The 57,671-nt window shown below is 47.5% G+C and carries 43 protein-coding genes and 1 tRNA gene (1 of these 44 running past the window's edge); 20 read left to right on the top strand and 24 right to left on the bottom strand.

The genetic code is table 11. The features are described 5' to 3' along the window. Window positions 1-848 carry the start of a GMC oxidoreductase gene (locus tag EZE20_RS22685; RefSeq protein ID WP_132122084.1) on the bottom strand. 868 nt of this gene lie to the left of the window's left edge, so only the first 848 of its 1,716 coding nucleotides appear in the window; it begins with the start codon at window positions 846-848; the stop codon falls past the left edge of the window. A 188-nt stretch (window positions 849-1,036) separates the two neighbouring features. On the opposite strand from EZE20_RS22685, the gene EZE20_RS22680 reads away from it, so the two are divergent. Then, window positions 1,037-2,254 (top strand): TCR/Tet family MFS transporter, encoded by a 1,218-nt coding sequence (locus EZE20_RS22680; protein ID WP_132122082.1) that lies wholly within the window; start codon window positions 1,037-1,039, stop codon window positions 2,252-2,254. Between the two features lie 9 nt (window positions 2,255-2,263). Here the strand turns inward: EZE20_RS22680 and EZE20_RS22675 are convergent, their stop codons facing one another. The 4 genes from EZE20_RS22675 to EZE20_RS22660 form a co-directional block, all read right to left on the bottom strand. Next, window positions 2,264-2,884 carry a cytochrome c oxidase subunit 3 gene (locus EZE20_RS22675; protein WP_132122080.1) on the bottom strand — a complete coding sequence of 207 codons (621 nt, stop codon included), beginning with the start codon at window positions 2,882-2,884 and terminating at the stop codon, window positions 2,264-2,266. Between the two features lie 94 nt (window positions 2,885-2,978). Further along, the gene (gene ispE / locus EZE20_RS22670) at window positions 2,979-3,788 is read right to left on the bottom strand and encodes a 4-(cytidine 5'-diphospho)-2-C-methyl-D-erythritol kinase (RefSeq protein WP_132122104.1); all 810 of its coding nucleotides are present in this window, start codon (window positions 3,786-3,788) and stop codon (window positions 2,979-2,981) included. Window positions 3,789-3,918: 130 nt separating this feature from the next. Beyond that, window positions 3,919-6,345 (bottom strand): OmpA family protein, encoded by a 2,427-nt coding sequence (locus tag EZE20_RS22665; RefSeq protein WP_228713971.1) that lies wholly within the window; start codon window positions 6,343-6,345, stop codon window positions 3,919-3,921. Window positions 6,346-6,428: 83 nt separating this feature from the next. Continuing rightward, window positions 6,429-8,783 (bottom strand): gliding motility-associated C-terminal domain-containing protein, encoded by a 2,355-nt coding sequence (locus tag EZE20_RS22660; RefSeq protein ID WP_132122076.1) that lies wholly within the window; start codon window positions 8,781-8,783, stop codon window positions 6,429-6,431. A 291-nt stretch (window positions 8,784-9,074) separates the two neighbouring features. Between EZE20_RS22660 and EZE20_RS22655 the strand changes: the two genes are divergently transcribed. Further along, window positions 9,075-9,896, top strand: a complete 822-nt coding sequence (locus tag EZE20_RS22655) for an SDR family oxidoreductase (RefSeq protein WP_132122074.1) — start codon at window positions 9,075-9,077, stop codon at window positions 9,894-9,896. Between the two features lie 66 nt (window positions 9,897-9,962). On the opposite strand, the gene EZE20_RS22650 is transcribed toward EZE20_RS22655, so the two are convergent. Continuing rightward, entirely contained in the window at window positions 9,963-11,423 is a 1,461-nt protein-coding gene (locus tag EZE20_RS22650) for a M20/M25/M40 family metallo-hydrolase (protein ID WP_132122072.1), read from the bottom strand. A gap of 209 nt (window positions 11,424-11,632) precedes the next feature. Between EZE20_RS22650 and EZE20_RS22645 the strand changes: the two genes are divergently transcribed. From EZE20_RS22645 to EZE20_RS22635, 3 genes are all read left to right on the top strand, one after another. Next, a complete protein-coding gene (locus EZE20_RS22645; protein WP_132122070.1) occupies window positions 11,633-13,711 on the top strand; it encodes a S9 family peptidase in 2,079 nt (692 codons plus the stop codon). Between the two features lie 240 nt (window positions 13,712-13,951). Beyond that, the gene (gene katG / locus EZE20_RS22640; RefSeq protein ID WP_132122068.1) at window positions 13,952-16,186 is read left to right on the top strand and encodes a catalase/peroxidase HPI; all 2,235 of its coding nucleotides are present in this window, start codon (window positions 13,952-13,954) and stop codon (window positions 16,184-16,186) included. 190 nt (window positions 16,187-16,376) lie between these two features. Continuing rightward, a complete protein-coding gene (locus EZE20_RS22635) occupies window positions 16,377-17,306 on the top strand; it encodes an alpha/beta fold hydrolase (RefSeq protein ID WP_132122066.1) in 930 nt (309 codons plus the stop codon). 245 nt (window positions 17,307-17,551) lie between these two features. On the opposite strand, the gene EZE20_RS22630 is transcribed toward EZE20_RS22635, so the two are convergent. Further along, on the bottom strand, window positions 17,552-18,325 hold the full coding sequence (locus tag EZE20_RS22630) for an HNH endonuclease (RefSeq protein WP_132122064.1): 774 nt from the start codon (window positions 18,323-18,325) through the stop codon (window positions 17,552-17,554). A 262-nt stretch (window positions 18,326-18,587) separates the two neighbouring features. Here EZE20_RS22630 and EZE20_RS22625 point away from each other — a divergent pair, with 262 nt between their 5' ends. Further along, window positions 18,588-18,806: a hypothetical protein gene (locus EZE20_RS22625; protein ID WP_132122062.1), complete on the top strand. Its 219-nt coding sequence runs from the start codon at window positions 18,588-18,590 to the stop codon at window positions 18,804-18,806. A 402-nt stretch (window positions 18,807-19,208) separates the two neighbouring features. On the opposite strand, the gene EZE20_RS22620 is transcribed toward EZE20_RS22625, so the two are convergent. The 5 genes from EZE20_RS22620 to EZE20_RS22600 all read right to left on the bottom strand — a co-directional run bounded on the left by EZE20_RS22620 (window position 19,209) and on the right by EZE20_RS22600 (window position 25,126). After that, window positions 19,209-20,636 (bottom strand): FG-GAP repeat protein, encoded by a 1,428-nt coding sequence (locus EZE20_RS22620; RefSeq protein ID WP_132122060.1) that lies wholly within the window; start codon window positions 20,634-20,636, stop codon window positions 19,209-19,211. A gap of 75 nt (window positions 20,637-20,711) precedes the next feature. Continuing rightward, window positions 20,712-22,133 carry an FG-GAP repeat protein gene (locus tag EZE20_RS22615; RefSeq protein ID WP_132122058.1) on the bottom strand — a complete coding sequence of 474 codons (1,422 nt, stop codon included), beginning with the start codon at window positions 22,131-22,133 and terminating at the stop codon, window positions 20,712-20,714. Between the two features lie 93 nt (window positions 22,134-22,226). After that, the gene (locus EZE20_RS22610; RefSeq protein WP_132122056.1) at window positions 22,227-22,682 is read right to left on the bottom strand and encodes a DUF6252 family protein; all 456 of its coding nucleotides are present in this window, start codon (window positions 22,680-22,682) and stop codon (window positions 22,227-22,229) included. 91 nt (window positions 22,683-22,773) lie between these two features. Next, window positions 22,774-24,447: a thiol-activated cytolysin family protein gene (locus EZE20_RS22605; protein ID WP_165933554.1), complete on the bottom strand. Its 1,674-nt coding sequence runs from the start codon at window positions 24,445-24,447 to the stop codon at window positions 22,774-22,776. A gap of 52 nt (window positions 24,448-24,499) precedes the next feature. Continuing rightward, the gene (locus EZE20_RS22600; RefSeq protein WP_132122052.1) at window positions 24,500-25,126 is read right to left on the bottom strand and encodes a hypothetical protein; all 627 of its coding nucleotides are present in this window, start codon (window positions 25,124-25,126) and stop codon (window positions 24,500-24,502) included. A gap of 237 nt (window positions 25,127-25,363) precedes the next feature. Between EZE20_RS22600 and EZE20_RS22595 the strand changes: the two genes are divergently transcribed. Continuing rightward, window positions 25,364-26,170 (top strand): response regulator transcription factor, encoded by an 807-nt coding sequence (locus EZE20_RS22595; RefSeq protein WP_132122050.1) that lies wholly within the window; start codon window positions 25,364-25,366, stop codon window positions 26,168-26,170. Between the two features lie 8 nt (window positions 26,171-26,178). Then, window positions 26,179-26,985 carry a helix-turn-helix transcriptional regulator gene (locus tag EZE20_RS22590; protein WP_165933553.1) on the top strand — a complete coding sequence of 269 codons (807 nt, stop codon included), beginning with the start codon at window positions 26,179-26,181 and terminating at the stop codon, window positions 26,983-26,985. A gap of 91 nt (window positions 26,986-27,076) precedes the next feature. Here EZE20_RS22590 and EZE20_RS22585 read toward each other — a convergent pair. Then, window positions 27,077-27,149, bottom strand: a tRNA-Met gene (locus tag EZE20_RS22585). A gap of 110 nt (window positions 27,150-27,259) precedes the next feature. On the opposite strand from EZE20_RS22585, the gene era reads away from it, so the two are divergent. The 3 genes from era (at window position 27,260) to EZE20_RS22570 (ending at window position 30,519) form a co-directional block, all read left to right on the top strand. Next, complete coding sequence (gene era, locus EZE20_RS22580; RefSeq protein WP_132122046.1) at window positions 27,260-28,180, top strand: GTPase Era; 921 nt, start codon at window positions 27,260-27,262, stop codon at window positions 28,178-28,180. An 84-nt stretch (window positions 28,181-28,264) separates the two neighbouring features. Beyond that, window positions 28,265-29,575, top strand: a complete 1,311-nt coding sequence (gene der / locus EZE20_RS22575) for a ribosome biogenesis GTPase Der (RefSeq protein ID WP_132122044.1) — start codon at window positions 28,265-28,267, stop codon at window positions 29,573-29,575. Window positions 29,576-29,580: 5 nt separating this feature from the next. Beyond that, window positions 29,581-30,519: a DMT family transporter gene (locus EZE20_RS22570; RefSeq protein ID WP_132122043.1), complete on the top strand. Its 939-nt coding sequence runs from the start codon at window positions 29,581-29,583 to the stop codon at window positions 30,517-30,519. A gap of 95 nt (window positions 30,520-30,614) precedes the next feature. Here the strand turns inward: EZE20_RS22570 and EZE20_RS22565 are convergent, their stop codons facing one another. The 6 genes from EZE20_RS22565 to uxuA all read right to left on the bottom strand — a co-directional run bounded on the left by EZE20_RS22565 (window position 30,615) and on the right by uxuA (window position 39,627). After that, on the bottom strand, window positions 30,615-31,016 hold the full coding sequence (locus EZE20_RS22565) for a (deoxy)nucleoside triphosphate pyrophosphohydrolase (RefSeq protein WP_262709672.1): 402 nt from the start codon (window positions 31,014-31,016) through the stop codon (window positions 30,615-30,617). Window positions 31,017-31,154: 138 nt separating this feature from the next. Continuing rightward, window positions 31,155-32,180 carry a Holliday junction branch migration DNA helicase RuvB gene (gene ruvB, locus EZE20_RS22560; RefSeq protein WP_132122041.1) on the bottom strand — a complete coding sequence of 342 codons (1,026 nt, stop codon included), beginning with the start codon at window positions 32,178-32,180 and terminating at the stop codon, window positions 31,155-31,157. A 123-nt stretch (window positions 32,181-32,303) separates the two neighbouring features. After that, entirely contained in the window at window positions 32,304-33,668 is a 1,365-nt protein-coding gene (locus EZE20_RS22555; RefSeq protein WP_132122039.1) for a leucine-rich repeat domain-containing protein, read from the bottom strand. A gap of 296 nt (window positions 33,669-33,964) precedes the next feature. Further along, window positions 33,965-34,732, bottom strand: a complete 768-nt coding sequence (locus tag EZE20_RS22550; protein ID WP_132122037.1) for an SDR family NAD(P)-dependent oxidoreductase — start codon at window positions 34,730-34,732, stop codon at window positions 33,965-33,967. Between the two features lie 174 nt (window positions 34,733-34,906). Then, window positions 34,907-36,289 carry a Gfo/Idh/MocA family protein gene (locus EZE20_RS22545; protein ID WP_132122035.1) on the bottom strand — a complete coding sequence of 461 codons (1,383 nt, stop codon included), beginning with the start codon at window positions 36,287-36,289 and terminating at the stop codon, window positions 34,907-34,909. 53 nt (window positions 36,290-36,342) lie between these two features. Then, window positions 36,343-39,627: a mannonate dehydratase gene (uxuA, locus tag EZE20_RS22540; protein ID WP_132122100.1), complete on the bottom strand. Its 3,285-nt coding sequence runs from the start codon at window positions 39,625-39,627 to the stop codon at window positions 36,343-36,345. Between the two features lie 303 nt (window positions 39,628-39,930). On the opposite strand from uxuA, the gene EZE20_RS22535 reads away from it, so the two are divergent. From EZE20_RS22535 to EZE20_RS22515, 5 genes are all read left to right on the top strand, one after another. After that, window positions 39,931-41,082, top strand: coding sequence for a substrate-binding domain-containing protein (locus tag EZE20_RS22535; RefSeq protein ID WP_132122033.1), 1,152 nt, complete (start codon window positions 39,931-39,933; stop codon window positions 41,080-41,082). 127 nt (window positions 41,083-41,209) lie between these two features. Beyond that, window positions 41,210-42,427: a pyridoxal phosphate-dependent aminotransferase gene (locus tag EZE20_RS22530; RefSeq protein ID WP_132122031.1), complete on the top strand. Its 1,218-nt coding sequence runs from the start codon at window positions 41,210-41,212 to the stop codon at window positions 42,425-42,427. A 210-nt stretch (window positions 42,428-42,637) separates the two neighbouring features. Next, window positions 42,638-43,720 (top strand): ferredoxin--NADP reductase, encoded by a 1,083-nt coding sequence (locus tag EZE20_RS22525; protein WP_132122029.1) that lies wholly within the window; start codon window positions 42,638-42,640, stop codon window positions 43,718-43,720. Between the two features lie 546 nt (window positions 43,721-44,266). Beyond that, window positions 44,267-44,479, top strand: coding sequence for a DUF2683 family protein (locus EZE20_RS22520; protein WP_132122027.1), 213 nt, complete (start codon window positions 44,267-44,269; stop codon window positions 44,477-44,479). Continuing rightward, window positions 44,476-44,745 carry a Txe/YoeB family addiction module toxin gene (locus EZE20_RS22515; protein ID WP_132122025.1) on the top strand — a complete coding sequence of 90 codons (270 nt, stop codon included), beginning with the start codon at window positions 44,476-44,478 and terminating at the stop codon, window positions 44,743-44,745. Before EZE20_RS22520 ends, EZE20_RS22515 begins: the two co-directional genes overlap by 4 nt. Window positions 44,746-44,896: 151 nt before the next feature. Here the strand turns inward: EZE20_RS22515 and EZE20_RS22510 are convergent, their stop codons facing one another. From EZE20_RS22510 to recF, 5 genes are all read right to left on the bottom strand, one after another. Next, the gene (locus EZE20_RS22510) at window positions 44,897-46,573 is read right to left on the bottom strand and encodes a RagB/SusD family nutrient uptake outer membrane protein (protein ID WP_132122023.1); all 1,677 of its coding nucleotides are present in this window, start codon (window positions 46,571-46,573) and stop codon (window positions 44,897-44,899) included. Window positions 46,574-46,583: 10 nt separating this feature from the next. Beyond that, window positions 46,584-49,520, bottom strand: coding sequence for a SusC/RagA family TonB-linked outer membrane protein (locus EZE20_RS22505; RefSeq protein ID WP_228713973.1), 2,937 nt, complete (start codon window positions 49,518-49,520; stop codon window positions 46,584-46,586). 321 nt (window positions 49,521-49,841) lie between these two features. Then, on the bottom strand, window positions 49,842-51,764 hold the full coding sequence (locus EZE20_RS22500) for a M56 family metallopeptidase (protein WP_132122019.1): 1,923 nt from the start codon (window positions 51,762-51,764) through the stop codon (window positions 49,842-49,844). A gap of 2 nt (window positions 51,765-51,766) precedes the next feature. Then, complete coding sequence (locus EZE20_RS22495; protein WP_132122017.1) at window positions 51,767-52,159, bottom strand: BlaI/MecI/CopY family transcriptional regulator; 393 nt, start codon at window positions 52,157-52,159, stop codon at window positions 51,767-51,769. Between the two features lie 209 nt (window positions 52,160-52,368). Continuing rightward, window positions 52,369-53,454 carry a DNA replication/repair protein RecF gene (gene recF, locus EZE20_RS22490; RefSeq protein ID WP_132122015.1) on the bottom strand — a complete coding sequence of 362 codons (1,086 nt, stop codon included), beginning with the start codon at window positions 53,452-53,454 and terminating at the stop codon, window positions 52,369-52,371. Between the two features lie 195 nt (window positions 53,455-53,649). Between recF and pdhA the strand changes: the two genes are divergently transcribed. The 4 genes from pdhA (at window position 53,650) to EZE20_RS22470 (ending at window position 57,569) form a co-directional block, all read left to right on the top strand. After that, the gene (pdhA, locus tag EZE20_RS22485) at window positions 53,650-54,678 is read left to right on the top strand and encodes a pyruvate dehydrogenase (acetyl-transferring) E1 component subunit alpha (protein WP_132122013.1); all 1,029 of its coding nucleotides are present in this window, start codon (window positions 53,650-53,652) and stop codon (window positions 54,676-54,678) included. Window positions 54,679-54,876: 198 nt separating this feature from the next. After that, on the top strand, window positions 54,877-55,575 hold the full coding sequence (locus EZE20_RS22480) for a tetratricopeptide repeat protein (RefSeq protein ID WP_132122011.1): 699 nt from the start codon (window positions 54,877-54,879) through the stop codon (window positions 55,573-55,575). 113 nt (window positions 55,576-55,688) lie between these two features. Next, window positions 55,689-56,168 carry a 6,7-dimethyl-8-ribityllumazine synthase gene (ribH, locus tag EZE20_RS22475; protein WP_132122009.1) on the top strand — a complete coding sequence of 160 codons (480 nt, stop codon included), beginning with the start codon at window positions 55,689-55,691 and terminating at the stop codon, window positions 56,166-56,168. 36 nt (window positions 56,169-56,204) lie between these two features. Continuing rightward, window positions 56,205-57,569 (top strand): DUF262 domain-containing protein, encoded by a 1,365-nt coding sequence (locus tag EZE20_RS22470; RefSeq protein ID WP_132122007.1) that lies wholly within the window; start codon window positions 56,205-56,207, stop codon window positions 57,567-57,569. The last annotated feature ends 102 nt before the right edge of the window (window positions 57,570-57,671 follow it).

Below are 57,671 nucleotides of genomic sequence, written 5' to 3'. Positions count from 1 at the left end.
TGCTTTTTTTCATCATACATAATGGAATGCACCACCGAATCCGGCCGAAGCGTGAGTTTTCCGGTACGCTCAGCCCAAGGCAAGGTAGACGAATTACTGCTAAAATATCCGCCAAATGGACATCCCCTCTGACACATCACCCGGTGCTGACATTTGGCTCTTCCCTGCTCTGTATGAATCGGTTGTGGATCAGTAATATGTGCTGCCCGGCCAATAATGACGGGCCGTGCGCCTTTGTAATGTTGGTGCATTTGCTGGCTAAAATGCTTTTCCACGCAGGTCATTTCGTGCGGAGGCAAAAACTCGCCGTCGGGCAGTTGTGGCAGACCATCTTTGTTACCCGAAATCCCGGCGAACTTTTCTACATAGCTATACCACGGTGCCAGGTCGGCATAGCGAATCGGCCAGTCGATGGCAAATCCATCGCGGGCCGGGCCTTCAAAATCAAACTCAGACCAGCGCTGCGTTTGTCGTGCCCACAGCAGCGACCGCCCACCCACCTGATAGCCCCGCATCCAGTCGAAGGGTTTATCCTGCACATAGGGATGGTCGGCGTCCCGAACCACAAAATGCATGGCATCTTCCCGAAAAATATAGTGCTTGCTCACAATTGGATTTTGCTCACGAAGCGCAAGCGGCGGTAAGCCCCGGTGTTCAAATTCCCAGGGCTGTTTGTTGGCCGTAGGGTAGTCCGTTACGTGTTTTACGTCACGCCCGCGTTCCAGAATCAGCGTGCGGAGGCCTTTTTCGGTCAATTCTTTGGCGGCCCATCCGCCGCTTATACCCGTTCCGACCACGATGGCATCGTAGGTGCGGGCTTTTTGAGATTCCAGATTCAGGTAAGGCATAAATGGGTTACTTATATAAAGTCACTGTCTGACAGTTCGTTCGATTTTGTACTAAAACAAAGACGAAAAATCAGGAAATTACTCCCAACACAAAACCAGTAGCAGACGCCACGCCAAATAAATTGCCGTCGAAGCGGGGTTCTGTGCTGAAAAATTAAGCGTATTTTTGTAAAATTTTTTAGAAGATCATGTCAGAAAAACGCCCTGCTGCGCTTGTCTTTATTTTTATAACGCTGCTTTTAGACATTACCGGTATCGGAATCATCATTCCTATTCTTCCCAAACTTATTTCAGAACTCATCGGCGGCAGCCTGAGCGATGCATCGCGTTATGGTGGTTGGCTGCTTTTTACGTACGCTTTTGTTCAGTTTTTGTGCGCGCCCATCATTGGCGGCCTCAGCGATCAGTTCGGGCGCAGGCCCGTATTGCTGGCGTCTTTGTTTGGGTTTGGGCTCGACTACCTGTTTCTTGCCTATGCGCCCACTATCGGGTGGCTTTTTGTGGGGCGAATTATTGCAGGAATTATGGGTGCAAGTTTTACCACCGGTGCCGCTTACATTGCCGATGTGAGTACCCCTGAAAAACGAGCGCAGAATTTCGGATTGTTGGGTGCGGCCTTCGGGTTGGGATTTATCATTGGCCCGGTATTGGGTGGGCTGTTGGGACAGTACGGCTCCCGGGTGCCATTTCTGGCCGCTGCGGCACTTTCATTATTAAATTGGCTGTACGGATATTTTGTTTTACCTGAATCTCTAAAACCTGAAAACCGCCGTCCGTTCAACTGGAAACGGGCAAATCCGGCGGGCTCGCTGCGGCATTTGCGCAAATTCCCGGTAATCTCCGGTCTGATTGCTTCGTTGGTGCTTGTGTACATAGCGTCGCACGCTGTGCAAGGCGTGTGGTCGTACTATACCATGGAAAAATTTTCGTGGAATGAAGCGCAGGTAGGCTATTCGCTCGGGGCTGTTGGCGTGCTGAGTGCCTTGGTTCAGGGTGGGTTGATTCGCCTCATTATTCCAAAATTGGGTCAGGAAAAAAGCGTGTACATGGGTCTGTTGCTCTATTCCATTGGTTTTACGCTATTTGCTTTTGCCTCGCAAGGCTGGATGATGTACATTTTTATGGTTCCGTACATTTTGGGAAGCATTGCCGGCCCGGCCATTCAGGGGCTGATTTCTACACAGGTACCGGCCAATGAGCAAGGCGAGCTTCAGGGCGGACTCACGAGCCTGCAAAGCGTAACGTCCATTATAGGACCACCGCTCATGGCAGGACTTTTTGCCTATTTTACGCAGGATTCTACCAGTCTGTATTTTCCAGGGGCGCCTTTATTGATGGGAGCTGTACTTACGCTCATCAGCACCGTGCTGGCGTATCGTAGTTTTAAGGTTGTCTTAAAGCCGTAAACCGAACGTTCAGGAGGCGGCGTGGTGGTAGAGCAAAAACAGAAACAGGTAGATCCACAAAACGTCCACGAAGTGCCAGTATGTGGTCAATAGTTTCAATTTTAGCCGGTTGGGTGGATTAACACTATAAACGAATGAATCCACATAGCTTTTATTTTTGATCGATTCGCGCATCAGAATGGCCAGAAAAACCAGTCCACCCGCAATGTGTAGCAGGTGCAGGCCTGTGAGCAGATAAACAAATCCGGCAGAAGGGTTATTCTTCATCTGAATGTCCTGCGCAATCAGTTCCATCCAGCCGTAGGCCTGCATTCCTGCAAACAAGGCCCCCGCCACGAAAGTCATTCCCAAACAATAGCGATACAGCACAAAACGCTCTTTGCGGAAAGCAACCCCTGCTTCATGAATACTTAGGCTACTCAGAACGATCACAAAGGTACTTAGCCAAAAAACGCCCGGAAGTGGCGTTTGAGACCAGTTTGGGCCTGCTTTGCGTACAATGTATATACCAAGCAGAATTGTAAAAATCAGGATACTGCCGGCAATTCCCAGCCAAAGCATAAAATTAAGCGGCTCCCTGCGCTTAGTAAATGGATTTTCTTTTGGACGAATAGTTGGTTTTGTTGGCATACTATCTCACAGGTCTCTCAGATAAATAAGATCAAAATTATAGGCCGGATGCTACTCAGCGAAGGCTACGGGAGGAGGTATAAAAACCTTGCCATCAGGTAAGTTCTCCCTGCCAAACGGTGAAATCAACGAAATTGTTCGACAGGTTCGGCGCTTCCCGGAATATTCCATATAAAGTGGAACCTGATCCGCTCATACTTGCGTAAACTGCTCCCTGCTGATAAAGCTCCGTTTTTATAGCTGGTAAAAGCGGATAAGTAGAAAAAAGGGCTTCTTCAAAGTCATTTACAACTCCTGTACGCCACTGATCGATGGGCTGTTGCAACAGTTCCTGAAGATCATGGGCAGGCTGTTTTGGGCGAATTCCGGCGTAGGCTTCGGCAGTAGAAATATGAATACCGGGATGCACAAGTACGAGATGCATCCCCGTCAGGCGAACATCGATTTGTTCAAATTCATCTCCTTTGCCAAAGCAAAAATTTGGTTTATTTTCTATAAAAAAAGCACAATCGCTGCCGAGTTTACGGGCATAGTCCTGCTGTGTGGCAACAGATAAATTTAATGAAAAAATTTCCGAAAGCGCCTTAATCGTAAAGGCCGCATCCGCAGACCCTCCCCCGAGTCCGGCCCCAATAGGCACTGCTTTGAGCAAATGAATCGAAACCGGTGGCAGGCTATACTCCTGCGCCAGTAGTTTATAGGCTTTCAGGCACAGATTATGGGTACTATCGCCCGGAATGGGCAAACCCGAAGATTCAAATCTGATGGCAGATGCAGGCAGGATTTCCAGAGCATCGCACCAGCCTACGGGATAAAAACAGGACGTCAGATTATGAAAACCATCGGATCGCTTTTCGACAATATTGAGACCGATGTTGATTTTTGCATTGGGAAAAACAACCATATCAGGGGCAGTCAGGTAGAAATCAATGAGTAATCTATTTCGCAAAGGTGTAAAAGCTGCGTGGCAAAAAAAACAGAGACCGCTCCAAAAAGAACGGTCTCCGCAGATGTATTGTTTTGCAGGTATTTGCCTAGCGAATAGAAATCACTTTAAATTCAGTTCGGCGGTTACGCTGATGCTCCTCTTCTGTACACAGCACCCCATCTTTGCATTGGTTGAGCAACTGCTCTTCTCCGTACCCACGGGCCGTCATGCGGTTTCGGGAAATCCCTTTGGAAGCCAGATAGTTGAGAGCTGCTTTTGCCCGACGTTCTGACAAATACTGATTGAATTTATCATTCCCCTGACTGTCGGTATGTGAGCCAATTTCTATTTTGAGCGACGGATATTTCCGCATCGTGGTTACCATTTTATCCAACTCACGGGCAGCATCTTTACGAATATCCCATTTTCCTGTATCATACAGAATGTTATCCAATAGTACCAAATCGCCCGCTTTGAGCATTTGTAAATTGGCCGAAACGAGCTTTGGAGTTGATTTGGCAGGAATTTTTGTAATAGCATTGGTATTGGTTCCATACGAAGGCTTGGAAGCAACGAGCGTATAGCCACAGCCTTCTTTGAGTGCAAACTCAAAGCGCCCGTTGGGTCCGGTTACGGTTTGCTTGATGCTTCCGTCGCACTCATTTTTCAAAATTAATTTTACGCCTTCAATCGGACTTTTTCCGGGCTCCCCTGTAACCGTTCCACGCAAGGTCGAAACCGACAGCATAGCGTCACTTTCCCAGGTATCCTCTGCGCCCGAAGACATCCGGGAAGGAAGTGAATCCGCCTCTTCTATTATAAATTTCAGAAGAGATGCCCCCATCTGTGTGGGCTTGTCGTCGGTCAGGCCGGTAGTTGAAAACCCAAGCGTTCCTGAGACATACCCATCTTTGGCTAGTTCAAATAGAAAATCATTTTCAGCTTCCAGGCAAAGGGCCACAACACCGTCCGAATTCGTAAACAATTTTTGCTCATCCCGACCTTCGCCCCGGGCTTTTATTGTTACCTCTACGCTGTCAAGCGAAGCGTAGTTTCCTTCTTCAAACACCCGCAAAGTCAGATTTCGACAACCCGACAAAGCGCTTTCCCGCACAAACCGAAAAATATCATCGTCTCCATTTCGGCGGTTGCTACTCAAAAAGCCCATACTCCGGCGCCCATCGGTAATGAGGCCAAAGTCATCCGCTTTTGAGTTAATGGGTGAGTCAAGATGCGTAACCTCTGTGGTTGATTTGAGCGGTAACTGAGTAAAATAAATATCCAGCCCCCCCAGACCGTTGGCTTGCCCATTCGATGCGAAGTAAAGATTGCCCGATTCGTCAATGAACGGAAACATTTCGTCACCTTTGGTATTGACTGGTGCGCCGAGATTTACAGGTTGAGACCAGGAACCATTTTCCTGCCGAGCTACGTACACATCTGTTCCGCCCAGCCCTCCCGGCCGATCCGACACAAAGTAAAGCGACCGACCGTCGCGGCTCAACGCAGGATGTCCGGTTGAATATTCATCGCTATTGAAGGGAAGTTCCTGCACATTGGTCCAGCCACCATCCTGCAATACAGCGGAATAAAGTTTTAGCTTATTGACATTATCACTGCTTTTCTGGGATTTACCTTCATTAAAATTATTTCGGGTAAAGTAAATAGTACTGCCATCTGCCGAAAACGTGACCGGACCTTCGTGGTATTTTGTATTTAACTCCTTGCTAAATCCCTCTGGGGCTGTACTTTTTGCTGCCTTACTGGAGGTCAGTCCCAGCCCTTCCGAAAAGGAGAAGGGGGCGTATCCAACGGTCCGCGAATCGTTGGCGGTAGGGGCCGTTGACGCATCTCGACCTAACCGGCGGTTGGCAACATTTGCAGTTCCGGTCCTTGTTTGTGAGGAATTTGTACCCGCTAACTGTTTTCCGTCTGCTCCAATGATTCCGGTTGTAATAAGCGAGTTACGTTCCGGTACGTAGTAAAGATCAAGATACCCTTTGTCGGGCGACGACACAGAACTGGAACCCTTTCCGGCTACATACACGAGTCCATCCCGAAAATAGGCCGGACTAAACTCTGCGTTACTACTGTTGATTTCCAGATTTTCGATGCGGTACGTAACCTTTTCTTTTCCAGCGCCCGCCGCTGAAAGATTAGGAGAAATTCCCGAATACGACAATGGTTTTTTTATTGCTTCGTAGCGTTCAAACATTTCCTGCGCCTGCTGAATTTTACCATTATTTCCCAACGTCTGCGCATAGTGCAAATAGGCAAGCGCATGTTTTTCCATGGGTTCACCCATTTCCAGAAATTCCCTGAATTTTGTTTCTGCCTTTACAAAATCACCCACCTGCCGATACGCATTGGCCAGGTTAAAAAGCACATCTTTTTTTGTATCCGAGGGAAGCGACGCATCTTTAAGCAATTCGGTATAGCCATCAATTGCAAGCGGATACGACTGTGCATAGTAGTAGCTATCGGCTTTTTGCTGAGGGAGAGCCTGCTGTGCATATCCAGTCAGGCTACACATCAGAAAAACGAGGATTCCTGCGTGTATTAAAAATCTATAAGGAGTAGTTGCAGAGCAGTTTAAACTAGTCATTTTAAAAAATATTAACGTGTGATAGTCATAAACCTGATATATTCACGGCCATTGCTCAGGCGAATCAGGTAGAAATAAGAACCGTCAGGTAGGCCTTTTTCCTGGCTTCCTGCCAAAACACCGCGATCTGCTTTCCCATTCCAATCGTTTTTGTAGGAGTCGTTTTTATAAACCATTTGTCCCCAGCGATTGTATACTTCCAACGCCACATCCACTTGTTCCGGTACATTTTGAATCACAAACAGGTCGTTTATTCCATCGTTATTAGGCGAAAACCCTTCTGGTATAAATAGTTCATTATCTTCTGATTCGGGGCTAAGAAGTGTCAGGAAAGTCAGCTCCTGATTGTTGCCGGGATCTCCGTCCAGGTCGGGATCCACCAAAAATCCATTGGTCGACAAATCCCGGCATACAGTTCCGTTTACGTCCAGCGCACTTGCCAGTGCCTGCGTAGCAAATACCCGATTTTGCAGGCCGTTTGTATTGATCTGCACCGTTAGGTCAATCGTCCGGGTTGTACCCACAGGCAGGTCGCTGCCTGTGGAATCCAGCAACTGTGTATTTCGCTGACCATCAAACTGTGTATTAGGCATAAACCCGGCAACTGTCTTCACAAGCGGTTTTCCCACCATGATAGCCCCCGCAAACGCCTGCCCCAGATCCGTACGCACCTGAACGTCAGTCAGGCGGGACGTACCCATATTTTTCACTTGCAGTCGGTAGGTAACTTCATGGAGCTGCGCTGCAAGTGGTGTCTGCTTATGTACTTCCATGCTTAGGCCCAGCATCTCAACCGTCGGAATGATCTGCGCCGGAATACGGGTTTGCAACGTAGCCTGTGCCGCCGGACACGGGCCTTCTGCATCGGGATCCTGCGTGGTAAAAGTGAAAGAAACAGACGGATTGAGCCGATCCGCTTCGGACGGGATATACGTAGTTTTCAGAGAGTCCGCCGACCCAAACGTTCCGGCTCCGGTTGTAGACCACAGGCCACCTGTAGCCATTCCGCCCACAATTGCCCGGAGTTGAATGTTGTTGGAACCACGCGTCGAATCCTGAACAATAGCCACCGTAGCCGGGAAATAGGAACAAACCGGCACCGGCGCTACGCAGGCATTTATCGTGACTGTCACAGCCGCGGGCTCGCTATAACAGCTGGCCTGCGTACGCTCAAAAACGTAGTACGTACCCGCTCCCGACACGGCGGGATGAGCTACGAGGTCCGCTTCAACGGAGGGCGCGGTCCGAAACTCAAACTGTCCACCCGGCGTACGAGGCGTAGTCGTCAGAGTCGTCATCAGATCCAGCGTTTGATAGGGGCACTCGTTGGTTCGGTTGGTTACGAGCGGCTTGGGCGCTTGGGGGCTAAGCGAAAGCGTCAGCGCTTCAGAAGGCCCACTGCTACAGCTACCTACCCGGCAGCTTGCCGTGAGGGTCGTTGTTTGAGTAGGTACAAGCGCTAGATTAGTCCCCGTTTGTCCATTTGACCATTCAACGATTCCGGAGCAGCCGGTAGCCGTAATCGCAACTGATTCTCCTTCACAAATTACATATTTAGTAGCCTCAATCGTTGGCGCGGTCGGTGGCGCTACCTCTACCGACACGAGGTTAGTGGCATAGCTACACGTACCAACCTGACAAACGGCTTCGTAGGTAGTGGTAGTTAGGGGACGCTCGTTTCGGACAGAGGACGTATTGCCGGAAGTATCTGACCAGCGAATTGTGCCCGGACACCCAATGACTCGCAACGACAGGCTGTCGTTGGCGCAGACTGTGCTTTTGGACGAAACCAACAGCGGACGTACCGAATCGACGAGTTTGATTTCGAGAGGTTCGGCAAAGCAGCTGATGCATTGCAGCGTACCCGTTCGGCAAATTGCAGTATAGACCGTAGATTGGGTAGGACGTACCGTAATTTCTTTCCCCACGCTTCCATTAGACCAAACGACCTCTCCGGGGCAGCCACTCGCAAGGAGCGTTGCGCTACCTCCGGCGCAAATAGCAGGTGTAAGTGTGTGTATAGTAGGGATGTCAGGAATCGGAATTGTTACAGTAATCGGGGCGGAACTATCACTCACACAGGTACCCGTCTGGCAAACCGCCTTGTACGTGCGGGTGGTAGCCGGTCGGGAAACAATCGTATCTCCTTTCAGGCCATTGGACCAAAGCACCTGCCCATCACAGCCTGTTGCCCATAGCAACACCGGACGCCCCGCACAGGAAGTATCACTTGCTGCGGATAGTTTTGGTGCGGCGACCTGACAAGTGTCATCAACGCTTTCTGCTATTCCTCGCCCCGATGTGAGGCCGGGCAATACCAGCAAAATCCAAAGGATAGAAATATAGTTGCGTAGTTTTTTTTTCATGCACCCTCTTTTCTAACGAAATCATTTTTATTATATAAACAAAAAAACAAAGCAGAACCGTTGATAAGTCCAAATTCATGCCAAGTTTCCAATAGCCTGGTCAAATGATTAAGTGATATTTATACTAAAAAAAATAATATATCTTGCGGGCACCTTTTAACCACTGGATTCTTAACCAGATAGTCGAATAACTAGCATAAATCATGCCACGCTTTCTGGCCATCCTGTGGAAAAAATGCCGTTTCTTGTTTGTTTTCCTATAAAATTTAAAAAAACAAAAGTACATATCTCATGAAAAACAAAACCGTATTTATTACCGGTGGGAGCCGGGGCATTGGATTAGCCATTGGTGTGCGGCTGGCTCGTGCCGGCGCCAATGTTGTTATTGCTGCCAAAACAGCCGACCCGCACCCGCGCCTGCCGGGCACAATTTATACAGCTGCCGCAGAGATTGAAGCCGCCGGAGGACGCGCCCTGCCTCTGAAAGTAGATATCCGCGAAGAAGAACAAGTACAGTTTGCGGTTGACGAAACCGTCCGGACTTTCGGAGGTATAGATATTCTGATCAATAACGCCAGTGCAATTTCGCTTACTCCCACGCTGCATACGGATATGAAGCGCTACGATCTGATGCATCAGATCAATACGCGTGGTACGTTTCTGACCTCAAAACTATGTCTGCCACATTTGCTGAAATCAGACAACCCGCATGTACTTAACCTATCTCCACCGCTCAACATGGAAACCCGCTGGTTTGCACCGCATGTAGCGTATACTATGGCTAAATTTGGCATGAGTATGTGTGTACTCGGCATGGCGGGCGAGTTTCGGAAACAGGGAGTGGCTTTCAATGCGTTGTGGCCGCGCACGGCTATTGCTACGGCGGCTGTTCAAAACCTGCTTGGGGGAGAGGAATCGGTGCGGCGGTGCCGTACGCCCGAAATTATGGCGGATGCGGCTTTCGCTATTTTACAAAAAAATAGCCGGGAATGTACCGGCCAATTCTTTGTCGACGAAGACGTGCTTACTGCCGAAGGGGTGACGGATTTCGCAAAGTACAGAGTGGACACCACCCTGAGCGATGAGGAACTTATGCCTGATTTTTTTCTGTAAAATTAACCTGTACCTACACCGGAATTGGCCGGACAATCCCTCCGTCCAATTCCGGTGTAAAAGGATTTACTCCCAACGCCAGTCCTGCCCCAGAATAAGTTCTTCTTTAAGTCCCTGAGTCGTCAAAAAGTCGCGGTTTTGTTCACTGCTCAGACGACGGGCCGGAAGGGTTCGGGCATTGGAAAGTGCATAGAGATACATGGAAGCGATTCGAACCGTGTTTTCCAGTTGCTCTTTGTTGACCAGCTCAAAATTATCGCAGTCAGCGTGGTAGCATTGCAGCACCGATGGCGTAAGGCTGCCCGATAAACCAGCTACGGGCACGCCTTCCAGCATAAACGGCTGATGATCGCTGTGCAGACCTGCCCGGCTGACGTAGCTGTTGCCAAACGAAGGATCTATTTTTTTGATTGAATTACCCACATTCGTAAAAAATGCTTCCATATCGGCCCGCCCAAAGCCATTGGCACCTTTGGGGTCATTGGTCATGTCTAGGTTCATCATGTAGTGAACATTATTGATTTCTCCCGTTCGAACCAGTTCTTTCACCATGTGCTTTGAGCCGAGCAACCCCTGCTCTTCTCCCATAAACATAACAAACTGAATGGTACGTTCAGGCTTGATTTTCAGAGCCTTGAAAGTACGGGCAATATCCAGCACGCTAAATGATCCGATGCCGTTATCAATTGCTCCCGTGGCCAGATCCCAGGAATCGAGGTGACCGCCGATTATAATTTTTTCGTTGCTTTTTCCTTTCAGGGTAGCCACTACGTTGCGGGCTTTGATAGGGCGCGAAAAATTACGCATGTTGACATGGGCTTCCAGCGGGCCTTCGTCTTCCAGCCAGCTGCGTAGCTCGCGGCCGCTATCGCTCGAAATACAGACCGCCGGAATATCAATCAACTTCCCGGTTACGGACGCAGTGCCAGTCAGTAAAATTTTGCCCGGCGCCTGATTGACCATAATGATTCCGGCAGCACCGTACTTGATAGCCAAAGCCGTTTTTTCGGAGCGGTGGAGATTCTTTTTACCCGTTACACCTACAAGGCCGATATTTGAAAGGACAATCTTGCCCTTTACCTTTTCCTTTACTGCTTCAAAATTTTCTTCAAGACCATTGCCAACGTCTACAATTTCCAGTTTCAGATCAGCCGAAACAGGCGAATGTGCCAGCGCAACCACGGGTATGTCCCGAAAGTTATCGCTGCTTTTCGGCACAATGCTCAGCGTTACGGTATCGCGACTCCACGATTCTACCTCAAAAGGCTGGAACCTGACATCACTAAATCCGTAACTTTTCAGCAGTTTAAACGTGTATTCTTCGGCCTGCATACCCTGAGGGCTCCCGGTGAGGCGGTGGCCGATTTGCCGGGTTGCGTCGCTCAATGTTTGATATGCCTTGCTGTTTTGCTTAACCTCCGTATTGATTCGGTTAAAAATTTTCGTCCACTCATCCCCTTCGCTTCGAAAGCTCATGGTCCCCAGTAATAGTCCTCCCGTAAGGGTTGCCAGTAAAATTTTTCTCATAGTTTACAGTAAAATGCGGATTATATTCAGATAGTTACAAAAAATATTTGATTTTAAAAAATAAATGGCTTTGATGGTTACTAAGGTACTCAAATGGACTGGTTCCAGCTGAATAAAGCGAGGGATTCTGGAAACTAAATTAGCTAAGAAATTCATTTATTGATTAATCTTGACGGTACTTTCTGTCAATCCTACATAAACCTAATCGAATGCCGCTGTTTAAAACGGATCAAATCGCCCCTCGGGCCGGGCAACGCCCCACTGCGCTCACCATACATTCCGAAACCCGCAACGATGTGTACTATTGGTTACGGGAACGGGAAAGTGAGGTCGTGCTGAACTACCTGCATCAGGAAAATGCCTATACGGATTCCGTTATGGCTCCTTTACAGGCATTTAAAGAAAAACTTTTTCAGGAAATGAAAAGCCGGATTCGGGAAAAAGACGAGTCGGTACCCGTCCGTGACGGGAGCTACCTGTACTATTCGCGCTACGAAGAAGGAGCAGAATATCCATTTTATTGTCGAAAAAAAGAATTGATGGAAGCCCCGGAAGAGCTGATGCTCAATCTGAACGAACGTGCACAGGGACATTCGTACTATCAGGCTACATTTCCGGAAATTAGTGACGACGAATCTGTGGCAGCGATTGGCGAGGATACCGTCAGCCGACGTCTCTATACACTACGCTTCAAAAATCTACGAACGGGCGAATGGTTTGCCGACGAGATCCCAAACACAGAAGGCGGAAACTACGCCTGGGCTGCTGATAATCAGACCGTTTTTTACATCCGTAAAGATGAAGAAACGCTGCTCGGCTATCAGGTGTGGCAACATGTCCTGGGTACTGACCCCGGTCAGGATGTGCTCCTGTATGAAGAAGCCGACGACCAGTATTATTTGGGGCTGTACCGCATGAAATCCAAAAAATATGTAGCACTCGTAGCCGACCATAACGGCGTGGCTACCGAGTATCGACTTCTGCCTGCCGATCAGCCCACCGCCGGATTCACGACCGTTATTCCCCGTCGGCGGGGGCACGAGTACGCAGTAGAACACTTTCAGGACACCTTTTATCTGGTTACAAATCAGGGGTATGCCGAAAACTTTAAACTCGTGCGAGTGGCCGAAAACGACGTACTCAATGAAACCAAATGGGAGGAGATCATTCCGCACCGGGCCGATGTATATCTGGAAGGAATCGAGATTTTTCGCCGATTTCTGGTCGTACAGGAGCGCCGCGAAGGTCTGCTTCGGATACGCATCATGGAGCCGGAATCGGGTCTGGAGCATTATCTGAATTTTGGCGAAGCGGCCTATACTGCTTACCTAAGCGCAAATCCGGAGTTTGACACCGACGTCTTACGTTATGGGTATACGTCGCTTACGACGCCCAACTCCACCTACGATTATGACATGGCTCACCGCACCAAAATCCTGCGTAAGGAACAGGAAGTTGTGGGCGATTTTGATAAAACCCACTACACAACCGAGCGGCTCTACGCCACTGCCCGCGACGGGGCCCGCGTGCCGATTTCGCTGGTGTACAGAAATGATTTTACAAAAAATGGGTCGGGAGCTTTGCTTCAATATGCCTACGGCTCTTATGGCTCGTCGATGGATCCGGTATTTAGCGCAGCCCGCCTCAGCCTGCTCGACCGGGGCTTTGCTTTTGCCATTTGTCATATTCGGGGCGGACAGGAAATGGGCCGTGCCTGGTACGATCAGGGGCGACTGCTACACAAAATGAACACCTTTACTGATTTTATTGACTGCTCGGAGTTTTTGATTCAGGAAGGATGGACTTCGCCTGCACACCTGTATGCAATGGGCGGCAGCGCAGGCGGGCTGCTCATGGGAGCGGTGGCAAATCTACGGCCCCACCTCTACCACGGCATGGTAGCGCAGGTTCCGTTTGTAGACGTGGTGACAACGATGCTCGACGACACGATTCCGCTCACAACGGGCGAATATGAAGAATGGGGAAATCCGAACGTAAAGCTTTACTACGACTACATGATGTCCTACTCGCCCTACGATAATGTGACCGCACAGGCCTACCCGCATGTATTGGTTACGACGGGTCTGCACGATTCACAGGTGCAGTATTGGGAGCCTGCCAAGTGGGTGGCTAAACTTCGGGAGCTGAAAACGGACGAACATCTCATTTTGCTGCATTGCGATATGGAAACAGGACATGGCGGCGCTTCGGGTCGTTTTAAAAGGCTGCACGACATTGCCCTCGAATACACATTTTTGTTGGGCCTGGAAGACAAAGCCGAAGTCTGAAAAACCTGCTGAAAATGACACTACATGAGGAAGGTCATATAAGATTAACACAGGCAATGAAACAATCCAGCCGTTTTCGGGGTTTTTACCCTTTGTGGTTTTGATTCCTCAGACACACGATCGGCACCTTAGAGAATGCACATAATTGCGTAAATTGCGCTCGCATTTTGAATTACGTTTAATACCAATACTAATTACCAAAACTGTTTGTCCAAGTAATCTAATAATCAATAAAACAAAATGGATCATACCCTATCCTCAGGTACATCAGCCTACACCATGAATGGTGAAGGCAAATGCCCGTTTACTAGTGGAGCTTTGAAACAAAGCGCTGGCGCCGGCACGCAAAATCGTGACTGGTGGCCCAACCAATTGAAGTTGAACATCCTTCGTCAACATTCGACTCTTTCCAATCCAATGGACGAGGGATTCAACTATGCCGAAGAATTTAAGTCTCTTGACCTGAACGCCCTAAAACAGGATATTTTTGACCTGATGACTACCTCACAAGCCTGGTGGCCAGCAGATTACGGTCATTACGGCCCGTTCTTTATCCGGATGGCCTGGCACAGTGCAGGTACCTACCGAATCTCTGACGGCCGGGGCGGAGCAGGCTCAGGCTCGCAACGCTTTGCACCACTCAACAGCTGGCCCGACAACGCCAACCTCGACAAAGCGCGTCTGTTGCTGTGGCCAATCAAACAAAAATATGGTCGTAAAATTTCATGGGCTGACCTCATGATTCTGGCCGGAAACTGCGCCCTCGAATCAATGGGCTTCAAGACCTTCGGTTTTGCCGGTGGACGGGAAGATATCTGGGAACCCGAAGAAGATGTATACTGGGGTGCCGAAGCCGAATGGCTGGGCGACAAGCGCTACTCGGGCGACCGCGAACTCGAAAATCCGCTGGCAGCTGTACAAATGGGCTTGATTTATGTAAATCCCGAAGGACCAAATGGTACGCCTGATCCGGTAGCATCGGCCCGCGATATTCGCGAAACTTTTGGCCGTATGGCTATGAATGACGAAGAAACCGTTGCGCTTATTGCCGGCGGACATACCTTCGGTAAAACCCACGGTGCAGCCGATCCGGGTCAGTATGTGGGTGCAGAACCTGCTGGTGCCGGTATAGAAGAGCAGAGCCTGGGCTGGAAAAACACCTACGGTACCGGTAACGCCGGAGATACGATCACAAGTGGTCTGGAAGGTGCCTGGACTACTACCCCCACACAGTGGGACAACAACTACTTTGAAAACCTGTTTGGTTTTGAATGGGAATTGACCAAAAGTCCCGCCGGCGCTCAGCAGTGGAGACCCAAAGATGGCGCAGGAGCCGGAACTGTACCCGATGCGCACGACCCTTCCAAAAGTCATGCACCGATGATGTTCACTACGGACCTTGCGCTTCGCATGGATCCTATCTATGAGCCAATTTCGAGACGTTTCTTTGAAAACCCCGATCAATTTGCGGATGCCTTTGCCCGCGCGTGGTTCAAACTGACCCACCGCGACATGGGCCCACGGGCTCGTTACCTCGGACCCGAAGTACCCGCCGAAGAGCTGATCTGGCAAGACCCCGTTCCGGCAGTTACGTTTGAAGTAATTGATGGTCAGGACATTGCTACACTCAAAGAAAAAATCCTGACCTCCGGTCTGACAGTTTCACAACTCGTTTCAACGGCCTGGGCTTCTGCTTCTACCTTCCGTGGATCCGATAAGCGTGGAGGTGCCAACGGTGCCCGCCTGCGCCTTGCCCCACAAAAAAACTGGGAAGCTAACAACCCCGCGCAGCTGTCGTACGTACTCGGAATTCTGGAAGGAATTCAGAAGGAGTTCAACAGCGCCCAAACAAACAAAGCGGTGTCAATCGCTGACCTGATTGTTTTGGGTGGTTGCGTAGGAATTGAAAAGGCAGCACGGAACGCCGGACACGAAGTAACGGTACCGTTTACTCCCGGTCGTACGGATGCTACTCAGGAACAAACCGACGTAGAGTCGTTTGCAGTACTCGAACCTGTGGCAGATGGTTTCCGTAACTACCTCAAAACGCCTTCGATGGTGACGGCGGAGGAATTGCTGGTTGATAAGGCGCAGCTGCTTACGCTGAATGCACCCGAAATGACGGCCCTCGTGGGTGGTTTGCGGGTATTGAATGCCAACACAGGACGCTCGCAGCACGGCGTGTTTACGTTCCGTCCCGAGACGCTTACCAACGACTTTTTCGTGAATCTGCTGGATTTGGGTACTACCTGGAAAGCAACTTCCGAAGACGACAGCGTGTTTGAAGGCCGCGACCGCATCAGCGGTGCCGTGAAGTGGACCGGAACCCGCGTGGATCTTATTTTTGGATCGAACTCTGAGTTGCGCGCGATTGCCGAGGTATACGGCTGCGGAGACTCGCAGGAGAAGTTTGTAAAGGACTTTGTGGCCGCATGGACCAAAGTAATGAACCTTGACCGCTTCGAGCTCGCCTGATTTCAGTCGTAACCCCCTAACCTATACAAAGGTGGCCTGGCAACAGGTCACCTTTTTTGGTTTTTTGGGGGGGGTAAGAAATTATTCCTATAAACTACAACCTAGCATCACCCTTGATCTAGGAGTATGCTTTAATCTCCAAAATCAAAAATTTTCCCTACCTTTCTCCTGAACAAAAAAACCCTATTCCTTGAAAAAGCTACTGATTGGCGTCGCTGCACTCGTTTCTTTGCTGCTGCTGTTTTTTGGATATTCCGACCGTTCCGTTGATGATCTGAAAGAAAAATATGCCGGCTATCCTTCTTCCTTTGTTGAAATAGACGGAATGAAGGTACACTACCGCGACGAAGGTTCGAAGAGTGACAGTTTGCTCCCGATTGTCCTGATTCATGGGACCGGGTCTAGTCTGCATACGTTTGATGCCTGGACGAACGAACTGAAATTTCAGAGACGAATCGTTCGGATGGACCTCCCGGCCTTTGGTTTGACGGGCCCCTTCCCCGACCGGAATTATTCGATTGATCAGTATGTCGACTTCATGCAGCATTTTCTGGTTGCAAGGGGTATAAAAAAATGTATTTTGGGTGGAAACTCCCTCGGCGGAAATATTGCCTGGCAATTTACCGCCAAGTACCCGCACATGGTAGACAAGCTTATTCTGATCGACGCCGCGGGCTACCCGATGGTATCCAAAAGTGCGCCAATTGCTTTTCGAATAGCCCGAATTCCCATCCTCAACAATCTCCTTACGTTTGTTACGCCCCGCTTTATGGCACGAGCAAGTGTGGAAAACGTATATGCCGACAAATCGAAGGTTTCGGATGAGCTGGTGGATCGTTATTTTGAACTGACTCTCCGCAAAGGAAATCGGCGGGCGCTTGTGGATCGGATGCAGGTGCCGCTCGATAGTACCGCTTTTCCAAAAATTAAGTCTATTCAGCAACCTACGCTGATTCTGTGGGGCGGACAGGATATGCTGATACCGGTGGACGTGGCCCGGCGATTCCAAAACGACCTACCTAACGACACGCTCGTGATTATGGAAAACGTTGGGCATGTGCCTATGGAAGAAAGTCCAAAGGAAAGTCTGCGGATTGTTCAGGTGTTTTTAGAGAAGTAAGAGAGAATTGGAAAAATATCACCGTTATATTAAATCCTTTCAGCATCTTTTTGAAAGGCCCAGCATTATGAAGATTCTAGAAGAGTTGCCAATATATTTGATGAATGACCAACCAACAACCTGCCCAAAGTGTGGGGCCAGGACGTTGGAAATCGGAGTTTTCTTTCACACAAATTATAAAGGCGCAATTCATACATGCGAAAAAGATGGATACACTTTTATAGAGCAGGATGATGAGTAAGAAACTATTCCTGAAAACGCTCTAATCGAAATTCTAAAAACTCTTTGCGCGGGCGGTATTCATTGGGTAAACTAATAGATTTTTGTTCAAAACGCCCGAAGAAATTCTGGTAAAAGCTTTTTGCTGACTCCTCCTTTAACCTTCTGGAAATCAATAATTTAAAATCAGTATCAATACAAATCAAGCCGTTTTCATAGGCTTTGTCGTACAGATTTGACAGGCAAATTCCATTTTCGGGATTTAATCGATTTTGGGCGTCGATTGCCCACGGTACGATGTGCCCTGCAACTAATAACTCGGGTAAACAAATCCCGGAAACGGCACATTGATTGGCATAGGTTTTCAAAACCATTTGTCGAAATACGCTCTGATTGACCCGTGTCTTTACTACACGCTCGCGAACCTCGCCTTGCAGATTTTGCCAGTCAAAGACCAGTTCAGGATGGAGCTCTTCGATTGTTTGGTGTCGAAATTCGGCAAGGATACGTTCACTTTCATACACCAGATTTTCCTGATTGTGGATAAACTCATTCCAAATCGGTTCTACTTGTCTCCTGCCTCCATCCATACCTTTGACCCCTCGTTGCTGATGATACGGATCAACACTGGCGAAGTTCGTGAGCCGCATCGCTACGGAGTCCGGCGTGCGCCGACCCATCAGCTGCGACAGCTCAATTACCTCCGGATTCCCTTTGTGCATTTTCCCAAAAGGCAGCTTCAAATAAAGATTGAAAGCCAGAATAAGTTCTTCCCGGGTCCAGTTTGGAGATTTTGCCATAGTCAAAAATGACGATTCAGAGATTTCAGTTTACACACCCTCAGCCACGCTGCCGGCAAGTTATCGAAGAAATAGGTATTGGCAAATGGTAGGGAGGATGTGGTGGCATTTTTGGTATGTTTTAGAATTTCTTTATAAATATTTAGTTATAGAAAACGGTATAGAATGTTATTTTTGGATAAGTATAGTGATCATTGACCAATTTATCATAGTAGTGCAGTTGGCGCATTTTCCCTTACGTAAGAATCCCAATCAAACAAGTATGGAAACTTTAATTATTAGAACGCAGAGCAAACGAAATTTTAGGCTCCTGAAAGAATTGGCCACACAACTTGGAGAAAGTGTCGAGATTGTATCTCCTGAAAAAGCAGAGGATCTCACATTTGGTAAAATGATGGAAGAAACCAAAACCGGAACGTACACGAGCCGGGAAGCCATCATGGAAGCCCTGAAAATAAAGCATGGCGATGACCAACAATGAACGTAATCTTTGATTCCTCTTTTGAAAAGAGTATAAAAAAAGTATAAAAAACAGACATTCAACAGAAGCTATGGGAAACCATTCTAATGTTGGAACAATCGGCTTCTTAAAGGGATATTGCCAACATCAAGAAACTGGAAGGATATAAAACGTTTTATCTACTAAAATTAGGGGATTATAGAGTAGGGTTTGAGTTTGTCGCACCAGATACGCTTGTTTTGATACTCGTTGCCCATCGAAAAGATATTTACCGCTACTTTCCATAGTTAATGCCCGTTGAGCCTATACGATGCAATAAGGCAAAGCTCCCTCTACCGTAATTTTCACACCTTAGCACCAAAAGCCAACTTTCTATGCATTCCAGCACTGATGGAGAAGTTAGCAAAACGGTAAAAAGGCTATTCAGTTATCTACTGCACCAAAAGCTACTTTCCCTTTTTGCGTTTGAAACCCTGGGCCACCGATGATAAACCGGCCATTGCTGATGCCCACGCTGGTACCATTGTAGGTATTGGTTGACGCATGGTCCGTAATTTTTCGTACGAATACCCAATCGGCCCCCTCGCGTTTATACAGGTACGCAGATCCTTTATCGACATCATCCAATACATCATCCAGGTGACTACCTACCAGTGCGTAATCGCCGAAAATAGCTACACTACTACCAAACTGATCATTCGGTGCGCCGTCTTCTGCGATGAGTTTGGCTTGTTGGGTCCAGCTACTTCCTGACCGTACAAATACATAAGCCGATCCTTGTCCCAGATTCGTACCTACGATATCACCCGGTGCGCCTATCAGCGCATAATTGCCAGATAGTGAAACACTCCTGCCAAATGCGTCATTTGGTCCGCCATCGGCAGCGGTCAGTTTGGCTTGCTGTATCCAGCTACCACCCGACCGGGCAAACACATAGGCTGACCCCTGATCAGCGTTGGCACCTATATCATCAGCGCTACTCCCTACCAGGGCGTAATCGCCCGAAATAGCCACATTACGACCAAAAAAATCATTAGCTGAGCCATCAGAAGCAGTCAATTTGGTGACCTGAATCCAGCCCAAACCTGCCAAAGCAAATACATAAGCCGAACCCTGGCTGAGGTTGGTGCCTATGCCGTCAGCCGGGCTACCAACCAGAGCGTAGCTTCCGGAAATAGCAACACTCTGGCCAAAGCGATCATAAGCCGCACCATCGGATGCTGTGAGTTTAGCCAGTTGGTTCCAGCTATTCCCTGACCGCATAAATACGTATGCCGCGCCCCGATCAGGGTTGCCCCCTACATTTGCCAAAGGACTGCCTACCAGAACAAAGTCGCCGGAATTAGACACAGAAGTACCAAACTGATCACTGACAGCTCCGTCGGTAGCGAAGAGTTTAGCCTGTTGAGTCCAGCTACTTCCTGAGCGTGCAAACACATAGGCGGATCCCTGATCCTGGTTGCTGACCACATCATCTGCAAACGCACCAACCAAAGCATAATTTTCTGAAATTGAGACACTTTGACCAAAATAATCACGAATAATTCCGTCAGAAGCCAAGCGGTCTATGGGGGCGAGATTAGAAGAAGTAGTACTGGCCAGTGGAACCCAATTGGCCCCATCGAAGAAAAAAAATGTATGTTGGTCAAGGTCATAAACAAACGCACCGGCCTGCGGGTTTGCAATCGCCTTTCGCTGTGCGGTTGTCAATCGGGGTGGATAAAAGGCTTTATCAGTTGCCTGTACGTCGAGTGCAGCGGATGGGTGAGGCGTGCCGCCCATACCCAGTTGGGCGCGGGCGGAGTTGAAAAAAAGTGAGGTAATGGTTAGAAAGTAAACAAATATTTTCATAAATCGGAGATACTTTTTAATTGACAATCAATGACTTTTGCTTTTACTAAGTCCTATTTAGTAGTTTATAAAAACTCAGTCTTCCACGGTGCCAAAGCCCACCTTCCCCTGAAAGTTTTGAAAAGCAAATCCACCAATGATATACCTGCCATTGCTGATGCCGCACGTATGATTTCGTGTGATACCGGTAGAATTATCGGTAACCTTCCTGATAAATAGCCATTCAGTACCCTCTCGTTTAAACAAATAGGCCGCACCTTGCTGGTCAATGTCTCCGACAGCGGCGAACGGTGAACCGATCAGGGCATAATCGCCCGAAAGAGCCACACTAGTACCGAAATGATCAAGGGTTTTTCCATTTGGTGCCAGTAGCCTGGCCTGCTGAGACCAGCCACCACCCAGGCGAACAAACACGTAGGCTGCTCCGCGACCGAAAATACTAAAAATACTTTTTGAGTAGCTACCTACCAGCGCATAGTCACCTGACAGAGATACGCTGTAGCCAAACCTGTCCTCAGCCGCGCCGTCACTCGCCAGGAGTCTAGCCTGTTGAGGCCAGGTAGTACTTGACCGCACAAAGACATAGGCCGCACCTTGAATTGCGTTAGACCCAACGGTTTGGCGCGGACTACCCACTACGGCATGAGTTTCCGAAATGGCCACGCCGGCTCCAAACTCATTGTCGGCTGCACCGTCGCCCGCAAGGAGCCGGGCCTGCTGGTACCATGTACTGCCGGACCTTACAAAGACGTAGGCCGATCCCTGATTGGCATTTGCCTCAATGTCATCTTTTGGACTCCCTACCAGGGCATAAATGCCCGAAATGGCAACGCTTGCTCCAAAATTATCGCCCGTCTCGCCGTCCGCAGCATAGAGGACCGGTCGCTGACTCCATACGCTTCCTGAGCGCTCAAACACATAGGCCACTCCCTGGTTTGCATTGGCAAATACGGTAGCATTGGGACTGCCAACCAGGGCGTAGTTGCCCGAAAAAGCCACGCTACTGCCAAACTTATCACCGGCCCTACCACCCGCAATAGTCAGCTTGGTCTGCTGTGTCCAGGAATTACCCGATCGCATAAACACATAAACTGATCCCTGATCAACGTTGGCCCCTATATCATCAGAGGGGCTACCTACCAGGGCATAATCGCCTGAAATAGCCACGCTCGAGCCAAACTCATCCCGAGCTTCTCCATCGGAGGCGGTACGTTCAATAGGGTTGAGAGAGTTATTGGTTGTGAGCGCCAGGGGAAGCCAGTTTTGTCCATCAAAAAGGAAAAACGTGCCTTTATCGACGTCAAAGACAAACGCACCGGCCTGCGGGTTTGCAATCGCCTTTCGCTGTGCGGTTGTCAATCGGGGTGGATAAAAGGCTTTATCAGTTGCCTGTACGTCGAGTGCAGCAGAGGAATGAGGCAAACCGCCCGTACCCAATTGGGCGTAAGCTGTATGGGTAAGTAAAAAGATAAACAGTAGTGTTGTCAGTAGTTTCATTGAGATTGTATTTCAAATTATTCATCCGCTTATTGGTAACCGGAAAATGGACTTTTATCTATGACCTAAGATCGCTGAAAACGCTTGGTTGACTTAAAATTTTCCGTCGGTAATGACCACTTTTGCACCAGTTTTTGAGAGACAGGTAGCCCTAAAAGTACCTTTGGGCACCGTTTTTCCGCCTGCTGTATTGATGGCTGTTACCTCCACCTGTCCATCGGCATCGCCCGAGTAAATAACCGCATTTCGCGAAAACAGAAATCCGTTTCCGGTACGGACTTTGATGGGGTAGCTGCCCGTCTTATTTACTTTCTCAATAACAATTCCTACTGTTTCCTGACTGGAAGCCGAGGCATTAATGGCATTCACTACCAATGTTTCACTATCAATCATTTGGGCGATGACCTGGCCTGACCAGCTAACTCCATCCACTTTCATCGTAACACCGCTCTGGACAGGTGGCACATCTTCCGTCTTTTTGCCACAGGTACCCGCCATAAGAGTCAGGCTGATACTTGCACAAATACTGAGTAATTTCATTCCATTCATGGGTCGTAAGTTTTTTGATAAGCTGATTTATTCTGCTATTGAGTACTGTTGGTGGGTGTGCTGTCACGATACTCACAGTTAGCAAGACCTATTAATTTGTATTTGTGATGGAGAATAATCCATAGAAACAGTGTTGCCTATCGGTATTGGAACAAAACTTCCCGACCTGTAGCGTACCATATTTATAGGTACCTGAACTGCCACGCGCTACTTCTTCGCTGGTTTTCACGACATCTTTCAGCCAGTAATCCCTTGTTTCGACTCGATTCATACCATGGTAGCCCAAGGCAGCAAAGTCGTTGTCTTTATGATTTGTATTTACGTTGAGGGATATTTTTATCAAAACGCGGCCATCCGCCACCACCTTAGGGTCTAGAAAATAAGTACGCTCTGTTCCGATAGCGTTCAGCAATCCACTTTCTACTGAACCTTGCCCTCTGACAGTGGCGAAGTTAACCACTGCCCGCAGGGGATTGCGTCCATCGGGCTGATTCCAAAACATATTCCCAGCCAAATCCGGTGCAGGATTTACGGTTCGGACTAATCTGCGCTGAGCGTCCGTCTCCCATACTTCCACCTGGGCCGTTCCCCAGGCATAGGAGCAGTCGCCGCCGTGAATATCTTCAATGGCTACATTGTGTAGTTTTATCTTTATTCCCTTGCCCGGCTCACACTGACGCTCGGTGTAGGTTGTGGTAGCGCGTATCCCAGCGGTTGCGTCATCGTTTAAGAATTTCATTTCAAAGCTGATGGGGGTTGGTGCCACGTTGGGGTCAAGCCGTAGCCCATTTCGGACATAGCTATTAAACTCACCCAGCTGATTGGGTGACGTAATTTGTACGGAGTTGTTGGCATCTCCCCCAAGGAAATACCCCTGAACCCGCATCGTGGCTAAGGTTTTTTCGTAAGCGACTCGTGCATCAACGTTCACCGAATTGCCTGAGCCGCTATATCGAAAATTAAGGGCTGCCCGGATTGCCTCACTATTCTGGTCCGATTCGATGATCAAATACCCTACACGGCCGTAGTTCACTTTACTCAGATACATAAGATTTGGAGAGGGTGCTCCCGTGACTAACAACCTACCGGGGTAGTTACTATTAACCGTTACCGAAAAATACACTTGTTTTAGCTTCGCTATGAATACGTTTTTCTGCGACTGCTTAAAATAACTAAAACTAGCCTGCAAGTTTACGCCTGAACCCTCGTAACCGGCACCGAGCTCAAATTCCAGCTGTTCATTACTATTCAGTGACTTTACATCTACAAATACATTTGAGGCATTCCGGACATTTTGCGCTCGCCTCATCAGGTTGCTAATTCCACCATAGACGCTTCCCCTGTCCGCTTGCACAGGCTCAACTGGTCGCCGCCCGCTCGTAGATGCCGAAAACATATCCGTTACGATCTCGTAAGGGCGCCGTATGAGGTCACTTGGAGCATTGTAAGTGCCTTCTACGAGGGCATTGTCGTAGTAAATAGCGCCGGGATAAATCTTATCGTTTTGAATACCCAAAACTAATTTTTCAAAATCCCCTTTTTCTTCGCTCACAAGGGCAGTTGTACAATAGCGACCGTTTTCATCAACACTTTTGGCTTCATTAGTACGGGTAATTTTGGGTGGTACAGACGTCCTCGTAATCGCAAATGGCTTGCTTGCCTTTGCTAAAACTGCCGTTTTGGAGGACTTGTTCAGTGGTGCAAACTGAGCATTTGCCAGAGAAAAAATTGAGTAAACCAGGCAAAAAATAAAGGTAGATTTCATGGGTATAGAAAATAAAGAGTAAACATCGGGTAGTAGAATGTATGAACGGATATTACTTTTCCAGCAGAATCTGAGCGCGGGTATTGGCGGCAGGAAGTTGCGGAACGTAGGCGGCGCTATTGATTTGAAAAACATCCCCAAAACTGATTTCTTCAAGCGTGACTCCATTGGCAGTAAAGTTGACGATGCCAAAAGCCGGAATATCCGTCGTTTCGGTACCACCGGCAGTATTGGTCGCCACGACTGTTGCCCCTTCCAACATGGCTACATACCTGACTCCTTCTTTTTTGTATAGGGCAATTACGGCGGATATATTTTTGGATGCGTTGGTGATATTTTCTCCAAAAAAGAGTTTCAAATCAGATTCAACGAGAGGTTGGGTTTCTTCAATGGGCAAGAGTTTATACGTAGAGTTACTTTTGAACCGAATGTATTCCGTCAGATTAGCGGTGTTTTTGTAGTTGGCAAAAGGTTGCGCCTGGTTGACCGTATATTTGGTATCTGTAAATACAATCGTTGCGTTAGCTTTGGCTGTTAGCATAGTGGCCGAAAGATTTTTAGCCGCTTTGATTGTCCACGTACCAATCAGACTTGGGGGAGCCTCCGGTGTAACGTCTTCTTTTTTTGTACAAGAAGCCATCAAAAGTATGACTATGAGAAGGATCAAGAGTTTGTTCATTGTTTGTAGAATAGAGTTGATTCTACAAAGCTAGGAGTAGCCTTTCCGGCCATCAATAACCATTTGGGGGATTTTTCCGACCTTTGAGTGTACGGTTATTGGCAAAGCTTGCTTTATTACAATGCTGATTATCAGACCATTACTTTTATATTCAGCACTGAAAAAATTAGACCATTTACAAAAAATAACCAGTAAGGGTATTTTTTGTAAATTAGCCAGACATACATACACTCACCCATGAACTTTTCTGACAAGCCTTCCTTTCCCCTACATAGTGATTATCTGGACCTTTGGAAAAATATTACAGATACACCTGAGGAAGATAAGGTTCATACGTACGAAGAAAGCTCGAAAGTTTTGGGGCAATATGCCGCCCTGAACAAGCAGATGATTACCATTTACAACATGAAGACTCAGAAGGTGTTGTATATGAGCAGCAACTACCACAGTGTATCGGGCTATACCTGTACGTTGGAAGAATACCAGAAATGGTCGTCATTCTATTTTTTGAGAGACTTGCCTCTTGTTCAGAGTTGGTTTATTATGCAAACCACCCTTTGGTTTAAGAAAGTAGCTCAGCCCCGGATTAGAAAATTTGAAGGGGCAAAATCCATTCAGCTTTACCTGCACAACTTTTCACCACGCCCGCCATCTGCCTCAAAATCTTACCGGTTGAGCATGATTGTGGAAGCTCTGGAAATGGCCGAAAATGGAAGTCCCGTCATCTTTTTAATTGCCAAACAGGACGTCGATAATCTCATCAAGGAGGAAAGTCCATGGTGGGTTGAATTTTGTTTCAATAAGCAGGAGCGGTATCATTATCATGAAGAGTATCGCAAATTCGAGAAAGGAAGTATTCTTTCTGATCGGGAAATTGAGATTCTCCTTCTCATAAAAAAGGGCCTGGAAACCAAAAGCATTGCCGAAAAGCTGGACCTAAGTACACACACCATTGACAAACACCGCAAAAATATGCTTGAACGCACGGGTGCAAAAGACACGACGATGCTCCTGCAAATATGTGAAATGGGCAAAATCGTTTGATGCAGGATATGGAAAAACCACCAATGGATGAACTACCCTTTCATCAGGATTATGTGCAGATGTGGCAGGATATGAACCGTCCGGTTTGGGATAAAGATCCTGGCACTAAGTACAGCGAACTTTCAAAACTGATTGGCCAATATGCAGCCCTGAACAATCAGTTCATTTCTATCTTCAATACAAAAACGCAGAGCGTAGAGTACATGAGTCCGAATTACCTGGATGTGCTGGGCTATACTTGCACCGAAGAAGACTACAAACGCTGGTCTACGCTGTATTGGATGCGCGATTTACCCCTCGCTCAGAGCTGGTTTTTTGTTCAAATGACGCTTTTCTTTAAAAATACCGTTCAACCTAAACTCAAAGCAGCTCAGGACAAGAAAGCACTTACCTGGTACATGCACAATTTTCTATTGACTCCCCCAAACGGACAACTGCATCATATAAGTCTGACAGGCAAAGGGCTCGAACTCATGCCCGATGGAAGCATGCTTGTTATGATGCTGATTATTAAGGATATAAAAATGCTTATAAAAGAAAACAGTCCCTGGTGGGCTGAATTTACGATCAATGAAAACGATCGCTACGTTTTTCATCAGAATGAAAAAAAATTTCAGAAAGGAAGCATCCTGAGCAAACGTGAAAGCGAGATTCTGGAACTGGTTAAAACAGGAAATGACACAAAAATAATTGCAGAAAAATTACACATCAGTCCTCATACCGTAGACAAGCATCGGAAGAACATGATTGAGTTTACGGGAGCCAGGGATATGTCGTCGCTGATTCAGCTGTGTGAGATTGGGAAGATAATTTAGAGACAAAAGGAATCCTTCTTGTTTTTTATGGCCAAACATGCAAAAAGCCCTGTAAGTGATTAGCTTACAGGGCTTTGTTTTGCTTTCGTAGTAGCGGGAGCTGGACTCGAACCAGCGACCTTTGGGTTATGAGCCCAACGAGCTACCAACTGCTCCATCCCGCGGTGTTGTTGAATTGGAGTGCAAATATAGATGCCTTTTTTGTAAAAAACAACTACCTTTGTAAAAAAACATCTTTTATACTTTTTCTTGGATATAAAAATCCAGATCACCTATGTCACAATCTTCTCCTGAAAGCCCCTCGGTAGCACACCGCGCGGGCTTCGTAAGTATCATCGGCAAACCTAATGTAGGAAAGTCAACGCTGATGAATGTGCTGGTCGGCGAAAAACTATCGATCATTACCTCCAAAGCCCAAACCACCCGCCACCGGATTATGGGTATCCTCAATGGCGTGCACGACGGCACTCCCTATCAGCTTGTGTATTCGGATACGCCCGGCGTAGTAACTCCTGCCTACAAGTTGCACGAGTCCATGATGACCTTTGTAAAAGGGTCGCTGGAAGATGCCGATGTGGTACTTTTTGTAACGGAAATTGGCGAAAAGGCCGCTGATCATGAGGTAATTCCGTTGCTCAAACGCGCGGATGCTCCGGTAGTTTTGGTGCTGAACAAAATCGACCTTTCCAACGAAGAAGAGGTAAATGCCAAGATGCAGGAATGGCAGGATATTCTGGCGCCCGCTGCCATTATTCCGATTTCGGCCCTGCTTAACGCCAACGTCCAAACACTTTTTGACGCCATCGTAACCCGCCTGCCCGAACACGAACCGTATTTTGGACAGGACGAACTGACCGACAAACCGGAGCGCTTTTTTGCCTCAGAGATTATCCGCGAAAAAATCTTCATGAATTACCGTCAGGAAATCCCGTATAGCAGCGAGGTAGTAGTGACGGAGTTTAAAGAAAAAGAGGATATTATCGTCATCAGGGCAGAAATCATGGTCGAGCGCCGCAGTCAGAAAGGCATTCTGATTGGGGATAAAGGCTCAATGCTCAAACGAGTTGGAACTCAGGCCCGGCACGACCTCGAACTGTTTTTTGGCAAGAAAGTTTTTCTCGAACAATTCGTGAAAGTTGAGCCGGACTGGCGCAGCAAGGAAGCGAAACTACGGCAGTTTGGCTACTCCGAATAATCAAATTTTGAATGAGTGTCAGGAAAGCCGCATACAGCCCGCTTTCCTGTTGATTCACTCATCCTATCATTCTCTCATGAACACATGGCAAATATTGTATCAATTGTAGGACGCCCCAATGTGGGTAAGTCTACGCTATTTAACCGCCTGATCGAACAACGAAAGGCAATTATGGACAACCAAAGCGGCGTCACGCGTGACCGCCACTATGGCTATGGCGAATGGACCAATCATTACTTTACCGTGATCGACACGGGCGGCTATGTGGTTGGCTCGGAAGATATTTTTGAAGGCGCCATTCGCGATCAGGTTGAACTGGCTATTGAAGAATCTACGGTGGTGCTCTTTATGGTAGACACGATGTCCGGGCTTACCGAGCTCGACAAAGAGTTTGCCAATGTACTGCGCCGCTACAACAAGCCGGTATTTCTGGTGGCCAACAAGGCTGAAACAACGGAACGGTACCAATCCGCAGCGGAGTTTTATGAATTGGGCATTGGCGACGCCATTTACCCCATCTCTTCCCAAACAGGCTTTGGTACGGGTGATTTGTTGGATGAAGTCGTAAAGCATTTTGAAACCGTTGGCATCGAGAACCCCGAAGAAGGCATTCCCCGAATTGCCATCGTGGGCCGGCCAAACGTCGGCAAATCGTCATTTTTGAATGTACTTACGGGTACCGAGCGCAGCATCGTAACCAACATTGCCGGCACAACCCGCGACGCCATTCATACACCATACAAGGCTTTTGGAAAAGAATATATTCTGATTGACACGGCAGGTATCCGGCGTAAATCACGGGTAAAAGAAGACATTGAGTTTTACTCCACGATTCGCTCGGTGAAGGCAATGGAAGAATCGGACGTCTGTATCATTATGCTCGATGCCGAAAAAGGCCTCGAAGGACAGGATATGACGCTGATTGGACAGGCCGACAAGGCCAAGAAAGGCATTGTGCTAATGATCAATAAGTGGGATTTGGTAGAAAAAGACTCCAAAACTGCCGATCAGATGAAAAAGGAAATGCTGGAACGCCTCGCACCCATGAACTACATGCCCGTGATTTTTGCGTCTGTCCTCGAAAAACAGCGGATTTTTCAGGTCATGGAAAAAGCCATGGAAGTCTACGAAAACAAGAGCCGTCGCATTACGACCTCACGTCTGAATGAAGTGATGCAGGAGGAAATTACGAAGTACCCGCCTCCGGCACACCGGGGCAAGCACATCAAAATCAAGTACATGATTCAGTTACCGACGCCCTCACCAACGTTTGTGTTTTTCTGTAATCACCCCAAATACATCAAGGAACCGTACATGCGCTACCTCGAAAACCGCATGCGAGAGCATTTCGACTTTACGGGAGCACCTATCACGCTGTTTTTCCGGGAAAAATAATTTGTATGATTTTGTCTGCTGATGCACCTTACGAGCGCCCCCGTTCCTACTATTGGATGGGGGCGCTCATGGTTTTGGTTGCTGCCTTTTGCTTTGCCTGCAAGGGAATTCTAATTAAAATGGTGTATCAGGAATATCCCGTTGACGCCATTGCTCTGTTGTCGTTGCGGATGTTGTTTTCGTTGCCTTTCTATGTAACTATGGCCTGGTGGCTATCAAAAACCACCCCGGGCGAGCACCTTTGCGCACGCGAATGGCTCTTTCTTGCGCTTGTGGGCATTACGGGCTACTACGTTGCCAGCTATTTGAATTTCCTGGGATTGGTCTACATCACTGCAAGCCTGGAACGAGTCCTGCTGTTTGTATATCCTACCTTTGTTCTGGGATTGGGCGTGGTTGTATTTAAGCGAAAAATTAAACCCATGCAGTATGGCGCCTTGCTACTCACCTACGCAGGCATTGCGCTGGCTTTCTGGCCGAATATCAATTCAGATCAGCAAAAAGATGTATTTCTGGGTGCATTTTGGGTATTGCTGAGCGGATTGGTTTACGCCGTCTATCTCGTAGGAGGCGACCGCATCATGGCGCGTATGGGTTCACAGAAGTTTACCTGTTATGCCATGATAGCCGCCACTGTTCCGACCGTCTTGCACGGCCTGATTCAGCACGGATGGCGCGTATTTCTGAGTTATCCGGCTCCGGTCTATGGCATTAGCGGAATTATGGCAGTTTTTGTAACAGTTTTCCCCACCTTTCTGCTGGCTGAGGGAATCCGCCGGATTGGTTCGGGCAATGCGTCCATTCTGGCAAGCATTGGACCCATTTTTACTATTGTGCTGGCGAGCGTTGTACTTCACGAGCAGATTGATTTCTGGCAGGGATTGGGTACTTTTCTGGTACTCGCCGGTGTATGTTGGATTGGATGGAAAGGCAAAAAAGGGTAGGTAGCTGTTAGCTTTTAGGTTATTAGCTATTAGTTTTTTTTATCTATTTGATTATCAGATTATTAGAATAATACATTCTACCTTAAACACTAAGGCTAAGGTACAAACGAATCCATGTCAATTCCTTTGTAGGCAAAATAATCGCGAAGAACGTAGCGATCCGCTTCGGCCCAGTCGAGGTAGGGCAGTTCTTCGGGCGTGAGCCACAGAATCTGCTCGTGTTCGGTCAGCACAATTGTATCACTTGTAAGGCTGCAAACAAAAGGTACTAATCGAATCGTGCGGGTGTCGTCGTCGCGGTCAGTAACAGGCAGGCGGTCGCCGATCGCTATTTCAACGCTCAATTCTTCCTGTAATTCTCGTCTCAGGCATTCTTCCTCGGTTTCTCCTTCTTCGAGTTTCCCGCCGGGAAACTCCCATTTTAGCGCCAGAGAGCCGCCTTCACTGCGTTGTGCAGCCAAAACTTTGCCGCCCCGTTCCAGTATAGCACAGGGCACTTTGACTAACGGCTTAAAAATCATCTCCGACACAACCATCTTCTTTCCTGAATTTTCCGGTGCAAAAGTACTACAACTACTCGTTACACCCACATTAAGTTTTTAATCTGTTCAGGTTTTTCAGAAAGCAGTGCTTTTTCAGAACAACTCACCGGACCGATAGTTGGGCAAAATTCCCAAATGTCGGTAGGCTTTTTCGGTGGCTTCCCGGCCACGGGCTGTTCGTTTGAGGTAGCCTTCCTGAATCAGAAAAGGCTCATACACTTCTTCTATCGTTTCGGCCTCCTCGCCGCAGGCCGTGGCAATTGTGGATAGCCCCACGGGACCTCCTTTGAATTTTTCGATAATTGTACTCAAAATCCGGTTATCCATTTCATCCAGCCCATTCTGATCGACATCCAGCGCCACGAGTGCGATTTCGGCAATCGCCACCGTGATCCGCCCTTTGCCTTTTACCTGCGCAAAGTCGCGGGTCCGGCGCAGGAGGTTGTTGGCAATGCGGGGGGTACCCCGGCTCCGGCGGGCAATTTCATAGGCGGCCTCTTCATCAATGGGCGAGCCCAGTAGCTGTGCCGAGCGTAAAACGATGGTTGTAAGCAACTTGGCATCATAATATTCCAGCCGTGCGTTGATCCCGAAGCGGGCGCGTAGCGGCGACGTCAGCAGCCCTGCCCGGGTAGTAGCGCCAACGAGCGTAAACGGATTCAGGCCGATTTGTACCGAACGGGCGTTAGGACCGCTGTCCAGCATGATGTCAATTTTGTAATCTTCCATGGCCGAGTACAGATACTCTTCCACGATGGGATTAAGACGGTGAATCTCGTCGATGAACAGCACGTCGTGCGGTTGCAGATTGGTGAGCAGCCCCGCCAGGTCGCTGGGTTTGTCCATCACCGGGCCGGAGGTAATTTTGATATTAGCCCCCAACTCGTTAGCCACAATATGCGAAAGCGTGGTTTTGCCCAGGCCCGGAGGGCCGTGCAATAGGACGTGATCCAGCGCCTCGCCCCGTTGCCGGGCAGCCAACACAAATATTTTCAGGTTTTCTAAAATTTTTTCCTGACCCGTAAAATCTTCAAACGACAACGGGCGCAGCGCCCGCTCTATTTCTTTTTCGGTGGTGGTCAGGCTTTCTCCTTCGCCACTTATATAGTCTTTACGCATCTGTTGTACAGTTGTTTCCGGGATTTTTGCCCGGGCTTATCTTTCCAAAAATACGGATTTTTGATCGGAAAAATGCATCCGTAATTTTAGGAACAGCTGAGCTTATGAATTTTAAAATAAAACTCAATAAAATACCTCTGTATTGTTTTTTTCAATTTTCTGGATGTGTGGCAAATACGTTTTTTCTTCTTCCAGCCTCAAAAACGGATTCCCCCGCAGGTGCAGCGTTTGCAGCTGCGGAATTTCTTCCAGACTTTGCGGAAAAGCCGTAAAGTTATTACCCGAAATATCCAGTTCATTCAGGTTGCGCAGGCCGGAGATTTCCTCGGGAAAAGTACTGAACCAGTTGTATCCAATATCTACAAGTTTCAAATTTCGCATGTCTCCCATGCGGTCGGGCAAAGTACTCAGGCGGTTGTGGTGTGCGTACAGAATTTGCAGGTTTTTCAGGCGATCCATCCGGTCGGGCAGGCGCGTGAGTTCATTGTTGGCAACAGCGAGTTGACTCAGGTTTTTGAGTGAGGTAAGGGAAGCAGGTAACTCCGAAAAGTGATTGTAATACAGATCAAGAATTTCCAGTTTGCGCAGTTTTCGTAAACCTTTGGGCAGGGTTGTCAATTGGCAGCCGTACAAATTCAGATCCTGCAATCGGCGCAAACGGCCAAAACTCCGGTTGCTGAGTTGCAACGCAATGTTTCCGCCCAGCCACAGGCTTTGCAGACGGCGGCTTGCGCGAGCCGCCAAAGGTACGTCGGTCAGCTCATTGCTGTGAAGGGTTAGCAGTTTCAGCGAGCGGTTTTTTGTGAGATGCAGCGAATCCTGATGCAGTCCATTGCTGCGAAGATCGAGCTGTTTCAGCTTTGGCAGACGCTTCATATTCAGCGAAAGACTACGAAGATTATTGCTATGTAAATCAAGTAATTCCAGATTCGGGAATCGGTAGATAACGTCCGGTACCTGGCTAAGATCCAATTGATGAAAATGCAGCGCTTTTATTTTCAGGGTATCTATAATTTTCAGCGCATCCTCAATCGTACTCAGCAGACTATCGCCTCTGCGGATTTCCCGCAATTGTAGGACGCGCCCTTTCATAAAGTAAGCGTAAAATTGTATTTTTTTGCCGCCCGTACTCCTTATTTGCCAGTCTGCCACCCGTTCCGGCAGATACTTTTCCAGCAACACCCCAACTGAATCTTTCTTACCGGCCACCGCATCTACCTCATACAGAGCCAAATCTATTTTTCCTGATTCATTGACAAATAACTGAATACTTACCGCGTAGTCCGTCAGTTTGTATTCTGTGAGCAGTTGTCGGGCTATTGAACTAATGGTTTGACCAAGCTGAATCTGTGATGCATCCGTCAGGCGGGCCGGGTACTTTTGATAAAGCTGATCACGGTCTTTTATAGACTCTTGGGATACCACGCGAGGCTGAGCCAGGGCGCTTGTGGTAAGCCCCAAAAACAGAAGCCAGAGAAGTGGTTTCATGGGGGATATTTTTAGATGAAAAATAGAGAACACAAATATAACTAAAAAATTAGTTGTTAATTGTGTCACGATCAGTTTTTCATTCCGTACCCCGCGTGCTCTATGAAAATTGTAGCGGTTAAATTAAATATCAGGAAGGTTTGTAATGGGATACCTATCGTATGTACATATAACCAAAAATAGTGGTATTAAAAACGCCTTGAAAATTGGTAACTTTGAACAAACACAAATGCTATGGAGAATTTATTGACCCGCATAACGATCAATCCTGCTGTATGTCATGGAAAATAATACCTCTAAAACCCAATGGAGTTACCCCCATCCACCGGCAAGGATACGCCTGTGATGTAGGCGGCTGCTTCGGAACATAGAAATACGGCTGCCAGGCCAATGTCCCGTGGCGCACCTAAACGGGCCATTGGTGTGCGGCTCATGGCGCGGCGCAGGCGGTCGGGGTCGTCGCCCATCGCTTTCAGAAACATGGGCGTTTCGATGAAACCCGGAGCAATGGCGTTGATCCGGACATTATGCGGAGAAAACTCAGAAGCCAGAATCTTAATCATGCCTTCCAGTGCCGTTTTGGATGCTCCGTACGCCACTACGCGGTCAATGCCATAGTAGGCGGCCATCGACGAGATCATCAAAATACTTCCACTTTTGCGGGCAATCATCCCCCGGGCGCACTCGCGGGTGAGCGAAAACACAGCGTGAAGATTGGTAGACAATATCCGATCGAAATCTTCGTCAGTAACGTCTAACGCGGGTTTTTTCATGTTTATCCCGGCATTATTTACCAGAATATCAATCGCTCCCAGCGTTTGCTCAATCTCCTGTACCAGGGCTGGCAATCCGGCACGGTTGGTTACGTCGTTGACGATGTAGGAGGCCATTGGACCCAGCTCAGCCACGGCTTGCTGCAAGACTTCTTCCCGGCGGCCCGTCAGGACGACCCGCGCGCCAGCTTCTACAAAACAGCGGGCTGAGGCCAGGCCAATGCCCGAGCCACCACCCGTAATAAGCGCTAGTTTCCCATTCAATCCAAAGGGCAATTCTGCTGTATTCACTTTCTAATTTTGGGTTAAATAAGTAATCGTGCAAATTGATTTATTTAATTACTGATAAATACTTGCACCTATATAGTTTTCATTAAAAAGACCATGCAATACTGGAACAAATACTTGATTATGAGCAAGATAACACCCTAATAGCTAATAAACTAATTGCTAACAGCTCTTTAACTATTTCATCTTAATATGCTCCGTACCGTAGGGTTTTCGTTGCGGGCGGCTCAGCATGGCGTTAGCTTCTGTGTCATTTTTAAAACGCTCCGCAACAGGATCCCATTCGAGTGCGCGGGGCAATTTCATGGCAATGTGGCTAATTAGACAAACCGAACAAGCCCGGTGCCCTATTTCTACTGGCGAAATCGGTTGTTTGCGGCTTTGGATGCATTCGAGCCAATTGCCGTGTTGTTCGTCGCTCTTGTAGAGGTGAATTTCCTTTTCGCCAATTTCTGATTTCAGAATCCGCGGATCGCTGGCATCAAGCGCTTTTTTACTATTTTCCTGGCTCACCGGATCACTTGATGAGGCGACGTAATTTCCTCTTGAAACAAAAATCCAGCCGTCAGTTCCCTCGTAGCGAATGCCGTTGGGATAGCCTCCACTTGTATACATGGTAATGCCGTTGGCGTACTCGGCTTTTACCATAAAATCCCCGTGAACATTCCACAGACCGGCGCGCGGAAACTCGGCCACTGCTTCCACCCGAATCGGCCCCGTCAGCTCGGTATCCATGCCCCAGGCGGCGGAGTCGAAGTGATGCTGCCCCCAACCTGTAATCATACCGGCTCCAAACTGTTCCATGCGCAGCCAACCCGGGCGGCCGTAGCCTTTTTGCGGATGAACGGCTATTTCGGTATAGGGGATTTCGGGAGTTGAGCCCAGCCAGGCATCAAAATTCAGGTTTTTGGGTACAGGCATCGTCGGTGCATCCGGCCCCGACGGATCACCAGGCAATCCTACCCGCACGGTATGCAGCTTGCCAATACGGCCATTGCGCACCAGTTCTGCGGCCAAACGGAACTGGGGCGATGATCGCTGCTGCGTTCCTACCTGTAAAATCGTTCCTTTTTGTTGGATAATGTTGCTCAGCGTCCGGCCTTCGGCAATGGTAAGTGAAGTTGGTTTTTGCAGATAGACGTCTTTTCCCGCCAAAGCGGCCTCGATAGCTGGCTGCGAGTGCCAATGATCGGGCGTACTGATAATAACTGCGTCAATGTCTTTGTTAAGGAGCATGTCGCGGTAGTCACCATACATCTGTACATCGACATACGTACTGCTGCCGGTTTTTTTGGTGTAATAGCCTTCGATCAGTTTTTTGCCATCAGCCATGCGATTGCTGTCAACGTCGCTGACGGCCATAATCCGGGCGATTTCGTGTTGCCAGGTACCGGGCAAGTCGTGATCACGGGCAATGCGCCCACAGCCAATTTGACCAATATTTATTTTATTGCTCGGTGCATTTTTTCCAAAAACACTTGATGGAACAATCGTTGGAAAACCCAAAGCTACCCCCGTGGCTCCGGCCAGGGTTTTGGTTAAAAAATCTCTACGCTCCATTGGTTCAAAAGGTTTGGTTTAGTTTTAATACGACTCTTTTTCCTGAATTGGATTTAGCGAAGCTGATAAATTTCTACCAACTTTTTCAGTTCGTCGAGTGAGCGTTCAGGCGTAGGATAAGGCGCCGGAATTGGTCTTTTAGCATAGGTTTGAAAATACAGCACACAGGCATCCCGCCAGTTGAGAGCCTCGCGGTGCTGCACGGCCAACCGACCGGCTACATCGTCAAAAATCTCTTCATCTATATGATTTTCAACACTTTTCCACTGCTTTTGCAGGTCTGCTACTCCGTTGACTCCTTCATAGTAACGTGTACACAACTCATTCCAAAGCGTTTGCCCGGTAGACAAGCGGGTGTCCCAGGCTACGTGATGAAACCACAGCAGGTAGGGCAGCGGGCAAGTGGCGGGGTTGTTCCATTGCGCCTGTACTTCGGGACGGTAGAGCGTGAGGGCGTTACTACCGGAGGCTGTTCGGTCAAACCCCAGCCCCAGCGAGTCGGCCCGGTGGTAGTAAATCGACGTCCAGTCGGGGCGCCGACTCCGTTCGAGCCAGGGCTCGGGTCCAAAGTGAATGTTCTGCCCCATGATGTGATGCAGGCCCAGCGGTGTAGTAAAGTTAACGTAGGTTTCATGCGAAACGAGCAACATTTCTCGGATCGTTTTAACAGCAGAAGGCACACGGGTCAGCGTCATTTTGATCCATTCATCAGCCAGTGTTTCTTCCGAAAGGCCATGATCCCAGGCCAGTCGGCCAAAAGAATACCAGTTGGCCTGCGACATAAAATGCCCCGTCCAGTTGCGGTCAGAGCCCGTGTTGGCCACGCCCGCAATAGCCGTCAGCGGGTACTGATGAGCGCTACCATCAATCACTTTTGCCACGGTTGTTCCTTTTCCGTTGGCGTAGGTATCGCTTTCCAGACATTCTTTATACATACTTGCCAGGAAGGTTAGATTGGTAGTAAAACCGAGGTATTCCTGCGTAATCTGAAACTCCATGGCAAGGGGCGTTTTGGGCATTGCGCCAAACAACGGCGAAAAAGGCTCGCGCGGCTGAAAGTCGATGGGGCCATTTTTGACCTGTACAATCACATTTGAATCAAACTGTCCATCCAGCGGTTTAAACTCATTGTACGCTTCTTTGAACCGATCTCCCTGCGGGTTGGGGCTGTACACAAAAGCTCGCCAAATGACCACGCCCCCCTGTGGAGCCACGGCTTTGGCCAGCATATTGGCGCCATCGGCGTGGGTGCGTTTATAATCCTGCGGGCCGGGCTCTCCTTCCGAATTTGCCTTCACCAAAAAACCTCCAAAGTCCGGAATGAGCGTATAAATCTCTTTGGCTTTGTCTTTCCACCACTGCTGTACCTGCGGGTCCAGCGGATCAGACGTTTTTAGTTCGGGTGTTTCCCATTTACCCAAAATACGCGGAGCAGCAAAATTAACCGACAAAAACACCTTGATGCCATACGGACGAAACACATCTGCCAGCGCCTTCACTTTTATCAGGTACTCTGCCGTCATAAATCGGGCGCTAGCGTTCACGTTATTGACCGCCACGGCATTGATTCCGATGGAAGCGTTGGCGCGGGCATAATCTTCGTAGCGTGGGTCCATGCGCTCGGGCAGTTCATACCATTTCCATAGCGACGAGCCTGCGTAGCCCCGCTCGATGGTCCCCAGCACGTTGTCCCAGTGATTGAGCATTCGCAGCTGAATTTTTGGATTGCTCACCAGATCAAGCCCCGTCAGCGAGCCCAGGGTTTGCAGGTGGCGCAGCAGTCCAAATGTGCCATAGAGCAATCCTTTTTCTGTTTTTGCTTCAATAATCGTTTGCTTCCCTTTGCGATACAAGTGGTAGCCTTCTGCGTCCAGTTTGGCAGAAGGGTTTAGCGTAAATACAACTCCATTTTCAGAAATAGACACAGATGTTTGAAGAGTTATTTTCTTGTTTAAAAGCCCTTCCAGCCCTTTTCTCAATTCCTTCACTGCCGTTTGCGCAACGGGCGAATCCGATGGCGGAGGGGCAATTGCAGTTAGCAGCGCGGTGTATTCTTTTTGAACGGCACTCACCGGAAGCGGATCGTATTTTAGCCAAAGCCGGTAGCCATCGTCGGCAAGGGCCGACAACAGGCATCCGCCCAGCAGCAAAAGTGTCAGAAACGTACGGCGAATGGCCAATTCCAGCCCACGCAACTCGGCAAGCCCTTTAAGCCGGCCAATGGCCGAATAGCCCGGATAGGTCTTTTTATGCAGATCATCCAGCATCTGATGCCCGTGATCCGGCCGCATAGGCAATGCTTTGGCAGCAACACCGTCGGTCGTATTTTGCTTTTCTTCCATCACAAATGTTTTAATTACTTCGTACATATCCACATCACCTTCCAGATGGGCGGCCTCATGAAAATTCCGGGGATTGGCCTCGCGTTTGGTGGTACGCAGGTGTACAAAATGAATTCGGTCGTAAAATCGCCGGATCATGGCCGTCAGGTCGTTGTCGGGACGAATGCCGAGCGAGCCGGTACAAAACGTAATACCGTTGGCCGATACCGGGCAGGCTTCCAGGAGTTGGGCAAGATCCTCTTCGGTACTTACGACTCGCGGCAGTCCGAGCAATGGAAACGGCGGATCGTCGGGATGTATGCATAGTTTCAGGCCTAATTCCTCTGCCAAAGGTGCCACCTGCTGAATGAAATAGTAGAGATTTTGCCGGAGTTCGGCATCGCCAATAAGTTGATACTGATCCAGTAAACTTTGGAAAGAGCGTAACTCAAAGGCTTCTTCTGAACCCGGTAAACCAAGCAAAACAGTGTTGGTTAGTTCAAGAATCTGTTCGGGTGTAAGCTGCTCAAACTGATGCCGGGCTGCCTTTTGAACTTCTGTGCTGTACGCCTTTTCTGCTTCGGGACGTTGCAAAATAAAGAGATCAAAAAGCGCAAAATCCTGCCATACAAAACGCAGGGCACCTGCTCCATCGGGCATGGCAAAGTTCAGATCTGTACGTGACCAATCAAGTACAGGCATAAAATTGTAGCATACCGTTGTGATGCCGCAGGCTGCCAGATTACGTAGTGATTCCTGATAGTTGTGTATCAGAATATCCCGACCTGGCAGCCCTTTTTTGATGTCTTCGTGAACCGGCAGACTTTCTACTACTACCCAATGAAGTGGTGAAAAAAAGTCATTGTTTTGCTCAATCAGTTCTTTCCGATTAGTAATCTCGGCAACCGACCACACGTCTCCTACCGGAATATGATGCAGTGCCGTGACGACCCCGGCGCAGCCCGCCTGCCGGATGTCCATCAGCGAAACGGGATCGTGTGGGCCAAACCACCGCATAGATTGTTTAAAACTCATTCTTATAAAATTACAATTTATAGTTCTTCCTTAGTTCGAATCAAGCATGATTCAATCAGCTCATTATGTCAAAAGATACCGGAATTTAAATGCAAATCAATAGTCTAATCGTACTATTTTTAATAAAAAACAAGGAAAACCTATCGGGATCGTTAACGAAAACGATCCCGATAGGCAAGAAAATTAGTAGTAAAAATATACGTAGTTGCCTTTTTAGTTTCAGGAGTAATTGTAAAAGGAGTCTGAAAAACCGGATAGTTTATTTTTTAAGTACAATTCAATAACATGGTCTCGTGTCCCCAATGTTCAGGAAAAGAAGGTCTTCAGCGGGCTGGATTTGTGCGGGGAAAGCAGCGCTTTTTTTGTGGCGCCTGTCGCTATCATTTTACGGTGCAGTCGGAAATACTCCCCAAGAAGAAACGGCATCAAACCACGATTCTGGACATAGCCGCCTTTTTGGGGATTTCGGCATCAACGGTTTCGCGGGCTTTGCTCAACCGTTACGGGATTAGTGAGGCTACGCGCGCTGAGGTGCTACGAGTTGCACAAGAGCTTGATTATCAGCCAAATTTACTGGCGCAAAGTCTGAGCAACCAGGAAACGCACACAATCGGTGTAATTATTCCCGACATCGAACGTCCTTTTTTCGCATCCGTAGTGAGCGGTATTCAGCAGGTAGCTTCCGAGTCGGGCTACCGGGTGATGGTATGCCAATCCAACGAGTCGCATCAGGTGGAAGTGGCTAACGTGCAGGCATTGGTAGCGAGTCGCGTGGATGGATTATTGATTTGCCATTCTACCGAAACCACCACCTTTGAACACATCCGGCTTCAGCACCGCAAAGGCATCCCGATTGTGCATTTCGACCGGGTGTGCGAAGATATTGATACCTCGAAAGTAGTGCAGGATGACTTTGGCGGCGGGGCAGCCGTGGCTACACATCTGATTCAGGAAGGGCACCGTCGATTTGCGATTTTGGCCGGCCCCGAAAATCTGCTTATCAGCAGGCACCGGGTGGATGGATTTTTGCACGTTTTGAAGCAGGAGGGAATCGCCCCGGAAGAAGTCATGATTTGTCACAGTCAGTTTAAACCGGCGGAGGCATTGCACGCCTTGCACAGCTGGCGCACCTTGCCGCAACCGCCCGAAGCGGTGTTTTGTGTGCACTACGGAAACGCCATCGATATGATGATGGAAATGAAAAAAAACGGGGGGCAAATTCCGCAGGAACTGGCCTTTGCGGGTTTTGGTGAAGACAAACTGGCCGCGGTTATTGAACCCGGCCTGACTACCGTGCATCAGCACCCAATTGAAATTGGCCGTCAGGCCGCTCTTTTATTTTTAGAACAAATTCTGGCGGCAGACGATTTTGTCCCCATCACACGGCAGATTCGGGGCGAGTTGATTGTCCGGCAATCGTCGGTGCGGAAACGCTAAAAAAAATAAAAATATCTCTTGCCATACAAAAACTTCTTTTTGTTCTAAATACAACTCCTTTGAAAAAACTCGTAACTTTGCGGGCAATTTGTTGAAACCGTTTCAATTACTTTAATTTTTTATTGCAATGTACGCAGTAACAGAGCAAACCCGGTCATTGGCCGACCGCATCAACGCCCTCGAAGAATCTTCGACCCTGGCGATGACAAAAAAGGCCCGGGAACTGGCCGCCGAAGGCCACAAGGTCATCAGCCTGAGTGTTGGTGAGCCCGATTTTAAAACCCCCGAACACATTTGTGAAGCCGCTAAGAAAGCCATCGACGATGGGTTTCACGGGTACTCGCCCGTAGCAGGCTACCCCGATCTGCGCAAGGCAATTGCCGATAAATTGAAACGTGATAACAATATAGACTGGAAACCCGAGAATATCGTGGTTTCGACCGGTGCCAAACATTCGCTTGCCAATGTCATTCAGGTATTGGTCAATCCGGGCGATGAGGTACTGATTTTTGCTCCTTATTGGGTGAGTTATTCCGAAATGGTGAAACTGGCCGAAGGCAAGTCGGTTATTTTGGAAGGTGCTTTTGACAACGACTTCAAAGTTACTCCCCAACAACTGGAAGCTGCCATCACGCCACGCACAAAAGTGGTTATGTACGCTTCGCCAAACAATCCCACGGGGTCGGTTTATTCGGAGGCAGAGCTTCGGGCGCTGGCGGATGTTCTCGAAAAACACGAGAATGTGTACGTGCTGGCGGACGAAATTTATGAGTACATCAATTTCACCGAAGAAGGTCATTTCAGCATGGGAGCTATCCCGGCCATGAAAGAACGCGTCATTACGGTTAATGGCGTAGCCAAAGGGTTTGCCATGACGGGCTGGCGCATCGGCTTCATTGGTGCTGCCAAATGGATTGCCGAAGGGGTGGAGAAATTGCAGGGACAGGTAACTTCGGGTACAAATTCTATTGCGCAGAAGGCCGCCGTTGCCGCCTTCAACGGACCTTTGGATGCCACCAAAAAAATGACCGAAGCCTACGCCCGTCGCCGGGATTTGGTGGTTGGTTTACTGAAAGAAATTCCTGGCTTCAAAGTCAATGTGCCCCAGGGAGCGTTCTATGCATTTCCTGATGTAAGTTTTTATTTTGGTAAATCTGACGGTAAAAATCTGATCAAAGATTCGGACGATTTTTCGTTGTGGTTGCTCAACAATTCCTTTGTTTCAACCGTAGCGGGCTCAGGCTTTGGTGCGCCAAACTGCATTCGGATTTCGACGGCAGCGTCTGACGAAGCCCTCACAGAAGCCGTTACCCGCATAAAAGATGCCGTGGCAACTTTGTCCTGATAGTATAAGTATAGAATCAAAGAGGCCTTGCAGCGACCGTTGCAGGGCTTCTTTGGTTTAGCACATTTGCCTTTCGCTGTAAACTTTCCTCAACCACTCTCGGTTATAGCATTCTGATAAAAACAACCTTACTCAACAGGGCGTAAAGTCTTATCTGCTAAGTTTGTAAAAAACTGTTTTAAATACCTTTGAACTGCGATTTCAGAAACAATGAGCAAATATCTTTTTTTAAAAGTTAAAGAAATAGAGCGCGAAACCCCCGACGCTGTAACGATTCACTTCTGGCATCCAATCAATGAGGTAGTGAAGTATAAACCGGGGCAATTTCTGACATTGCTGCTGCCGCACGAAGGAACCAAAGTCCGGCGCTCGTACTCCATGTCGAGTTCTCCCTATACAGATGTTTCGCTCGCAATCACGGTCAAACGCATTCCCGGTGGCTTTGCTTCCAACTACCTCAACGACCACCTGAAAGTGGACGATGCGCTCGAAGTACTTGAACCGATGGGGCATTTTGGTCCTGTAATAGATGCCGAAAAAGCCCGCACGGTGGTGCTAATCGGAGCGGGGAGTGGCATCACGCCGCTGGTTTCTATCGCAAAGTCGGTGCTGATGGTTGAGCCCGAAAGCGTGGTGTATATGCTGTATGGCAACAGAAACCAGGAAAGTATTATTTTTAAAGATAAACTCGATGCGCTGAAAGCCAAGTATGGCGATCGCTTTCAATTGGTTTATACACTCAGTCAGCCAACAGGCGAATGGACGGGCGAAACGGGACGATTGAATAAAACGCAGATTCTGAAAATTCTGGAAACGCTGCCCGTGCCGGACCCGGCCGTTACGGACTACTATTTGTGCGGGCCCGATGATATGATGGAAGAAGCCCGCCGGGCGCTTGATATTCAGGAAATTAATCCCGACCAAATTCATAAAGAAAGCTTTTTGACCGCCACCACCGCCAAAGCACAGGGAGACGTGGCGGTAGTTGCTGCCGACGACGATGCCGAAGAAGGCGCCAAAGGACATGAGGTAACAGTACTGTATGAAGGCTCCGAATATAAATTTCGGGTAGAACCTCACCAAACCGTGCTTGAAGCCGCCCTTGATCTTGACATTGACTTGCCCTATTCCTGTCAGGCAGGCATGTGCACGGCCTGCATGGGGCGGTGCGTGTCGGGAAAGGTACATTTGGATGAAGAAGATGCGCTGTCGAAGGCTGAGCTGGAAGCCGGTTTTATCCTGACCTGCGTGGCTCATCCCATGAGCGACGATGTCGTGCTGGAATTGGAGTAGTGCTTGTTAGTACGTTTTTATTTTGTCATGAAATTGATTTTCGCTTTTCTACTGACTATTTATTTTAGTTCCAGTGCATTATTCTTCTTTTGATTATTGATGAGTGAATTGAAATGTAAATAATTTTGAATGTCAGGCTGAGCGAACAGGGCCGCCTGGCGGTCGAAGCCCGCTGGCAGACTGGCTTCGACCGCAGCGGCGGCCGCTTCGCTCAGCCTGACAAATTCCTAAACTTTATACTTTCTTTACAAATCTACTCACGTATCAATAACAAATATCAGAGGTGGAGATAGCTCGACTGAGTAGATCAATTATATATTAAATAAAAAAACAATCCTCAATGTTTCATTTCTATACACATTTACCAGCTGTTTTGATTATACTTGATTTTTGCGCTAAATTTAATGTATGAGTAAATGCAAGTGTTTGGGACGATTACTTTTGCATAACGTTTGAAAGAACTCTGCAAGAGTTGGTAGTTGTTGCAAGCCAAACTATTAAACTTGATAGAAAAATGAGGATTCAAACTTTAATACAAGCTTAATCATGAAACAAGTAACGCTCAATATTCCCGATAATAAGTTCTCTTTTTTTATGCAGTTGGTTCGCTCACTAAACTTTGTTGAAGTAGCTGAATCTCCGAGTGAATACAACTCAGAATTTGTAGCTAAAATTCAAAAAAGCCGTCAGGAATATGCAGATGGTAATTTTGTAACAGTTGAAAAAGAGAACTTTAAAGCGTTTTTAGATATTCAATGAGCTACCGCCTTGTTTTTACCAAACAAGCCCAAAATGACATTGATTTTCATCGGAAGTCGGGCAATAAGGCAGTTCTCAAAAAAATAAACACGCTTTTAGAAGAACTAACTGAACACCCATTTATTGGCACAGGCAAGCCAGAAGCATTAAAATATGATTTGTCTGGGCTGTGGTCTCGAAGAATCAACAACGAACATAGGCTTATTTATGAAGTTGATGGCGATGTAATTGTGGTTATCATTGCCGCCAAAGGGCATTATGAATAATTAGCGCAGATTCAGATTTCAAGTGCGACTCGCCCATAGTTGCCTATTTTTTCAGCTAAATAAAGAGTTGACTTTTTAGAATAATACCAAAAGAAGCAGCACCGAATGGTTGCTGCTTCTTTTGGTTACTCGGCAAGTTAATAGCTACTAATCAATAGCTGGGGTTTTGGACCAGATATCCAGGTAGGTTAGAAGCTCCGTCAATAGCCGTTTGTGGAATCGGGAAAATACGTTTTTGCGGATCTGAATTTGTTTTTTCAGTCCATGTACCTTCATATTTTCCAAAACGGATCATGTCCGTCCGGCGGAGCATTTCCCAGTAAAATTCAAAACCTCGCTCACGATACAGCAAATCAAGGCTCATTTGGGTCAAGGCAGGGGCCGGTTTTGTAGCAGTACGTGAAGCCCGCACCAGGTTTACGTCGGCCAATGCTCCGGCAGCGTCGTTACTTTTACGAAGTTTGGCTTCGGCACGCATTAAATAAATATCTGCCAAACGAATGATGGAATAGTCGGCATCGCCAAAGTTTCGTCCGCTGGCTGATTTTTTACTAAACTCATATTTCAATACCCGATAGCCCGTGCTGTAATCGCTTCCGGCGACAGAGAAATCAACATTTTTTGTAAAAATCACGGGGGTAGTTGGGCGGTTGCGGCTATCGTTGAAGAGCGGACCAATCTTGTAGCGACCGTCTGAACAGCGCACAAAAGCGCCATTGCGACGAATGAGGCCATATTGTTGCCCACGAAGAATTCCCCGGTTAAAATTATAACTTTCTGCCGCAACACAAGTATCCGTAATTGCCTGATTAGTTTTGGTAAACCGTGGATCCATCGTGGCCGGATCGTCGGAGCCATAGGCACTCACCCATGTATCATAAAAATCAGACGTGATGCCGGGGCCGTCGGTACCATTGGCAGCCGGGAAAGCAGGCAGCGGGAATTGATCTCCTGAGAGCGAAAAGTACATCAGACGATTATGACCGTTGAGTTCCGCACGCTGATCAACGGCAAAGATCAGCTCCTTGTTGGTGTTGTTGTCGGAATCAAAAATTTTGAAATAATCAGGCGATAGTTGATACTGCCCGGACGTAATGATCTTATCACTATACTCAATCACCTTATCCATGTCTTCCGGTTTGAAGGTAAACGTTGCTGCGTAAGGATCCCGATACACCGCCGCATTGAGATGCAAACGCGCCAATAGCCCCCACACAGCGCCTTTGGTCAGGCGGCCGGGGCCAACGGTGGTTGACAGGTCATTTTCAATGGCCATCAATTCGCTCTTAATGTATTCAACGGCTTCGTCGCGACGAATAATTTTTGAGGTTGCGCCCAAATTTTCTTTTACAAAAGCAACTCCATACAAATCCAGCGTCAGCATGTTGTAGTACGCCCGCATCCCTCTTGCTTCGGCCAGATAAACTTTGGCGTTGGCGTCATTGATGGTTGGAAGTTCGTTAATAGCGGCAATCGCCCGTGACATTCCCTGAAGAATATTGTTCCAGGTATTGCGCACATTGGCACTTGTACTTTGGAACGTATGACGGTGAAGGTCCAGGTAGATACCGTTGTCGCCCCAATCCGTACCACCCCGATAGGGCAGAATGGCTTCGTCGGTACTTATTTCCTGTAAAGCAAAATATCCGGTATGCAGGAATATATCAGGCAGACGTGCATACACCGGCGCAATAATGCCATCGGCGGCCTGCTTGTCGGTGAGGCCCGTTGCGGAGGCTTCATCCAGAAACTCTTCGTTCAGATCAGTACAGCTCTGTACGCCCAGAAAGCCAGCACCAATAATGAATAAATAGATTATTTTTTTCATTTTCATAAAATTAGAAAGTAACATTTAGACCAAAGATTACGGTACGAGCCTTTGGATAACTCAGATAGTCAATCCCATACGAGGTAATGCCGTTGATGGTGCGGTCGGTGTTTACTTCCGGATCGTAGCCATCGTAAGAAGTAATCAAAAACAGGTTTTGCCCCGTAACTGACAAACGCGCCGACGATACCCATTTAGAAAGTCCCAGGGCTGTTGTATTGATGTTATAACCCAGCGACATGTTGTTCAGGCGCAGAAAAGAGCCGTCTTTGAGATAGCGCGACGAAACCGGAGCGGCATTGTTAATGGACTCCTCGGGGAATTCCAGTGCAGCAGGCGTAGTATTGAGCGATTTAGACAGGCGCAATTTGAAGAAATTGGCATTTTCCGTGTTGTCATAGACTTTGTTGCCACTTACTCCATTGAAATTTACGTTTAGGTCAAATCCTTTATAAGCTACATTTCCGAAGAAATTGTACTGCATTTTGGGCAGGGCTGTTCCCATTGCTACACGGTCTTTGTCAGACACAATGCCGTCGCCGTTCGCATCTTTGAAGGTACTTAGTCCTTTTTCGTCGAAGCCTGTAAATTCTCTCAGGAAGAAAGTACCAATTGGTTCTCCGCTGATATAGCCGTTGATCGTTGCTGACGTAAGTCCGGCCCCTGACGCACTACCCGAGGGAATTACTGAATAAGGAGAATTGGTTACTACATTTTTGATAAAAGTAATATTACCGCCAACATTATACGTAATGCCCGAAGGTTTCACAAAGCGATAGTTCAGCTCCATTTCCAATCCCTGATTTCTAATCTGCATATCGGCCACGTTGGTCCAGAAAGAGCCAGCAGGTTGCACAGGATCCGAAGGAATTACTTCCAGCAGGATGTCACTTGTTACTTTATTGAAATAATCAATTGAGCCACTCAACGCGCCATTCAGGAAACCAAAGTCAAGGCCAATGTTTGACTGCGTAGAAACTTCCCACTGAATATTGGGGTTGGCCAAACGCGAGAAGGTAGTTCCGGCCGGAAAAGGCCCGGTAGGCGTAAGCGGGTAGCTTGTGCCTGCCGAAACCTGCGAGGTAAACAACGGCTGTGTAATTTTGGATGGAATCTCCTGATTTCCGGTTTGTCCCCAGCCCGCTCTCAGTTTCAGGTTGCTTACTGCCGACGAGGTTTTCAGGAAGTCTTCTTCGGACAGGCGCCAGCCCAATGCAAACGACGGGAACACGCCGTATTTGTTATTGGCACCAAACTTGGAAGAACCATCGGCCCGTACTGTAGCTGTTACAAGGTATTTATCTTTATACTGATAATTTACCCGTGAGAAAAACGACTGCAATTCGTTGCGCAGGGCGTAGCCCGTAGGTTTGTTATTGGCGAGTGTCAGTTCTTGTCCTAATCCAGGATTATAAATTGGTTCTACGTTGGTGATTGGGAATTTATTGATGGAGTACGAACGTCCCTGCAAAAATATTTTTTGGTACGAATGCCCCACCAAGGCCGAAAAGCTGTGCGCCCCAATTTCCTTGGTATAGGTCAGGTAGTTCTCAATCAGGCTATTGGTGTTGTAGGTATTGATGGTTTCCAAACGGCCATCCTGCTGCGGCACGGTGCTTGACAGTGATTGGAGGTCGCGGGTTGAATTGGAGTTGTCGATACCATAGTTGAGTTTATATACCAACCCGTCCAGAATTCGCAGCGAGGGAGATATACTACCGATGATGCGGTTGTTGGTCAGGATGTCTTTTTGGAGAGCCATCGTCACGAGCGGATTGGTGCCACTTTCGTAGCGCGAAGGTTCACCGTCAGCATCGTAGGCCGGAATCGTCGGATTGGTTGCAATTGCTCCGCCAAGCATACTGCCAATAGGCGGGCGTTTGTTTTTGGTTTGGGTAGCATTCAGGTTTACATCAACCACAAGCCGATCTTCCCAGAATTTTTGGGTAACATTGATACGGCCGGTATACCGATCCAGATCACTATTTTTCAAAATACCCTGCTGCTTCTGAACACCCAACGAAGCGTAATACGTCAATTTATCAGCACCACCGCCCAACGTCAGGTTATGGTTTTGGGTGTAAGCCGTACGCATCACTTCCTTTTGCCAATCGGTATTGCCGCCAAAATCTTCCAAAGCTCCGCCAATTTCCTTTACATTCTTTCTGAACTCATCCGCCGTAAAAACGGGTAGCGCCCGAGCCAGTGTTGAAATACCCAAACTCGATGAGTAGGTAAGGGAAGATGTACCGGACTTGCCTTTTTTGGTCGTAATCAAAATTACTCCATTTGCTCCTCGTGATCCGTAAATAGCCGTTGCGGAGGCATCTTTCAGCACATCAATTGACTCAATATCCTGTGGGTTCAAAAAGTTGAGCGGATTGATCGCTCCGCCTGTACCCGAGTTGTCAAGTGCCAGCCCGTCGATCACAAATAAAGGTGTACTGCCTGTTCGCACGCCTCCCGGCCCACGAATCGTAATGCTTTGATTGCTGCCGGGCTCGCCACTTGCCGAAACTACGTTAACACCCGCTACTTTTCCCTGCAATAGCTGCTCGGGCGAATTGATAATCCCCCGGTTAAAATCTTCAGCTTTTACTGACGATACAGCTCCGGTCACGTCGCGTTTGCGGGCCGTGCCATAGCCTACTACTACCATCTCGCTTAGCGTTTTTACATCGGCTTCCAGCGTTACGTTAATCTCCGACCGATTGCCAACGGTAATTGTCTGTGGCACATAGCCCACATAGCTAAACACGAGCTTATCTGTGTTTTTAGTGGGAATGGAATACTGACCATTTCCATCGGTCAATACGCCAGTTTGGGTACCTTCTACCAAAATAGAGACACCCGGCAGCCCGCCGCTTCCATCCGAAGCGACCACCTTGCCCGTGACCGCCGATTGGCCCTGTACCTGTCCGTGCCCAAGGAGCATCAGAATCAGCATCAGAAAGCCAATTGATTGGGTTTGTAAATTTTTAGTCATTTTTTAAGAAAAAATTATGTTTGTTTAATAGTTAGTAAAGATATTTAAAAAACAGGAGTGCAAAGTACCCTACGCAGGATTAGCTCAGTATTTTGCCAATGTTACTGAATGTTTATGAATGCTTCATCACGGATATAGCTCTTGGTTACTAATAATTAAATAATGAAAATGTCCTACATTCTGTTGATTATCAAATAACTTCTCGGAGCATAAATTACAAAAGCTGTTGCCAGGATGTCTGACAACAGCTTTTGTAGAAGTATCCCCAAAAACTTTTTCGATTTATGGTTTTTTAGGAGCAGCTGGCGCGCGGGGAGCTTTTGCGGGTGCGGGCGGAGCAGCTACTGCACCTTTCAAAGAGGTTGCACCCGGAGCTTTGGGGGCTTTTGGCGCCTTGGCCGGTCGTGGTGGCGCAGGCGGTGCGGGTACGTAACTTTCCAGTTGATTCGCTTCCAGTTCCAGCTTTTGTCCGATCAACTCAATTTTTTCACTTACCTGTTCCATTTTTTCACTGAGGGCTTCTACTTCCTGATTTATTTTTTCCATGTCGGCATTCAGAGCATCCAATGGTTTTTCAGCTTCGGCTTGTTGCTTCTGAACCTGTGCCAATTGATCGTTTAAGGCCGAGATTTCCTGCTCTTTTGCCTTAATTTGTGTTTCAAATTCCGCGAGTTTCTTTTCTGTCTCTGCCGGGTTTGCTGTGTTTTGTCCACTTTTGGGATACATCACCGCTGAGCGTTTGTCCATCAGTTTCTGCCGCTCATCGTGGGCGCTCTGTTTCTTCCATTCAATCTTTTCTTCTTCGCGCTGATACCGCTCTACCTCAAACTGATGCTTTTCCATGGCAAGATGAATTTCATGCATGCGCTGATTTAGTGGCTGCATTTGTTTTTGTAATGCCTGCATTTCAGCATGATGAGGTTTCATTTCGGCATGCAGCGTCCTCATTTTTTCGTGAATCAGCGCTCTTTTTTCTCGCAAGGTGTCGCTCATTGCCACAAATTCCGAAGGTGTCAGCTCTATTGACTGGGCATGAAAAACGTCGAGATCCAACCCGGGAATCAGGGTTAATTCTTCTTCTACACGATTAGTTGTGTCGTCCACCGCAGAGGCTGCGACAAACGTCTCTTTGGTTTCTTTTGCTTTGGAGGTTTTAGACTTATCTTCCTTAGAGTCAGCCTGAATCGCATAAACCGAAACTCCGGCCAACATCGAAAGGAGCAAAAGAGTAGCCAGAAAGTAACTACCCGGTCGGCGGGCGGGTGAGGCCACACCCAATACCCGGCGCACTCGCTGCAACAGCAACGGTTTACGCGAGGCAAAGGCTACGGCCAACGCCGGACTTTGCCCAAACTCTGCCACCCGCAACAGAGCATGTGCCAGGGCACTGCGGTCATCGCATACGCTCAGCGCCAGGTCGTCGCAGCAATGCTCCCGCTCGGCTCTGATGCGGCCCGAAAGCCACCACAAGCCGGGATGAAAAAAGTAGATGACCTCTACAAACGATTGCAGCAGATTGACCAGATAATCGTGCCGGCGGATGTGCGCCAGCTCGTGCGCCAAAATTGCCTCAAATTCCTGCGGCGAAAGTCCGGAAAGTAGTCCAAGCGGCATTAGAACTACCGGCCGCACCACACCAACTACCATCGGGCTTAGGGTATGTACAGACTCCCGCAAATCGACCGTTTGCTGAATGCGCAACCGATTCATAAGGTCCCGAAACCGCAGATTCCAGCCGTTATCCTGAATCCGGCTGGAGGCCAGCCGCAGCCGTTCCAGATACAGCCAGCCTCCCAGAAACCGCACAAGAAGCACCGCTACGCCGATGAACCAGCACACAACGAGCTCCTGCATGTGAATCGACAGCCAAAGCTGAACCTGCATGGAAAACGATACGGAGGCAGAAGTTGTAGATAAAAGTGCATTTTCGGGCAATGCCTGCATGCGAAGCGTAGAAGAGAATACCTTTTGGGATGGCCGAAAGGCAGCTTGATAGTACATAAAAGTAGCGATTGAGGCCAAAACCTGCCCTCCCAGGAGAGTGATTCCCAGCACGTAACGGGTTTGCGCGCTGCGGTGTTTCAGTAAATAAAAGCCTGCTGCCGCTACCATGCACAGCGCCGTAGCCTGCCAGAGGGCGTGTAGGAGTGTCCAGCCCAGAGATGGGACGAATGAAGCTGGTAACAAATCAAGTATGTTATTCATGGCTAATGGTTGTTTTCGAGGTTGTTCAATAATTGCCTGATTTCGTCTAATTCACGGGCCGACGTTTTGTGATTCCCCAGGGCCTGCATGACAAGCTGCGCCGCCGAGCCACGGAAAGTGGTTTCAACAAATCGGTCGAGCAGCGTTTGCCGGGTTTCTGCTTCCTGAACCTTGGCCGTGTAGACATGCGAGCGTCCTTCTTCGGTACGGCTGAGGAGTTCTTTCTCGTGCATAATCTGCATCAGTTTAAGCGTGGTAGTATAACCCGCTTCCTTGGTTTCGGCCAGGTGGTCGTGTACCTGCCGCACGGTAGAGGGCCCATGCTGCCAGAGGAAGGACAAAATTTCCAACTCTGAGTCGGTAGGTTTTGGGGGAAAAGATGAATGATTGGCCATACGTATATTTTTTTAACTAAATTTTTAAAAACCACAGGATTTTTGACCCTGCACTATGTACGAAGATCTTCGTAACAAATATGTACGAAAGAATTCGTAGAAGCAAATTTTTACTACGAAATATTTCGTAGTAAAGGATGGGTTATTTTGCTCAACAAATTATTTAATTGATTATCAATACATTACAAAAATTTGGAAAATATCAGATTTTAGAAGCCAATTTGAAAAAAGCGAACCTCTGCTTTCACATGTTCCAGGATTCGCTCGGAGCGTTCGGGCCGGGCATCGGTAATGAACACCTGCCCCCAGGAACCGTCATCGATAAGTCGAATGAGCTGCTGAATTCGTTTATCGTCCAGTTTATCAAAAATATCATCCAGCAAAAGAATCGGTTTCGTTTCTTTTTCCTCCGCCAACAGCTCGTACTGCGCGAGTTTAAGGGCAATCACAAATGACTTCTGCTGCCCTTGCGAACCAAATTTTTTGAGCGCTACGCCATCAATCTCAAACACGTAGTCATCCTTATGAATACCTTTCCCGGTGCGCTGCGCATGCAGGTCGCGCGAGCGGTTTTTTCTGAAAAGAGCCGGGAAATCTGCGGCGCCTACTTCGCTTTCATAAACCACCTCTACTCGTTCTTTGGCTGTACTCAAAAAGGCATAGTGTTTTCGGAAAATAGGCAGAAAGCGTTCCATAAACGCCTGCCGCTGCTCATGAATCCGAACAGCGAGTTCAATCAGTGGTTCGTCGTAGGTTTCCAGCAGTACCTCATCAAGCGCATGCCTTTCCGCAAAAAGCTTTAACAGGCCGTTGCGTTGGGTCAGAAATTTATTGTATTGCAGAAAATCATCCAGATAGCGCGGGTTGAGCTGAGCAAGCACTCCATCAAAAAAACGCCGCCGCTCTTCGCTTCCTTCCCGCACCAGGTCGGTATCGTCGGGCGCAATCAGCACTACGGGCAAACGGCCAATGTGGTCGCTGAGACGCTCATAGGGTTTTTTATCGGCCATAAGTACTTTACGTTGACCTCGTTGCAAACTACATGTAATTTGTAATGGCCTGGCTTGCTCCCAAAAATACCCATCCAGCACAAGAAAATCCATATCGTGCCGAATCGCCAGCGCATCCTGATTTTGGAACGCACTTTTGGTCAAAGCCAGAAAATAGATGGCATCCAGCAGGTTTGTTTTGCCGCTTCCATTTTCGCCCACAAGGCAGTTTACACGCTCGCCAAACGTAAAACTTCCTTCTTCGTGGCTTTTAAAATAGGTAAGATGGAGTTTTTCAAGCCACATGAGCTTCTTTGTTAGGGAGTTTATTCTTAATTTCGCACTTCATAAAACGGGAGACGTGATCTGTTTGAAAGTCCAGTCCTGCCCAAAATCAACGCGTAAAGTTCTTGCATTACTACCAGAAAACAGAATATTCGGTCGTATTTGCAAGAAAGCAAGCATTAAGTTGTAATTCGTACATCATACCCATCTTCCCGTATGGCTACCGTGAAAGAAAAAAAGAAAGAAACCGCAAAAAAAGTACAGTACTCCAAAGAACGCTACATGTTCTGGTATGAGAACATGCTGTTGCAACGTCGTTTTGAAGAAAAAGCGGGACAGTTGTATGGTCAGCAAAAAATCCGTGGTTTCTGCCACCTGTATATTGGTCAGGAAGCGTGCTCTTCGGGCACCGCTACGGCTTTAACTCCTGACGATAAGTACATTACTGCCTACCGTGACCACGGCATGCCGCTCGCTCTTGGCACAAGTCCCAACGCTATTATGGCAGAGTTGTTTGGTAAAGAAACCGGCACCACCAAAGGAAAAGGAGGCTCCATGCACATCTTTGATAAGGAGCGCAATTTTATGGGTGGTCACGGCATCGTGGGCGCGCAGATTCCGTTGGGCGCAGGCATTGCCTTTGCCGAAAAATATAATGAAACCGGCAACGTGTGCATCTGCTTTTTTGGCGATGGCGCCGTTCGTCAGGGAGCGTTTCACGAAGCCTTCAACATGGCTATGACCTGGAAATTGCCCGTGATTTTTGTAGTAGAAAACAACGGCTACGCCATGGGAACTTCCGTAGGACGGACGTCTAACGTAACCGAACTATACACCCTGGGTGAAGCCTACGATATTCCTTCTGAGCCCGTGGACGGGATGGATGTAGAGGCAATTCATGAAGCCGTGAGCCGTGCCGCTGAGCGCGCCCGCAAAGGCGATGGCCCTACGTACCTCGAATTCCGGACGTACCGGTTCCGGGGACACTCGATGTCTGATCCCCAAAAATACCGGACCAAAGAAGAGGTTGAAGAGTACAAAAAACGTGACCCAATTGAGATGGTGAAAGATACTATTCTGAAAAATAGCTTTGCCACCGAAGAAAAATTATCTGATATAGATAAGAAAATTAAGGAAATCGTCGCTGAGTCCGTTCAGTTTGCCGAAGAATCGGCCTTCCCCGATCCCAAAGAAGCGTATACGGATGTGTACGAACAAGCCGACTATCCGTTTGTGACAGAGTAAGATACATTGCACCAAAGCGCCTGCCGGGATCAGATTTCGGCAGGCGTTTTGCTTTTACAGGGGCAAAGAGAGGTCCAACTTGTTTAAATTGGCAGGATTATTGAGAATCAGTACTTGCCGGGCTTGAAATTATAGCCTTTTACTTGTTTGAGTTTCATAACTTTTCATAACTTTGCACTCCAAATTTCAACCAATAGTATGAGCAAGAAAAATACTGCGGGTTCCGGGTTGGACATTATCGAAGATCCGGACGCGCTGGCGGGGCAAATTAATAAGGCTGAATCCTTTTTCCGCAAAAATCAAAAAGTACTGATCGCAATCGGCGGGGCTATCGTGGTCGCCGTGCTGGCTTTTGCCGGGTATCGGTTTTATATGGACGGTCAGGAAAGCAGTGCGCAGGTAGCTCTTTCAAACGTGGTGTATGATTTTGAGGCCGATTCAACCCAAAAAGCCCTAAACGGCAGTGGTGGAAATGAGGGTCTGCTTAGCATTGCAGATAATTATAGCGGTACTGACGCAGCCAACCTGGCCAATCTGTATGCTGGTATTGCTCTGATGAAGCAAGGCAAATTTGATGACGCCATCAATCGTCTGGAATCATTCAGCGCCAGCGATCTCGTCATTCAGGCACGTGCACTTGCTCTGATTGGTGATGCATACATGGAAAAAAATCAGCCTGCCGAAGCCATTAGTGCCTACAAGAAAGCTGCTGATTATCAATCAAACGAATTTACGCCCATCTACCTCATGAAGTTGGGAATAGCTCAGGAAAAAGCAAAGCTTCCAAAGGATGCTATCGCTTCCTATAAACGCATCATTGACGAGCACCCACTCTCGGCAGAAGTAACAAATGCCAAGAAATTTAAGGGACTCCTCGAAGGGCAAGTCGGCGAGTAATGAGCATTCATTACACTTAGCCCCTGAAAAAGGATAAAGCCGACTCTGGTTTTATCCTTTTTTTAGTTAGTGGCCTACGTTTTATTTCTACCTACTTCAAAGCTGAATATCCTATGTCAAGTGCTGATAAAAATTTAAGCGTATTTTCTACCGACGGCCTTCCCGACATCAGTCAGGCAACCTTTGCGATTGTGGTGGCAGAATGGAACCACGAGATTACCGAAAAGCTTTTTGAAGGTGCTCACGCCACACTGATTCGCTATGGCGCCAAGCCCGAAAATATTATACGTGCCAACGTACCCGGCAGCTATGAATTAAGTTTTGGTGCACAGGTATTTGCCCGAAAAATTGAAGTAGATGCAGTCATCGCGCTCGGCTGCGTGATTCAGGGCGAAACCAAACACAATGACTATATCAATCATGCCGTTGCTCACGGACTGACACAGGTTAGTCTGACCTATCACAAACCGGTTATTTTTGGCGTATTGACCCCCAACTCGCAGGAACAGGCGCTTGACCGCGCCGGTGGAAAGCATGGCAATAAAGGCGACGAAGCCGCAATGACCGCCATAAAGATGTTATCACTTGTGTAAGCTTTTGTTTCTGATCGGCTATGAACGAAAAAAATTATGAAGGCAAATGAGACCAAAGTAGAAGACTTTTTGTCCTCTAACAAGACACAATTTGTAATACCCGTTTACCAAAGAAATTACGATTGGACAACTGGACAGTGCAAACAGCTTTTGGATGATATACTCGAAGTTGGGGAAAGCAAAAAAATGAACGCACACTTTATTGGAAGTATCGTTTATGTACACGATGACGTTTATACAGCAACAAGAGTCAAGGAGTTAACAGTTATTGATGGACAACAAAGGCTTACGACTTTGACACTTATATATTTGGCACTTCACCGTCTTGCAAAAGTTATTCAAAACGAAGGACTTGAAAATGAGATTAGTGAAACTTACCTTATTAACAAGTTTTTGCCGGACGAAGAAAAATTAAAATTACGACCAACCGATAATAATGACAGAGCGTTAAAGTATTTATTAAGATGTGATGAAAATGAAGAATATTTAGATTTTTCAAAATTAATCGATAATTTCAATTACTTCAAAGGTAGGATTACAGAAGACAACTATCAAACCGTTTTGAAAGGGCTTTCAAAATTAATGTTTGTCGAAGTTTCTCTTGATAGAGAAAAAGACAATCCACAAAGAATTTTTGAAAGCCTTAATTCAACAGGCTTAGAGCTTGCTCAAGCAGACTTAATTCGGAACTATATTTTAATGGGTCTTAATCCAAAAGATCAAAAGAAAATCTATCAAAGCTATTGGGAGGTGATTGAAAAACTTGCCAAAGATGAAACGTTAAATTTAAGTCGAGTTTCTGATTTTATTAGAGATTATTTAACTCTTGAAAACAAGAATATACCTAATAAAGGAAAAGTATATTTGGAGTTCAAATCTAAATATCCTACATCGACGTTGGATAGGTTAGAAGCTAATTTATCAAGCATAAAGTCTTTGGTAAAGCATTACAATAAATTAATTAATCCCAAAAATGAAAGCGACAAAGAATTAAGAACCCAATTAGAATTTATAAATAGACTAGAAATAAATGTAGCTTATCCTTTTCTAATGAAAGTTTACGATGATTATTCAAATTCAGTAATTGATAAGCCGACATTTATAAAAATTTTGGATTTGGTTCAAACATTTACTTGGAGACGTTTTATTCTTGGCTTACCCACTAATGCTTTGAATAAAATATTCATGAGTCTTTATGACAAAGTTGAGCCAGCAAACTATTTGTATTCAATTCAAAAGTCATTAATACAAAGAACTGGTGTACAACGATTCCCTAATAATGCAGAAGTAATTGACGCATTAAAAATAAAGGACGTCTATAATATCAAATCGAAAAATAGAACTTACTTTTTGGAACGTTTGGAGAACTTTGAGAATAGACTTGTTGCAATGGAAAAATAGTCTTAAATTTGGCACATGAAAATATCGATAAATGATCTAAAAAATGAGCGTCAATGGCGTTCTGCAACCGGACTTAATAAGGAAAGATATATTAAGTTGTTA

Origin of the sequence: Arundinibacter roseus, from assembly GCF_004348825.1 — a bacterium.
In the GTDB taxonomy this organism is placed as follows: Bacteria; Bacteroidota; Bacteroidia; order Cytophagales; family Spirosomataceae; genus Arundinibacter; species Arundinibacter roseus.
This window is presented reverse-complemented; position numbering and strand designations above follow the sequence as displayed.

Coding starts and splice junctions, on each gene's coding strand:
- EZE20_RS22660 (WP_132122076.1), bottom strand. CDS start 8,783: ATGAAAAAAAAACTACGCAACTATATTTCTATCCTTTGGATTTTGCTG.
- EZE20_RS22555 (WP_132122039.1), bottom strand. CDS start 33,668: ATGAAACCACTTCTCTGGCTTCTGTTTTTGGGGCTTACCACAAGCGCC.
- EZE20_RS22495 (WP_132122017.1), bottom strand. CDS start 52,159: ATGGCCAATCATTCATCTTTTCCCCCAAAACCTACCGACTCAGAGTTG.
- EZE20_RS22680 (WP_132122082.1), top strand. CDS start 1,037: ATGTCAGAAAAACGCCCTGCTGCGCTTGTCTTTATTTTTATAACGCTG.
- EZE20_RS22675 (WP_132122080.1), bottom strand. CDS start 2,884: ATGCCAACAAAACCAACTATTCGTCCAAAAGAAAATCCATTTACTAAG.
- EZE20_RS22570 (WP_132122043.1), top strand. CDS start 29,581: ATGATTTTGTCTGCTGATGCACCTTACGAGCGCCCCCGTTCCTACTAT.
- EZE20_RS22650 (WP_132122072.1), bottom strand. CDS start 11,423: ATGAGAAAAATTTTACTGGCAACCCTTACGGGAGGACTATTACTGGGG.
- EZE20_RS22535 (WP_132122033.1), top strand. CDS start 39,931: ATGGTCTCGTGTCCCCAATGTTCAGGAAAAGAAGGTCTTCAGCGGGCT.
- pdhA (WP_132122013.1), top strand. CDS start 53,650: ATGGCTACCGTGAAAGAAAAAAAGAAAGAAACCGCAAAAAAAGTACAG.
- EZE20_RS22530 (WP_132122031.1), top strand. CDS start 41,210: ATGTACGCAGTAACAGAGCAAACCCGGTCATTGGCCGACCGCATCAAC.
- EZE20_RS22590 (WP_165933553.1), top strand. CDS start 26,179: ATGGAAAAACCACCAATGGATGAACTACCCTTTCATCAGGATTATGTG.
- EZE20_RS22655 (WP_132122074.1), top strand. CDS start 9,075: ATGAAAAACAAAACCGTATTTATTACCGGTGGGAGCCGGGGCATTGGA.
- EZE20_RS22510 (WP_132122023.1), bottom strand. CDS start 46,573: ATGAAAAAAATAATCTATTTATTCATTATTGGTGCTGGCTTTCTGGGC.
- ribH (WP_132122009.1), top strand. CDS start 55,689: ATGTCAAGTGCTGATAAAAATTTAAGCGTATTTTCTACCGACGGCCTT.
- EZE20_RS22605 (WP_165933554.1), bottom strand. CDS start 24,447: ATGAAATCTACCTTTATTTTTTGCCTGGTTTACTCAATTTTTTCTCTG.
- EZE20_RS22610 (WP_132122056.1), bottom strand. CDS start 22,682: ATGAATGGAATGAAATTACTCAGTATTTGTGCAAGTATCAGCCTGACT.
- EZE20_RS22515 (WP_132122025.1), top strand. CDS start 44,476: ATGAGCTACCGCCTTGTTTTTACCAAACAAGCCCAAAATGACATTGAT.
- EZE20_RS22525 (WP_132122029.1), top strand. CDS start 42,638: ATGAGCAAATATCTTTTTTTAAAAGTTAAAGAAATAGAGCGCGAAACC.
- EZE20_RS22615 (WP_132122058.1), bottom strand. CDS start 22,133: ATGAAACTACTGACAACACTACTGTTTATCTTTTTACTTACCCATACA.
- ruvB (WP_132122041.1), bottom strand. CDS start 32,180: ATGCGTAAAGACTATATAAGTGGCGAAGGAGAAAGCCTGACCACCACC.
- EZE20_RS22545 (WP_132122035.1), bottom strand. CDS start 36,289: ATGGAGCGTAGAGATTTTTTAACCAAAACCCTGGCCGGAGCCACGGGG.
- recF (WP_132122015.1), bottom strand. CDS start 53,454: ATGTGGCTTGAAAAACTCCATCTTACCTATTTTAAAAGCCACGAAGAA.
- EZE20_RS22645 (WP_132122070.1), top strand. CDS start 11,633: ATGCCGCTGTTTAAAACGGATCAAATCGCCCCTCGGGCCGGGCAACGC.
- EZE20_RS22500 (WP_132122019.1), bottom strand. CDS start 51,764: ATGAATAACATACTTGATTTGTTACCAGCTTCATTCGTCCCATCTCTG.
- EZE20_RS22505 (WP_228713973.1), bottom strand. CDS start 49,520: ATGCTGATTCTGATGCTCCTTGGGCACGGACAGGTACAGGGCCAATCG.
- EZE20_RS22600 (WP_132122052.1), bottom strand. CDS start 25,126: ATGAACAAACTCTTGATCCTTCTCATAGTCATACTTTTGATGGCTTCT.
- ispE (WP_132122104.1), bottom strand. CDS start 3,788: ATGGTTGTTTTTCCCAATGCAAAAATCAACATCGGTCTCAATATTGTC.
- EZE20_RS22480 (WP_132122011.1), top strand. CDS start 54,877: ATGAGCAAGAAAAATACTGCGGGTTCCGGGTTGGACATTATCGAAGAT.
- EZE20_RS22625 (WP_132122062.1), top strand. CDS start 18,588: ATGGAAACTTTAATTATTAGAACGCAGAGCAAACGAAATTTTAGGCTC.
- katG (WP_132122068.1), top strand. CDS start 13,952: ATGGATCATACCCTATCCTCAGGTACATCAGCCTACACCATGAATGGT.
- EZE20_RS22665 (WP_228713971.1), bottom strand. CDS start 6,345: ATGTGTAGCCTGACTGGATATGCACAGCAGGCTCTCCCTCAGCAAAAA.
- EZE20_RS22630 (WP_132122064.1), bottom strand. CDS start 18,325: ATGGCAAAATCTCCAAACTGGACCCGGGAAGAACTTATTCTGGCTTTC.
- der (WP_132122044.1), top strand. CDS start 28,265: ATGGCAAATATTGTATCAATTGTAGGACGCCCCAATGTGGGTAAGTCT.
- EZE20_RS22470 (WP_132122007.1), top strand. CDS start 56,205: ATGAAGGCAAATGAGACCAAAGTAGAAGACTTTTTGTCCTCTAACAAG.
- uxuA (WP_132122100.1), bottom strand. CDS start 39,627: ATGCGGTGGTTTGGCCCACACGATCCCGTTTCGCTGATGGACATCCGG.
- EZE20_RS22620 (WP_132122060.1), bottom strand. CDS start 20,636: ATGAAAATATTTGTTTACTTTCTAACCATTACCTCACTTTTTTTCAAC.
- EZE20_RS22595 (WP_132122050.1), top strand. CDS start 25,364: ATGAACTTTTCTGACAAGCCTTCCTTTCCCCTACATAGTGATTATCTG.
- era (WP_132122046.1), top strand. CDS start 27,260: ATGTCACAATCTTCTCCTGAAAGCCCCTCGGTAGCACACCGCGCGGGC.
- EZE20_RS22520 (WP_132122027.1), top strand. CDS start 44,267: ATGAAACAAGTAACGCTCAATATTCCCGATAATAAGTTCTCTTTTTTT.